At 38.4% G+C, this 56,847-nt stretch carries 66 protein-coding genes and 6 pseudogenes (1 of these 72 only partly in view); 16 read left to right on the forward strand and 56 right to left on the reverse strand.

What is annotated here, in order from left to right; translation table 11 throughout:
• Positions 1-194, reverse strand: a 194-nt coding sequence (locus AS180_RS08685; RefSeq protein WP_139109177.1) for a DUF4372 domain-containing protein, incomplete at its 3' end; no start/stop codon positions are given.
• 278 nt (positions 195-472) lie between these two features.
• Between AS180_RS08685 and AS180_RS08690 the strand changes: the two genes are divergently transcribed.
• Positions 473-1,024: an MFS transporter gene (locus AS180_RS08690; protein WP_309599126.1), complete on the forward strand. Its 552-nt coding sequence runs from the start codon at positions 473-475 to the stop codon at positions 1,022-1,024.
• 199 nt (positions 1,025-1,223) lie between these two features.
• On the opposite strand, the gene AS180_RS08695 is transcribed toward AS180_RS08690, so the two are convergent.
• The 4 genes and pseudogenes from AS180_RS08695 to AS180_RS08710 all read right to left on the reverse strand — a co-directional run.
• Entirely contained in the window at positions 1,224-1,718 is a 495-nt protein-coding gene (locus AS180_RS08695) for a hypothetical protein (RefSeq protein WP_062686700.1), read from the reverse strand.
• A 125-nt stretch (positions 1,719-1,843) separates the two neighbouring features.
• Entirely contained in the window at positions 1,844-2,026 is a 183-nt protein-coding gene (locus tag AS180_RS08700; protein ID WP_139109178.1) for a hypothetical protein, read from the reverse strand.
• 38 nt (positions 2,027-2,064) lie between these two features.
• Positions 2,065-2,442: pseudogene (locus AS180_RS08705) on the reverse strand (DUF523 domain-containing protein); the annotation flags it as partial.
• Positions 2,436-2,903 (reverse strand): annotated as a pseudogene (locus AS180_RS08710) (threonine synthase); the annotation flags it as partial. The pseudogenes AS180_RS08710 and AS180_RS08705, both read right to left, overlap by 7 nt.
• 122 nt (positions 2,904-3,025) lie before the next feature.
• Between AS180_RS08710 and AS180_RS08715 the strand changes: the two are divergent.
• From AS180_RS08715 to AS180_RS08730, 4 genes and pseudogenes are all read left to right on the forward strand, one after another.
• Positions 3,026-5,140 carry a GDYXXLXY domain-containing protein gene (locus AS180_RS08715; protein ID WP_025911844.1) on the forward strand — a complete coding sequence of 705 codons (2,115 nt, stop codon included), beginning with the start codon at positions 3,026-3,028 and terminating at the stop codon, positions 5,138-5,140.
• Between the two features lie 96 nt (positions 5,141-5,236).
• A complete protein-coding gene (locus AS180_RS23515) occupies positions 5,237-5,425 on the forward strand; it encodes a hypothetical protein (RefSeq protein WP_035321404.1) in 189 nt (62 codons plus the stop codon).
• 26 nt (positions 5,426-5,451) lie between these two features.
• Entirely contained in the window at positions 5,452-5,667 is a 216-nt protein-coding gene (locus AS180_RS08725) for a DUF6366 family protein (protein ID WP_025911843.1), read from the forward strand.
• Positions 5,668-5,855: 188 nt separating this feature from the next.
• A pseudogene (locus AS180_RS08730) lies at positions 5,856-6,194 on the forward strand (SDR family NAD(P)-dependent oxidoreductase); the annotation flags it as partial.
• Between the two features lie 166 nt (positions 6,195-6,360).
• Here AS180_RS08730 and AS180_RS08735 read toward each other — a convergent pair.
• Positions 6,361-7,104 (reverse strand): GntR family transcriptional regulator, encoded by a 744-nt coding sequence (locus AS180_RS08735; protein WP_062686704.1) that lies wholly within the window; start codon positions 7,102-7,104, stop codon positions 6,361-6,363.
• 566 nt (positions 7,105-7,670) lie between these two features.
• Between AS180_RS08735 and AS180_RS08740 the strand changes: the two genes are divergently transcribed.
• Complete coding sequence (locus AS180_RS08740) at positions 7,671-7,946, forward strand: AbrB/MazE/SpoVT family DNA-binding domain-containing protein (protein ID WP_061784940.1); 276 nt, start codon at positions 7,671-7,673, stop codon at positions 7,944-7,946.
• Positions 7,947-8,088: 142 nt separating this feature from the next.
• Here AS180_RS08740 and AS180_RS08745 read toward each other — a convergent pair whose 3' ends face one another.
• The 3 genes from AS180_RS08745 to AS180_RS08755 all read right to left on the reverse strand — a co-directional run bounded on the left by AS180_RS08745 (position 8,089) and on the right by AS180_RS08755 (position 9,604).
• Positions 8,089-8,580 (reverse strand): hypothetical protein, encoded by a 492-nt coding sequence (locus tag AS180_RS08745; protein WP_062686705.1) that lies wholly within the window; start codon positions 8,578-8,580, stop codon positions 8,089-8,091.
• The gene (locus AS180_RS08750; RefSeq protein ID WP_061784938.1) at positions 8,577-8,990 is read right to left on the reverse strand and encodes a bleomycin resistance protein; all 414 of its coding nucleotides are present in this window, start codon (positions 8,988-8,990) and stop codon (positions 8,577-8,579) included. Before AS180_RS08750 ends, AS180_RS08745 begins: the two co-directional genes overlap by 4 nt.
• A gap of 68 nt (positions 8,991-9,058) precedes the next feature.
• Complete coding sequence (locus AS180_RS08755; RefSeq protein ID WP_062686706.1) at positions 9,059-9,604, reverse strand: hypothetical protein; 546 nt, start codon at positions 9,602-9,604, stop codon at positions 9,059-9,061.
• Positions 9,605-9,743: 139 nt separating this feature from the next.
• On the opposite strand from AS180_RS08755, the gene AS180_RS08760 reads away from it, so the two are divergent.
• Complete coding sequence (locus tag AS180_RS08760) at positions 9,744-10,343, forward strand: DUF421 domain-containing protein (protein WP_062686707.1); 600 nt, start codon at positions 9,744-9,746, stop codon at positions 10,341-10,343.
• 54 nt (positions 10,344-10,397) lie between these two features.
• Here the strand turns inward: AS180_RS08760 and AS180_RS08765 are convergent, their stop codons facing one another.
• The gene (locus tag AS180_RS08765) at positions 10,398-11,828 is read right to left on the reverse strand and encodes an Ig-like domain-containing protein (protein ID WP_139109180.1); all 1,431 of its coding nucleotides are present in this window, start codon (positions 11,826-11,828) and stop codon (positions 10,398-10,400) included.
• Between the two features lie 241 nt (positions 11,829-12,069).
• On the opposite strand from AS180_RS08765, the pseudogene AS180_RS21620 reads away from it, so the two are divergent.
• Positions 12,070-12,566 (forward strand): annotated as a pseudogene (locus tag AS180_RS21620) (3-oxoacyl-[acyl-carrier-protein] synthase III C-terminal domain-containing protein); the annotation flags it as partial.
• 53 nt (positions 12,567-12,619) lie between these two features.
• Here the strand turns inward: AS180_RS21620 and AS180_RS08770 are convergent.
• The 3 genes from AS180_RS08770 to AS180_RS08780 form a co-directional block, all read right to left on the reverse strand.
• A complete protein-coding gene (locus AS180_RS08770) occupies positions 12,620-13,564 on the reverse strand; it encodes a ring-cleaving dioxygenase (RefSeq protein ID WP_062686708.1) in 945 nt (314 codons plus the stop codon).
• 27 nt (positions 13,565-13,591) lie between these two features.
• A complete protein-coding gene (locus AS180_RS08775; RefSeq protein WP_062686709.1) occupies positions 13,592-14,389 on the reverse strand; it encodes an HNH endonuclease signature motif containing protein in 798 nt (265 codons plus the stop codon).
• Positions 14,390-14,527: 138 nt separating this feature from the next.
• Complete coding sequence (locus AS180_RS08780) at positions 14,528-14,854, reverse strand: nucleoside triphosphate pyrophosphohydrolase (protein WP_025911836.1); 327 nt, start codon at positions 14,852-14,854, stop codon at positions 14,528-14,530.
• A gap of 164 nt (positions 14,855-15,018) precedes the next feature.
• Here AS180_RS08780 and AS180_RS08785 point away from each other — a divergent pair, with 164 nt between their 5' ends.
• Positions 15,019-15,588, forward strand: a complete 570-nt coding sequence (locus tag AS180_RS08785; protein ID WP_062686710.1) for a DUF6434 domain-containing protein — start codon at positions 15,019-15,021, stop codon at positions 15,586-15,588.
• Between the two features lie 29 nt (positions 15,589-15,617).
• Here the strand turns inward: AS180_RS08785 and AS180_RS08790 are convergent, their stop codons facing one another.
• The 6 genes from AS180_RS08790 to AS180_RS08815 all read right to left on the reverse strand — a co-directional run bounded on the left by AS180_RS08790 (position 15,618) and on the right by AS180_RS08815 (position 20,419).
• Entirely contained in the window at positions 15,618-15,842 is a 225-nt protein-coding gene (locus tag AS180_RS08790) for a hypothetical protein (protein ID WP_025911834.1), read from the reverse strand.
• Between the two features lie 70 nt (positions 15,843-15,912).
• A complete protein-coding gene (locus AS180_RS08795) occupies positions 15,913-16,356 on the reverse strand; it encodes a hypothetical protein (RefSeq protein WP_025911833.1) in 444 nt (147 codons plus the stop codon).
• 139 nt (positions 16,357-16,495) lie between these two features.
• Positions 16,496-16,969 carry a hypothetical protein gene (locus AS180_RS08800; protein WP_025911832.1) on the reverse strand — a complete coding sequence of 158 codons (474 nt, stop codon included), beginning with the start codon at positions 16,967-16,969 and terminating at the stop codon, positions 16,496-16,498.
• Positions 16,970-17,122: 153 nt separating this feature from the next.
• Positions 17,123-18,328 carry an MFS transporter gene (locus tag AS180_RS08805; RefSeq protein WP_025911831.1) on the reverse strand — a complete coding sequence of 402 codons (1,206 nt, stop codon included), beginning with the start codon at positions 18,326-18,328 and terminating at the stop codon, positions 17,123-17,125.
• A 140-nt stretch (positions 18,329-18,468) separates the two neighbouring features.
• Complete coding sequence (locus AS180_RS08810) at positions 18,469-19,038, reverse strand: TetR/AcrR family transcriptional regulator (protein ID WP_025911830.1); 570 nt, start codon at positions 19,036-19,038, stop codon at positions 18,469-18,471.
• Positions 19,039-19,162: 124 nt separating this feature from the next.
• The gene (locus tag AS180_RS08815) at positions 19,163-20,419 is read right to left on the reverse strand and encodes a YeeE/YedE family protein (protein WP_062686711.1); all 1,257 of its coding nucleotides are present in this window, start codon (positions 20,417-20,419) and stop codon (positions 19,163-19,165) included.
• 152 nt (positions 20,420-20,571) lie between these two features.
• Here AS180_RS08815 and AS180_RS08820 point away from each other — a divergent pair, with 152 nt between their 5' ends.
• A complete protein-coding gene (locus AS180_RS08820) occupies positions 20,572-20,787 on the forward strand; it encodes a hypothetical protein (protein WP_061784931.1) in 216 nt (71 codons plus the stop codon).
• A gap of 75 nt (positions 20,788-20,862) precedes the next feature.
• Here the strand turns inward: AS180_RS08820 and AS180_RS08825 are convergent.
• A pseudogene (locus tag AS180_RS08825) lies at positions 20,863-21,576 on the reverse strand (MFS transporter); the annotation flags it as partial.
• On the opposite strand from AS180_RS08825, the pseudogene AS180_RS08830 reads away from it, so the two are divergent.
• Positions 21,566-21,952 (forward strand): annotated as a pseudogene (locus AS180_RS08830) (ROK family protein); the annotation flags it as partial. The pseudogenes AS180_RS08825 and AS180_RS08830 overlap by 11 nt on opposite strands.
• 24 nt (positions 21,953-21,976) lie before the next feature.
• Here the strand turns inward: AS180_RS08830 and melA are convergent.
• From melA to AS180_RS21630, 8 genes are all read right to left on the reverse strand, one after another.
• On the reverse strand, positions 21,977-23,299 hold the full coding sequence (melA, locus tag AS180_RS08835) for an alpha-glucosidase/alpha-galactosidase (protein ID WP_025911825.1): 1,323 nt from the start codon (positions 23,297-23,299) through the stop codon (positions 21,977-21,979).
• Positions 23,300-23,325: 26 nt separating this feature from the next.
• On the reverse strand, positions 23,326-24,159 hold the full coding sequence (locus AS180_RS08840) for a carbohydrate ABC transporter permease (protein WP_263622020.1): 834 nt from the start codon (positions 24,157-24,159) through the stop codon (positions 23,326-23,328).
• Positions 24,156-24,995, reverse strand: coding sequence for a carbohydrate ABC transporter permease (locus AS180_RS08845; RefSeq protein WP_374699988.1), 840 nt, complete (start codon positions 24,993-24,995; stop codon positions 24,156-24,158). The genes AS180_RS08840 and AS180_RS08845 overlap by 4 nt, the downstream gene beginning before the upstream one ends.
• A 174-nt stretch (positions 24,996-25,169) precedes the next feature.
• On the reverse strand, positions 25,170-26,429 hold the full coding sequence (locus AS180_RS08850) for an ABC transporter substrate-binding protein (protein WP_062686713.1): 1,260 nt from the start codon (positions 26,427-26,429) through the stop codon (positions 25,170-25,172).
• Positions 26,430-26,734: 305 nt separating this feature from the next.
• Complete coding sequence (locus AS180_RS08855) at positions 26,735-27,778, reverse strand: LacI family DNA-binding transcriptional regulator (RefSeq protein WP_025911820.1); 1,044 nt, start codon at positions 27,776-27,778, stop codon at positions 26,735-26,737.
• 186 nt (positions 27,779-27,964) lie between these two features.
• The gene (locus AS180_RS08860) at positions 27,965-29,338 is read right to left on the reverse strand and encodes an NCS1 family transporter (RefSeq protein WP_025911819.1); all 1,374 of its coding nucleotides are present in this window, start codon (positions 29,336-29,338) and stop codon (positions 27,965-27,967) included.
• A gap of 283 nt (positions 29,339-29,621) precedes the next feature.
• Positions 29,622-30,107, reverse strand: a complete 486-nt coding sequence (locus AS180_RS21625; protein ID WP_082636366.1) for a M23 family metallopeptidase — start codon at positions 30,105-30,107, stop codon at positions 29,622-29,624.
• Between the two features lie 27 nt (positions 30,108-30,134).
• Positions 30,135-30,503 (reverse strand): hypothetical protein, encoded by a 369-nt coding sequence (locus tag AS180_RS21630; protein ID WP_082636367.1) that lies wholly within the window; start codon positions 30,501-30,503, stop codon positions 30,135-30,137.
• 139 nt (positions 30,504-30,642) lie between these two features.
• Here AS180_RS21630 and AS180_RS08870 point away from each other — a divergent pair, with 139 nt between their 5' ends.
• On the forward strand, positions 30,643-31,689 hold the full coding sequence (locus AS180_RS08870) for a hypothetical protein (protein WP_025911816.1): 1,047 nt from the start codon (positions 30,643-30,645) through the stop codon (positions 31,687-31,689).
• Positions 31,690-31,732: 43 nt separating this feature from the next.
• On the opposite strand, the gene AS180_RS08875 is transcribed toward AS180_RS08870, so the two are convergent.
• The 16 genes from AS180_RS08875 to AS180_RS08940 form a co-directional block, all read right to left on the reverse strand.
• Positions 31,733-32,371, reverse strand: a complete 639-nt coding sequence (locus AS180_RS08875; RefSeq protein WP_025911815.1) for a uridine kinase family protein — start codon at positions 32,369-32,371, stop codon at positions 31,733-31,735.
• A 154-nt stretch (positions 32,372-32,525) separates the two neighbouring features.
• Positions 32,526-33,890 (reverse strand): ethanolamine permease, encoded by a 1,365-nt coding sequence (gene eat, locus AS180_RS08880; protein ID WP_025911814.1) that lies wholly within the window; start codon positions 33,888-33,890, stop codon positions 32,526-32,528.
• Positions 33,891-33,935: 45 nt separating this feature from the next.
• Positions 33,936-34,646, reverse strand: a complete 711-nt coding sequence (gene eutC / locus AS180_RS08885; protein WP_025911812.1) for an ethanolamine ammonia-lyase subunit EutC — start codon at positions 34,644-34,646, stop codon at positions 33,936-33,938.
• Positions 34,646-36,031, reverse strand: coding sequence for an ethanolamine ammonia-lyase subunit EutB (locus AS180_RS08890; protein WP_025911810.1), 1,386 nt, complete (start codon positions 36,029-36,031; stop codon positions 34,646-34,648). The genes eutC and AS180_RS08890 overlap by 1 nt, the downstream gene beginning before the upstream one ends.
• Before the next feature lie 14 nt (positions 36,032-36,045).
• Positions 36,046-37,461, reverse strand: coding sequence for an ethanolamine ammonia-lyase reactivating factor EutA (locus tag AS180_RS08895; protein WP_035321401.1), 1,416 nt, complete (start codon positions 37,459-37,461; stop codon positions 36,046-36,048).
• Between the two features lie 161 nt (positions 37,462-37,622).
• Complete coding sequence (gene nikA / locus AS180_RS08900; protein ID WP_025911809.1) at positions 37,623-39,152, reverse strand: nickel ABC transporter substrate-binding protein; 1,530 nt, start codon at positions 39,150-39,152, stop codon at positions 37,623-37,625.
• Positions 39,153-39,210: 58 nt separating this feature from the next.
• Complete coding sequence (locus AS180_RS08905; RefSeq protein WP_025911807.1) at positions 39,211-40,161, reverse strand: DMT family transporter; 951 nt, start codon at positions 40,159-40,161, stop codon at positions 39,211-39,213.
• Between the two features lie 100 nt (positions 40,162-40,261).
• The gene (locus tag AS180_RS08910; RefSeq protein ID WP_062686714.1) at positions 40,262-40,825 is read right to left on the reverse strand and encodes a nitroreductase family protein; all 564 of its coding nucleotides are present in this window, start codon (positions 40,823-40,825) and stop codon (positions 40,262-40,264) included.
• A gap of 30 nt (positions 40,826-40,855) precedes the next feature.
• The gene (locus AS180_RS08915) at positions 40,856-41,245 is read right to left on the reverse strand and encodes a hypothetical protein (protein WP_025911805.1); all 390 of its coding nucleotides are present in this window, start codon (positions 41,243-41,245) and stop codon (positions 40,856-40,858) included.
• A 128-nt stretch (positions 41,246-41,373) separates the two neighbouring features.
• Complete coding sequence (locus AS180_RS08920; protein WP_025911804.1) at positions 41,374-41,793, reverse strand: DUF4395 domain-containing protein; 420 nt, start codon at positions 41,791-41,793, stop codon at positions 41,374-41,376.
• A 73-nt stretch (positions 41,794-41,866) separates the two neighbouring features.
• Entirely contained in the window at positions 41,867-42,427 is a 561-nt protein-coding gene (locus AS180_RS08925) for a hypothetical protein (RefSeq protein ID WP_061785485.1), read from the reverse strand.
• Positions 42,428-42,533: 106 nt separating this feature from the next.
• A complete protein-coding gene (locus AS180_RS08930) occupies positions 42,534-42,956 on the reverse strand; it encodes a GNAT family N-acetyltransferase (RefSeq protein WP_197414237.1) in 423 nt (140 codons plus the stop codon).
• A gap of 6 nt (positions 42,957-42,962) precedes the next feature.
• Complete coding sequence (locus tag AS180_RS23850; RefSeq protein WP_258954119.1) at positions 42,963-43,091, reverse strand: hypothetical protein; 129 nt, start codon at positions 43,089-43,091, stop codon at positions 42,963-42,965.
• Between the two features lie 366 nt (positions 43,092-43,457).
• Positions 43,458-43,580 (reverse strand): hypothetical protein, encoded by a 123-nt coding sequence (locus AS180_RS23855; protein WP_257788882.1) that lies wholly within the window; start codon positions 43,578-43,580, stop codon positions 43,458-43,460.
• 1 nt (position 43,581) lies between these two features.
• Entirely contained in the window at positions 43,582-44,025 is a 444-nt protein-coding gene (locus tag AS180_RS08935; protein WP_025911800.1) for a hypothetical protein, read from the reverse strand.
• A 16-nt stretch (positions 44,026-44,041) separates the two neighbouring features.
• A complete protein-coding gene (locus AS180_RS08940) occupies positions 44,042-44,440 on the reverse strand; it encodes a thiol-disulfide oxidoreductase DCC family protein (RefSeq protein ID WP_062686716.1) in 399 nt (132 codons plus the stop codon).
• A gap of 286 nt (positions 44,441-44,726) precedes the next feature.
• On the opposite strand from AS180_RS08940, the gene AS180_RS08945 reads away from it, so the two are divergent.
• Together AS180_RS08945 and AS180_RS08950 are read left to right on the forward strand one after the other, a co-directional pair.
• A complete protein-coding gene (locus AS180_RS08945; protein ID WP_025911798.1) occupies positions 44,727-45,599 on the forward strand; it encodes a cation diffusion facilitator family transporter in 873 nt (290 codons plus the stop codon).
• A 235-nt stretch (positions 45,600-45,834) separates the two neighbouring features.
• Complete coding sequence (locus tag AS180_RS08950; RefSeq protein ID WP_062686717.1) at positions 45,835-46,455, forward strand: LysE family translocator; 621 nt, start codon at positions 45,835-45,837, stop codon at positions 46,453-46,455.
• Here AS180_RS08950 and AS180_RS08955 read toward each other — a convergent pair.
• The 3 genes from AS180_RS08955 to AS180_RS08965 form a co-directional block, all read right to left on the reverse strand.
• Complete coding sequence (locus AS180_RS08955; RefSeq protein WP_062686718.1) at positions 46,452-46,667, reverse strand: hypothetical protein; 216 nt, start codon at positions 46,665-46,667, stop codon at positions 46,452-46,454. The two genes, AS180_RS08950 and AS180_RS08955, sit on opposite strands and share 4 nt — an antisense overlap.
• Before the next feature lie 117 nt (positions 46,668-46,784).
• A complete protein-coding gene (locus tag AS180_RS08960; RefSeq protein WP_025911794.1) occupies positions 46,785-47,111 on the reverse strand; it encodes an AzlD domain-containing protein in 327 nt (108 codons plus the stop codon).
• Positions 47,108-47,833, reverse strand: a complete 726-nt coding sequence (locus tag AS180_RS08965; protein WP_025911792.1) for an AzlC family ABC transporter permease — start codon at positions 47,831-47,833, stop codon at positions 47,108-47,110. Before AS180_RS08965 ends, AS180_RS08960 begins: the two co-directional genes overlap by 4 nt.
• 98 nt (positions 47,834-47,931) lie before the next feature.
• Between AS180_RS08965 and AS180_RS08970 the strand changes: the two genes are divergently transcribed.
• Complete coding sequence (locus tag AS180_RS08970) at positions 47,932-48,486, forward strand: helix-turn-helix domain-containing protein (protein WP_025911791.1); 555 nt, start codon at positions 47,932-47,934, stop codon at positions 48,484-48,486.
• A 32-nt stretch (positions 48,487-48,518) separates the two neighbouring features.
• Here the strand turns inward: AS180_RS08970 and AS180_RS08975 are convergent, their stop codons facing one another.
• The 8 genes from AS180_RS08975 to AS180_RS09010 form a co-directional block, all read right to left on the reverse strand.
• Positions 48,519-48,851 carry a cupin domain-containing protein gene (locus AS180_RS08975; RefSeq protein ID WP_025911789.1) on the reverse strand — a complete coding sequence of 111 codons (333 nt, stop codon included), beginning with the start codon at positions 48,849-48,851 and terminating at the stop codon, positions 48,519-48,521.
• Between the two features lie 89 nt (positions 48,852-48,940).
• Positions 48,941-49,699: an ABC transporter ATP-binding protein gene (locus AS180_RS08980; protein ID WP_025911788.1), complete on the reverse strand. Its 759-nt coding sequence runs from the start codon at positions 49,697-49,699 to the stop codon at positions 48,941-48,943.
• Between the two features lies 1 nt (position 49,700).
• Positions 49,701-50,495, reverse strand: coding sequence for an ABC transporter ATP-binding protein (locus AS180_RS08985; protein ID WP_025911787.1), 795 nt, complete (start codon positions 50,493-50,495; stop codon positions 49,701-49,703).
• Positions 50,496-50,497: 2 nt separating this feature from the next.
• Complete coding sequence (gene nikC / locus AS180_RS08990; RefSeq protein WP_082636368.1) at positions 50,498-51,340, reverse strand: nickel transporter permease; 843 nt, start codon at positions 51,338-51,340, stop codon at positions 50,498-50,500.
• Positions 51,340-52,284 carry a nickel ABC transporter permease gene (gene nikB / locus AS180_RS08995; RefSeq protein WP_062686719.1) on the reverse strand — a complete coding sequence of 315 codons (945 nt, stop codon included), beginning with the start codon at positions 52,282-52,284 and terminating at the stop codon, positions 51,340-51,342. Before nikB ends, nikC begins: the two co-directional genes overlap by 1 nt.
• Positions 52,285-52,309: 25 nt before the next feature.
• Positions 52,310-53,383: an ABC transporter substrate-binding protein gene (locus AS180_RS09000; RefSeq protein ID WP_051567228.1), complete on the reverse strand. Its 1,074-nt coding sequence runs from the start codon at positions 53,381-53,383 to the stop codon at positions 52,310-52,312.
• A 69-nt stretch (positions 53,384-53,452) separates the two neighbouring features.
• A complete protein-coding gene (locus AS180_RS09005; RefSeq protein ID WP_025911782.1) occupies positions 53,453-54,856 on the reverse strand; it encodes an MBL fold metallo-hydrolase in 1,404 nt (467 codons plus the stop codon).
• 83 nt (positions 54,857-54,939) lie between these two features.
• Positions 54,940-55,314, reverse strand: a complete 375-nt coding sequence (locus AS180_RS09010) for a rhodanese-like domain-containing protein (RefSeq protein WP_025911781.1) — start codon at positions 55,312-55,314, stop codon at positions 54,940-54,942.
• 269 nt (positions 55,315-55,583) lie between these two features.
• On the opposite strand from AS180_RS09010, the gene AS180_RS09015 reads away from it, so the two are divergent.
• Positions 55,584-56,573: a sodium:calcium antiporter gene (locus AS180_RS09015; protein WP_025911780.1), complete on the forward strand. Its 990-nt coding sequence runs from the start codon at positions 55,584-55,586 to the stop codon at positions 56,571-56,573.
• Positions 56,574-56,608: 35 nt separating this feature from the next.
• Here AS180_RS09015 and bioA read toward each other — a convergent pair whose 3' ends face one another.
• On the reverse strand, positions 56,609-56,847 hold the final stretch of the coding sequence (gene bioA, locus AS180_RS09020) for an adenosylmethionine--8-amino-7-oxononanoate transaminase (RefSeq protein ID WP_226372948.1). The gene runs 1,120 nt beyond the window's last position; 239 of the gene's 1,359 nt are visible here — the last part of the coding sequence; its start codon lies off the right edge, out of view — the gene reads right to left on this strand; its stop codon occupies positions 56,609-56,611.

Here is a 56,847-nt window from a genome sequence, read left to right on the forward strand (position 1 = left end):
AGGCTATCGCCCAATGCATGTAGACTTTCAATTTCTACTAGCTGTGCAAAAAGTAATAATTTAAGGAATGATTCTGTCGTTAATTTTTTCGTATAGTAATCTAATTTCAATGTTTTCACGTTATCTTCTAATAATTGAAGATTAATTGGTGAAAACCATTGTCCAAATGAAGTTTTTCGTGTAATCTTGTCCATAAGTTTGGTCCTTTATTAGTGGATTTGGACGGGTTACCACCATCTATTTCCATTATAAAGGACTTTTTGTTTGCCTAAAATAATAAAATTGAAGATTTTGAGTCTTTTTAATAGTTAATTTAAATTAATGCAACACTAGTGGCTTAGTTGCTACAATTATTTTTTGGCGCAGCCTACCTGCTTCAACAAATTTTGTACCGCGTAGCCTCAATGTCGTAAGTTTAGGAAAATCACTAGTTGATCACTTAAGAGATCCTGGCTTACTCTTTTTATTCTGTATTGGCTTTTTGCTATTAGGAAGCAACGTTGCTTTGTTTAATTACATCGGCTACGTGCTAACCGCTAAGCCTTACGGACTCAGCGAATCTGTTATCAGCTGGATTTTTATTATCATGATGATTGGAACATTCAGTTCAATTTGGAACGGAAAGCTCATTGATCACCACGGTAAACAGCCAATTCTGCTGATTAATCTACTCGTTGCGTTTGCAGGTGTCTGCCTTACTTTAGAGAGCCACTTACTATTAAAAATTATCGGTATCGGCCTCTTTACCTTCGGCTTTTTCGGCGCTCACTCCATCGCTAGCAGCTGGGTGGGACAGCGAGCCCTGCGCAACAAAGCACAAGCTTCGTCCTTATATTTATTTTTATACTATACGGGTTCAAGCGTCGGCGGGACTCTAGGCGGGATATTCTGGTCACACTACGGCTGGCACGGCGTTATTGGAATGATCGGTGGATTTCTACTGACTGCCGGAATATTAACCGCTTGCTTATCAAAAGTAAACGTCAAATCAACTGCGCTTGTAAAAGCAAAGGAAAGCTATTAAAGAAGGTGCTATAAACAGTAAAAAGCTCTGTGAGAATAATTCACAGAGCTTTGGGTTTGTTATCATTCACGAAAAATGGCTGAACTTTTTTAACAGGAAAAGAAACTGACATGACCTACTATTTAGATTATTTTCACTAACTTTTTTGTAAAAATACTATCTTTTTCACTTGGGCTCATACATCATCTTCTTCCCCTCTTTACTCAAACCACTTGTCACCGTCGGAAATCCACTTGTTTTGATGCAAGTCCAAGCAAAGGTCGTGGTCGTGGAAGCTAAAATAACTTGGAAGCTTGATGGAAGAGCCACCCGCTTCTAACCAACAGCTATAAAACCAGCTTGCAATGGCCTTATGTTCTGCTTCTTCAACCTCTTCGTTCTCCTCATAAAACTCCCAAAATGCGTCTTCTTCCTCTTCCGATAAATAATTGTAGTTTACTTCTTTACTAATCGTAAAGCTTCCAGCAAACTCATCGCTTCTGCACTCTTCTCCAAACACTTCATTTGCATCACGGTCCATCGAAAACATCGTAATGGACAAATCCAATACCTGTGGAAAAGCAGTAAAGTCAAGCAGGTCAATCTCTGAATGGAAGGTAAATTGAGTCACCTTTCTTAGCTCATCTACCACTGATTGTGAGTATTTTTCAAGCTCACGCTGGATTTGAGCAGCGTGCTGTTCGCTTGTATACATAGAAAAACACCTACTTTTTCATGATATTCAATATTCTACCATATATAAAAATAACATGTAATTCAGGAGTATCGTTATGCTAAAAATCCTAGTTCTATTTACTGGGATTTTTATTAATATATATTTTACTCCTGGCAATCTACGGACCAATTGAACGCCAAAAATGTTTTCTCAACTAGTGGTTCTTTATTGTGCTGAACACACGTATTTTTTGCATACGTAAACGAATGATAATTCAAAGCTACTGCTAGCATGGCAGAGCCGAAAAATATGGTAGCTACTATATAGACTTTTGTGCTTTTAGGCAAACCATGCTCCTCCCTGTTCATCTGATTTTTATACACGTTTAGCCTGGACTGGTTTCAAGCATTAGTTTGTACTCCTCTTCTGAAAACACCTTAATTGAATGTCTTCGTAAAAGAGCTGTTGTCACTCCCATTCCGGTAACTTGTTCCCCTTGAAACGTGCCGTTGTAGATCATCGAACTTCCGCATGAAGGACTGCTTTCTTTTAACACCACAACAGTTGCGTTTAGCTCTTGTGCTTTTTCAAGCGTTTGATAAGCTCCTTGTATGTACAAACTCGTCACGTCTCTACCTGATTTTTCAATCACGCTCGCCGTTCCGTCTAGCACATCTTCAGCGCTTCCTCCAACAATTTCTGCTGGCTCGCGCGGCGTGGTAAAACCACCTAAAAGCTCGGGGCAGACTGGAACGGCTTTTTTGGAGACGTACTACTTGAAAGAAAAATATCACAGGCAATGCCAGCTCTTTTGGCATAGGCTGCAATCGCTGTGCCAGCATTTCCGCTGCTATCCGCAATGACACTTTCTAGCTTTAACTCTTTTGCTTTTGCAATCAATACGGCTGCTCCGCGATCTTTAAAAGAGAGTGTAGGCATCATGTAATCAACTTTGACATACGTATTGGGGGCATTTGGTTCTAAGGAGATAAGCGGCGTGTTGCCTTCTCCCATTGTTACTCGCTTCCAGCTGTCTGCTTCTTTTGAAAAAGGCAGTGCATCAACATAGCGCCACATCGTTGGCAGGTGGTGATGAATGTTTTCACTTTGGAAAGCTACTTTTTCCTCTAACAAATCCAATACTCCTCCACATTTGCACTTCCACAGCATGTCTTTCACAGGGTACGTTTGATGACACTCGCTGCATATATATGCTTCATTCATGTAAACCTCTCCCTTTGTTTAACTACCTATATTATACAATAGTAGAAAAATTCTTCGTTTGTTGTAAAATTTTTCTTACCACGCTAGTATATAGTAGTATAGGCGAAAAAAGGAGAGATTTTATGAGACAAAACCTTGTAAAGCTTGGTTATTTACTGGGCATTTCGTTAGTGTTGGCAGGAATACTGTATTTCTTTGCATCAAACTGGCAAGGGTTTGACCGCTATACAAAAATCGCCTTAAGCATGGCAATGATGCTTTTATTTTACGGAAGTGGATTTGTTAGCAGAATGCTGTTACCTCACCAAGCATTTCTTAGTCACTGGCTGCTCGTTGCAAGCTCCATTTCATTTGGTTTAAGCACTGCGCTCGTCGGGCAAATCTATAACTCTCATGCAGACGGGTATTGGTTATTTTTCATTTGGCTCTTACCAGCCGTTTTATTTAGTGTATTTACAAAATATCAGCCGTTTTATGTTCTTTCGTTTATCTTACTTCAGCTCACCATGTACTTTTATATTTCACCAACTGCCGTTTTCCACCGAACAGAAAATGAAGAAATTTTTCTTTACCTTACAATGGCGTTTATCAACGCTCTTATCTTTCTATTCGTAAAAAAGCAATATGTAAAGTCGCCTATTGTAATGTATGGTGCTTTTATTGTCATTCACTTCATCTTTTTAAGCATTTCACAACCAAATTATACTGTGCTAAGCGTAAGCGTTTTGATTGCTTATATCGCTCTATCAATTGTTTCACTGTTTTATTTTTCAAAAGTACAATCACACAAAGGATTGTTAGGAATTTCAATCGTTGCCGCTGCGCTGCTCGTTGTCCAGCAAGTTTTGTGGTATCTGTTCGATAACTACAGTGAGCTCACTTTATTTTTGGTACTTGGATTTGTTTTTTTATTTGTTGCAGCAAGCGTTTGGTTTATCAACTGGTTATCTCTTCACACTGATGCTCAACAAAAATCGCTGCGTGTCATCAAACAAATTATTATCATAGGAATTACGGCAATCGCTTCTATTTTAGGTAGCATATCTATCGGTGGACTTGTAACGCTCTTTACTGGCGAGTATTCACAAAACTTCATGATGCTGATTGGAACAGCCATTATGCTTTCGTTTTTCTTTATTAAAGCAGCTATTCCAACCGTTAAGTATACCCTTTTTATGACAGGTTTTTTAATCAGCGGAGTGTCCGCATTCTTTGTATACGATGTGTTGTTTTTTATCTATCTAGCACTCTTTGTTTCACTTCTATGGTTTGCTAAACAAAAATCCTTGCGCGTAGCCATCTACACGCTTGCTCAGCTGTTGATACTTATTAAGCTACCAACAACTTATTATGAGGCTATTCAACTTGATTACGTTTTAATTGCGCTCATTCTTTTAAATGTCATTGTGTGTTGTTTGACAGCTTGCCTACCTTTTAAAAGAAGCTCACTTTTGCTTACGTTTATCTTTTCACTTTCCCTTATTGGAAGCGTGAATTCACCTACTCTAAACATAACCTACAGCATCTTGTTCTTTGCTTTTTCTACGGCGTTTCTCTTTAAAAGCGTGCGGAAAGATAAGAAATTTGAGTTTACAGCTTCGATTATTTTTTGGTTTATCTTTTTAGGAACGCAATATTATGACTACCTTTGGGATCTTCTCGATAAATCGTTCGCACTTTTGCTATTAGGTGCTTTATTTACCGCATGTAGCTATAAGTTTGATCTTGTTGAAAAACAACACCCTTCCTTTATCGAGCAACATAAAAAAAGAATAGTATTCATCATTGCTCTACAGCTTATGATTCTTGGCGGATTGTTTATGAAAAATGAAATACTTCTCCAAAGTGGAAAAGAAGTGAAGCTCGAGCTAGCTCCGTTAGATCCACGCTCTCTTTTACAAGGAGACTATGTGGAGCTACATTATGAAATTTCTGATATTGAATTAGAAAAGGTTAAAGATGGTCAACGTGTTCAACTGCTGCTTCGCAAAAATAAACAAGGTGTTTTCGAATACGCAAAGCAGTATAAAATTCATGATAAGTGGAATTCTCCTTATCAAGCAAAGAAAGGTGATGTTCTCATAACAGGTACGTACTACAGCTGGGGAATTCAATACGGCATTGAGCATTACTTTATTCCAGAAGGAACCGGTTTACAAATCGAGCAAGAAGCAAAGCATGCCAAAGTCAAGGTTGGAAAAAATGGAGATGCAATTTTAGTAGAGGTAACACCATAACAAAGAGAACTATTCCTTGCATTTTTTGTCCAGGGAATAGTTTTTACTATTTTTACCTATTATGTTAAAATAATCTTGTAGAAAGGTGTGAATAAAATGAGTATTAATACGTATTTAATAAGGCTTTCCTTCATGATTATGTTGATATTTGGCGGTATATTTATTTTTCGCTATGTCAAAGCGAACGAATTACTGCTGGATTCGCTGCTCCCTTTTGCAGTAGCCTTTCTTTTACTACTTAGTTCCGTTATTTGGCGCAAAAAAATGAGAAAAGAGCTTAGCTAAAAATGAGACAAAGTGGAGATGTGTATATGAAAACTCATAATAGAACACCTGAAAATGAGCGAGAACAGCTGCGCCAAAAGGAATTAGAAAGTAATCATGCCGGAAACTTACGAGATGCTATAGACCGTGCGCAAATTGGCACTTCTCCTAATGGAGCTGGAGGCTCGGGCTGGAAAAGTACTGGAATTCCACTTATTGTTTTAATAACTGGATTCTTTGTAGTAGCCATCTTTCTTACCTAATGAGCGTGGAATTGTAGCAGATACGTATACTAAAAAACGTGTAGAAATGTCTCTACACGTTTTGCTTTGCTAGCATCTTTTTATAGGTTGATATCTTATGAGTTAACATCTCTTCTGTAATGATTAAGGTTTGAAGCTGCTCTTGGATAGCAAGGTGATGATTCTCTAAAAGTTCAAGGCGAGCTTGAGCTGTCTTATCCCCTTCTTCAAAGTTCTACGTCAGTGTATTTACAGAAGGCCTTGGCCAAGAACTTCAAGCAAAAGGTGCAAAAATGAAGGCAAAAGGTGCAAAAATGAAGGCAAAAGTGCTGGCACCAGCCGCTACTGAAACCGAGTTTGCTAATCGTGCTCGTGGAACAGCAGGATTTGACTATAAAGGTAATGTACCAAAATATCATACAGCAAAAGAGATGGCAGGCTTCTTATTAGATTTATATGACGGAGATAAAACTGTCGGTATTGTAGACGGGCACACGTATGAATTTGAGCTTCGTGATCCTATCTTTAACTATGCGGGAAATCGATAAGCAAACAAGCAGCTGAATGATTCAGCTGCTTTTATGTTAATAACTCACCGGATTCACCTACTAAACGTTTAATCATTCTTCTTCGTCATGAATAAGCGCTGCGTCGATATCACATAAAGGTGTTCCTAACATAAGACCAACAACATACACACCAATCTCTATTTCTTTACATCACCTGATTAGTACGAAGCTCTCCAATTTGAGACGATATCTTGAATCTTTCGCCTGCATATACTGAAATGACATATTCAAAAGGCTTATTGTTTGTAAGGTATGTCACCGTTTTAATTAACAGTAAAGGTGCATTCATTTCTAAATTTAAATAGTTTGCTTCTTGCTCATTTGCAAGCGTAGCTTCAACCGTTTGTTTCGCGTCACCGATTTTTACATTAAAATTCTTTTCAATAAAGCCATGTAGAGAATGCGTAATATTGTTGTCTAGCACGTAATCCCTATATTCTAGGGGCAAAAAAACCGTCTCTAGTGCTACTGGCACGTCATCTCCGTATCGTATCCTCTTTATGGATAACACTTTTGAATCATCCTTCAGCGCTAGGTTATGTTTGACAGATCTTGAAGCGGTAATTTCATCAATGGATAAAATAGTGCTGGTAGGAACCTTCCCCTTCTGATGCATTAATGAGGTAAAGCTCGTTGCTGCTACTAATTTTTGTTCAATCTTATTCTCAAGTACAAACGTTCCTACTCCTCTTTTCCTTGTCAAATAGCCTTCATCAACTAATTCTTGAATTCCTTGTCTCACAGTTAGTCGACTGACAGACAATAGCTTAGAAAGCGTGTTCTCGGATGGAATCGCACTTCCCGCTTGCCATTCTGTTGACATAATTTTTTCTTTTATCATTTCTTTAATTTGATAATAAAGAGGTGTAGAAGAGCTTTTATCAATCATAAAAACTCTCCTTTCACTCTGCCATAAGCTAATAAATAAGCATTATTCTCCACCGTCATTGTTGTATCAGTCCTTATTCTTTATACGACTGATTATACGATAAGAAGTGAGAAAGAAAAACCCTGTGGCTACTTATGGAATTAAAATGTAGCTTCTCCCTCCTAAACCACCCATAATATTAAACAAGTAAACTATCCTAATATATTTTTCCAACCACAAGAATCTAATCCAATCGACAAATTCAAACAAAATACTTACCATTTTTTAATACAAACAATGAGAGGGATTCTTCTTCATAAAGTTTAGTTATCACGGTTATTACATTAACTGATGATAACAAACAGATATTTCAAGAAAGAAACGCTCCATTTGTAAAATAATTTTATTTTATTAACCTTGATATTTATGTACATTCAGAATATTTATAGACATTATTTTACAAATAAAAATATTTACAAATTACTATTCAAATTAAAAAAAGTAAACATGTATTGCTGTCGTTTCACATATTTTAGTTAAAGGATTAAAACAATCCTGTTCATTTGAAGGGTCGTGAGGAGGAACTTATGAAAAGTCTAGGAATCGTACGAAAAGTAGATGAGTTAGGGCGCGTTGTCATTCCAGTTGAGATGAGAAGAGTGTTGGGAATTAACATAAAAGATCCTTTAGAAATCTTCGCAAAAGACGGCGAGCTTATGTTAAGGAAATTTGAGCTAGAAAATAAATGCCTTATAACAGGAGAAGTAACGCCAGAAAATAAGCAGTACGCAGAAGGTCTTATTTTAAGCCCATCTGGTGCCAGACTTTTATTCGATCAACTAAAAGAAGGTTGGGACATTTAACTTTAAAAAACTGCAAAATAGTAAACAAAAGCAAATCCCCCCTACTGTAAACACATTCGAATAGAGTGTGATTTTTTACAATAAAATATACATATTAAATACATCTTATCAATAAAAAACCTTTGTTAATTCCACAAATGTGCTAGTCTATTCCATCCAGTTCTTTCACTGACTTTATCAACTTTTCAGCTCTCCTCAAAATCTCCTCTTTCAACATAGTTTCTGTCAACTTTAAGTAGTTATCACCGTATAGAAAGTCATCAATTAAATCACTAATTTCTACAAATGATGCCAGTTGTTTTGGAGAATCTAACTCATATATGATGAGGGTAGACAAGTCGTATACCTTGTTGAAAAGATCATCTGGCTGATTCATTAGTTCTTCAAGCCTTTTGTATACGACATATGTAGTGCATTCTTGTTCAGTTGGTACTTTTAGTTCAAGCTCTTCCACAGCTCTTCGAAAATAGTGTTCCGCTTCAAAAATATTATAAGGTTTTTGAAGAGCCGCCAGAATATATAAAGATGTAGATTCATAGTCACTCTCTATCATCGAAAAAGCCCATGGCAAGTAATGTTCAGCAACTTTTACATTGTCTTGATAAATATGATAGTGCAACTCTAGCGTGTTCATACTGCTTTCTTTCCTATATCTTCAGCCAGCCGTAATAAATAACCGTCTGGATCCATAACCAAGAACTCTTGTTGTCCATAAAGTTTATCATCAACGCGATACCAGCTTTCTGTAAGTTTATACTTAATTGGATAATCATACTTTTTTAATCGACTGTAAATAAACTCAGCGTCGTCTACCATAATCTGAAAATTAATACCTCGCCCAAATGGATAAGCTAGCTCACCTGTATTCCAATATCCGTTTACCTGTTCAATCATGATTTCACACCCACCCAAGGTCAGCATGGCAAACTTGTCCTCTTTTCGTTCGTATTTTACCTTGAATGTTAACAAGTTGATGTAAAAGTTCAAGCTCTTCTCTATATTTGAAACTGATAGCTCAGGTGTTAGTTTAGAGCCTGTAAGCATATAAAGGCCTCCTTCCATTCAATGCTTTTTACTTGTATCGAAGCGTTCTGTTTTTTAATTACAGATTTTCATTTCCATACTTTAAGGTACTTCTTTTGATACTTCGCGTCTGTTTCTATCTCTACTAGCTTTAGTGCCTGCTGCTTTAATTTTTCATCATTTGTTTCATCGTATAGATTTCGTAAGCCTTGAATGATATCAAAGCGAATAAGAGTGGCATTTTTTTCGCCTTCACATGTATGAAAGCGATCAACTAAGTGCTTGAGAACTAACTCTTTTTGTCCGTCTCCTGCTAAGCCCACTTTCCAGATTGCCTGTAGGGCGTGACGAGCCGTAACAAATTTTTCGTCTTTGGTTACTTTCCACAAGGAACCAAAATCAGTTAGTATTCGTTTTTCCTGATCACTTTTCGCAAGACCTGCAAGAATTTGAGCTCCTCTTGCTCTTTTACGGTTATCAGCATCTCCTAACCACCTCATTAACTCCTCCCACACTTCATAAGCCCAATCTACCGGTTCAGAAGTTGCGTTTAGAATTTCTTGAAAAGCTTCATACTGAAGGGCTTTATCAGCTGCTTCTAAGTTTTTAAAATGGCTGCTCATAGACTCGTTCATACTTTCCTCCATTGATACTATTTAAATTTATATGATTCATATATTTTACCATATGAAATCTCTCACCTCCTATCTATACATAAAAAAACTCCTTTTTAACCAACCTAAAATTCAGGAATAAATAGGAAAGGGTGAAAGAATGAATTTCATATGGCAATCGCTTATTTTAATCTTAACAGGTATATTTTTACTTAGGATAGCTGGACGTAAATCCATTGCTCAAATGACATTAGCTCAAACCGTTGTAATGATTTCATTAGGGACAATTATCGTTCAGCCTATTGTCGAAAAAAGCATGTTTAAAGCAATTGTAGGAGCTGGTGTTTTTGTACTAGCTATTTTAGTTTTAGAATACGTACAGGTGAAATCCAATGCATTAGAAAAGTTCATTACAGGCAAATCAAAAGTTGTAATTGAAAACGGGCAGCTTGATATTAAACAGTTAAAAAAACTACGTTTAACCGTTGATCAATTAGAGATGCGACTTCGTAATCAAGGCGTGGCAAAGCTAGAACACGTAAAATCTGCCACGATTGAACCCAATGGACAACTTGGCTATGAGCTAAAAGAATCGGAAAAGCCATTAACAATCGGAGAATTTAAAAACTTAATGAATCTTTATTTTCCTCATTTAGCTCAGCAGTTAGAGAACACGCCACCTAGTGACACAGGAACTCAACAGGATCTTTTTCAGGAGATTAACCACCCAAAAGCCGATATCCCTCGTTATTTACAATGAACTCTCATAGAAAATGCACCTCAGCTAAAATTCTGAAGTGCATTTTTATGGTTATTAACGCTTTACAACCGTTACGTATGAAAGTTTACTCACATTTCCAGCTGCATCTTTTGCCGTTACGTTTAAAAGAGTCCCTTTTTTCTGTGCAGCAATTTTCACGGAATACACGCCTTTAGAGTTAGCTTTCGCATAACCCAATCTGTTTTTACCGGCATTCACCGTTACCGTTGAGTTTGCTTCCGCTTTACCCGTTACTACTTTATCAGTTTCTTTTACTTTATTAACCGTTGGCTTTGCAGGTGGCGTCACATCAGCTTTTACAACTTTGACATAGGATAAGCTGCTGACATTTCCAGCTGCGTCTTTTGCCGTTACGTTTAGCGTCGTTCCTGCTTTTTGAATAGGAATACTAACAGAAAATGATCCGTTTGAGCTTGCTTTTACATAGCCAATTCGATTTTTACCAACGTTCACCGTTACCATTGAATTCGCTTCTGCTTTTCCTGTAATGACTTTATCATTATCATCAACTTGATTAACAATTGGCTTCGCAGGTGGCGTCACGTCAACGCTTGTCACTTTGACATAGGTCAAGCTGCTGACGTTTCCAGCTGCATCTTTTGCCGTTACGTTTAGCGTTGTTCCTACTTTTTGAGCTGGAATACTAACAGCGAACGATCCGCTCGCATTTGCTTTCGCATAGCCGATTCGATTTTTACCAACATTCACTGTTACCGTTGAGTTCGCCTCCGCTTTTCCAGTGATTACTTTATCATTGTTAGTAACTTGATTCACTACTGGCTTTGCTGGCGCAACGTTATCAACAAACGCCGCTGACAAAATATAAATATCTTCTTCCGAATTATCATCAAGGTCATCGATATTATCAAAGTCAATAACTGGAACATAATAAGTACCAGCTTTGTTTACTTGATACACTTGCGTTTCAATCTCTTCGTCAAACTCGCTGCCTAAGTAGCTGACATTATTATTATCTTTATAATCTTTTTCGGTAACCGTAAAGCCTAAATCGATTGCAGGTGAAGAGGCACCTCCTGCTATAATGAATGCGCCGGCTGTAGGAACATTCACTTTATACATGTCCAAATCGTAAAGTGGTAAAAGCTGACCAATGACTGTGTTACCGTAAGACATTATATTTGCTGTATGAAAATCATCATTGGGCTCTGATTCAAAAACAATTTCTTCATTATCAAAGCTTACGCTTGATCGCTGAAGACTTTTTGCTGCTTTATTTGAAAATGGTGCTGGCATATTTAACGACTTCAAAACATCTGACTTTACCTCGTTTATTATTTCTGGCTTCACAATGTTTTTTTCTAGCTTTTTGCTAACCTCTACCTGCTCTTCAATTGTTTTTTTTGATACATCATAATTATTCTCTTCTGCGTAACCTGTCCCCATCGATAACGAAGAAACCAATAAACCTGCAGTTAATGCTGTAACAACCTTCTTCTTACTCATCAAAAAATCCCCCTAAGTCCCATTCGGTTACTTTTTACTCACGACTATAATACTACTATTTTTCTAATAAAACTATTAATTTCTACATCTATTTTTCGACAAAATCTACTTTGGTTTGAATAAGGTCCGTTTAATTATAAGTATATTTAAATATATAATTATTTACATTTTTGTTATATAGAACTAATATTTAATGATATAACCTAGTCATAAAGAAAGGTGTTTTAATAGTGCAGGAACATTTGATTTTAACGCAACGTGCGCTGGCTTTACTTACAGATTACATATTGCCGATAGCTTTATTACGTCTGGATTACACCAAAAAGTCTTAGTTGTTACAGCAGAGACACTATCAAAAGTAACGGATTATGAAGACCGCTCTACCTGCATCCTATTTGGCAACGGGGCAGCAGCGGTAAGCACGTGTATCGAACGAACTTATCCACAACGATGAACGGAGAGCAGCTTCAAACACCTGGTAAAATGGTTCAAAATGGACGCGAAGTGTACAAATGGGCTACCAGAACCGTTCCAGCAGGTATTGATTCGCTGTTACAGCAAACCAATCTTCAAAAAGAAAACATTGACTGGTTCGTCCCGCACAGTGCCAACTTGCGAATGATTGAGTCCATTTGTGAAAAAGCTGAGTTTCCGCGCGAAAAAATGCTAACGAGCGTCGAGTATTACGGCAACACATCAGCTGTTTCCATTCCACTCGCTTTGCAGCTCGCCTTAAAAAACACGCAACGAAAAACAACAGAAAAGCACAGCTATAAAAACAGCTGTGCTTTCTATATATCCAACGGACGTAAATTCGCTTCAATTTCTGCTCGACGCGGTTCTAAAAATGGCGGTAGAGCGAGCTTCTCTCCCATCGTTTCTTTGGGCTCGTCGGTCGCAAAGCCAGGCGTATCGGTTGAAAGTTCAAATAAGATACCGTTTGGCTCTCTAAAATAAATTGCTTTAAAATAGTAGCGTTCGACTTCGCCGGAGTGAGGAATACGAGCTTGCTTTAAGCGTTCAAGCCAGTAGCGGTATTCTTGCTCATTTGGGACACGAAACGCAACGTGATGAACGCCACCTCTTCCAAGCCTTGCTTTTGGCACCCCGGGTTCTTCTACAATATGTACTTCAGCTCCGCTTCCCCCTTCTCCTGTTGCATAAACTTTCATTGAATTATAAGATTTCACATGACGAAATCCCATAACGTTTGTTAGGATATCCGCTGTTAGCTTCGCTTCTGCAACTGTTAACGTAACCGGACCTAAGCCAATAATTGCATGCTTTTCTTCAATATCTTCTCGCTTCCATGGAACACCGGCACGTACACCTTTTTCTCCGTTATCTGCAACAAGCATCAGTCGTGTACCTTCGTAATCACGAAACGCAAGCGCGTTGCGACCTGCTTGGTTTGTCATCTCATCGTGATCGATTCCTAGCTCTTCAAAGCGTTGCTTCCAATAGTGAAGGGATTCCGTCGTCGGCACACGCAAGGATACGGTTGAAATATCCGTTGTTCCCGGGTAGGTTCTACCAAGGCCAGGAATATCAAAATAAGTGACTTCCGTTCCAGGTGTTCCTTCTGCATCTGCGTAAAACAGATGATATGACTGCGGGTTATCTTGATTAACCGTCTTTTTTACAAGACGCATTCCCAGTACGTTTGTAAAGAAGTCATAATTTTTTTCAGCTTTTCCCGTTAAAATTGAAACGTGATGTAGACCTAATAGTTCCATTACTTTCACGCCTTTCTATTCGTTCAGTTATTGAACAGCTTCTAGTTCTTTTTCTTTAATTAGTCTCCCCAACCTTGCATTGTAATTTCCGCCACCCTGTCCATGGTGAATATGACTATGACAAATTGGACAAAGGGCCGCAACTTGGTCCACTCTATTTAACCCGCTGTCGGTTAAGTGGTTGATGTGGTGAAGCTCTAGATATGGCATTCCTTTTTTATCTTTAAACGATGCTGGTGCACCGCATGATTCACACTTTCCGTTCGCTCGCGCTTTTATATAACGATGAAGGAAAGCTACCTTTTTCGTTAAGTTCTTTTCCTCATAGAATTTTTCTAACAGCTCTTCTTGTACCGTTGAGTTAATGCTAATTGCGTTCGCTTTCTCTTCTAATACATGGTTGGGTTTTAGTTCAAACATAATGGCTTCCCGAAAGCTTCCGTCTGCATCCCACATCAACTCAAGCTGATGGTTTACATACGTCATCTCATCTAAAAACTCAACAATTCCAGACTCTACGTACTGAAATAAATAGATGGTTTCACCGTTTGCTGCGTGTTCCATCACCGCTTTATTTCCTTTGATTAGCTGCATCGTACCACGCTGTCCTTCTCCAGTATAAAAGAAGGTTGTTTGATCGTCGTTCCATCCATGAGAAGTACCGTATTCTTCACCGCTCATCTTTGTAAAAATAAAGATGTATGGGTATTCCTTTGGCGTTGAAATTTCACTTTGCTCCTGCCCTTTATAAAGGTCATGAATTTGCTTGCGGCGATATCGCTTTCCTCGTACAAAAGCCTCACCAAACTGTAAATCTGTAATCACAATTGTGCCCCCTGATGTAGATCTCTTTTCTTAGTTTTAGTGTACCATAAAAAAGCACAACTTGAGTTTAGTTGTGCTTAAAAAGGAGCGTCTTTCTTTGGACAATTATCGTTTTAAAAAAGGTTTATATACTAAGAGTTATTGATCTTCCACCTCTACTAAAAAAACTCTTTCGTTAAAGCCACCTTTCTCATCTGCTTTTTGCTGACGCACATGTTCCAGCTGCTGAGGAGTTGCGCCGTTTAATGCAGCAAGCGCATAAACAACTTCTAGTAAATCCGCAAGCTCTTCTACTGCCTCGTGCTCCGTTTTGGCTTCCTTATATTCGCTCCATTCTTCTTCAGCTTTTTTCTTTAGTTCCTTTTTGTATTCATCAATAGTTAGGTTGCTTGTTGTATACTTCTTTCCGCTTTGTTCGATAATCTGCGGAATGTAATCACGGACTAGCTTATTATAAGCAGGCATTTGCTCGGCTCCTTTCCTCTAAATGATATGACTAATTATACTAAAAGGTGGAAATAAGGTGTAGTAAAGTGAATCGTTATGAATGGTATATTTTCTCTATTATGCCATTGACAAAATAAGAACTAATGTTCTAATGTTGAAATAGATGGAAAGGATGGTTATGTATGAGACCTAAACTGAATCAACACATTAAGACAAAAGAATTTCTCAGCTATTATTGGTTAAAGAAAGAACTACAAGGTTTTTGCCACGACCACCACATCCCCAGAAGTGGCTCCAAAGCAGAATTAACAGAGCGAATTCATCTCTTTTTGCAAACTGGAGAAATAAAACGTCCTGTTCATAAAAAGACGGGTGCTCCTAACGGTAAGAAGTTAGAAGAACTGAGTCTTGACACTGTTATTACAAAACACCATCGCTGTAGCCAAAGCGTACGGACATTTTTCAAAACTATCATTCCAAACTTTCATTTTTCAACCTATATCCAAAACTACTTTAAACAGAACAGTGGCAAGACATATCGTGATGTTGTGACGGCCTGGCATGAAGAAGAAAGCCGAAAAAAAGATCCTTCCTATCAGCGAGAAATTGGAGCCCAGTTTGAATATAACCAGTTTACAGGAGATTTCTTTGCAGACCCAACCAACAAAGGGAAAAGCCGTGCAGATGCAATTGCAGCGTGGCGTGCAGTAAAAGAACAGCCTGGAGCTCGAACATATAAAAGAAAAAACTAGGCACCGTACATGCCTAGTTTTCTACTACATTATGAAAGTCGTTTTGAAATAAAAAAGGAAATTGTTGCTGCTAGCATTGCTACTACAAGCGGAAACATATAAGTACTTTCACCAAAGGTAACCGTGCTTCCTAACGTTCCAACTTCTTCTGTCAAGCCTGGCTCATACAGCATCGTTAACAGCATACCACTACCTACTTGCAATACAAGCATTAACATTACAAAGCTAGCAATGAAGGCTATGTAATTTTTCAATGAATCCCCCCCTTTATTTCTATTACGAACGACCATCCAAAAAGTTTCATTTTATGGAAAATAAAAGAAATTATTCTTCATTATTGTTCTTCAACAAACTTTGAATATAAAGAGCATCTTCCACAGGAATTGTAGAATAGTCAACTTCATCCCACGTCTCACCCGTACGTTCCGCTATAACAGCTCCCTTATCGTTTAGCCAAAGACGAGACTCAACTAATAATGCCGATTGCTTTGGACTATTAAATGCTACGTAAAGATCCGGATTGTTTATATCTACATCCGCAGTATCAATGCTTTCTCGGTGAGCGTAAATCAGCGATAAGTTATCAACAGCAGCTTGATTTTCTAAGTCCGTAATGACCTTTTGAACGTCTGTCTCTCCGTCCTTCCCGTCGCCAATCCAGATTTCCCGAGTGACTTGATCAGACGTGGATTTTCCAAATACGTATCCTCCTAGAAAAAGTAAAAGCGCACCTATTATAATGGCAAATGGCTTGAAGTATCCTTTCACACAATAACCTCCTACAGTACTAATGAGTTTAGTATATCATTATTTTTATAAAATTCGTTATTTTCTTCCTTTTAGCATCTTATTCACCAAAGTTCCCCTTAACGCTTCCATAAAAAAACCTCTCTGAAGCAGAGAGGCTTTAAACGATAACAACAAATAAACTAAATAGCGCAATTGGAGCTACAAAAAATCCAAGTACATGCTTCCAATGATATGGCGTCTTTTTAAATGCCAATAAGCGATCCACAATAAAGAAAAAAAGCAGCATCGGGATGAAAAAAAGTGATAAAACAAAATGTAAAGCACCCGTAATCCACCACTTGTACTTACCTTCCCAGCGATTTGTAATCGTTTGCGCAATTAGCTCTACCACAAAAGAGGTTAAGATAACAGCTGAGCCTACAATAAAAAAGTAGTACCCAAGCGCGAAAAAACTCCCTTCTTTCTTAAACTCCTGAATAAAGTTAAGGATAGTAAAGTCAGCTGGCTTATCCGCAGGTATAATCGCCGTGACAAACGCTAAGACACTAATGGCAACAACCATGATTAGTCCTGCAATAAGCTTACGACTAATTAAATAGCCCATCGACTTTACAGATGAGGTTTCATTCATATATTCGTTCCTTCCTTATGTATCTTCTCTACTTTAATAAGTAGCAACATACAGCCTAAGCTGAAATATTTTACTAAAAGTGTATGAAACAACCTGTCAAAAGTCAATGAAAAACGTCCTATCCACTAGGAATAGAACGTTTTTCATTGACTTTTACTTCTCAACAACTGGATTTGACTGAGCTACTCGCTTTCCTACTGTTAACGATAAGACGAAACAAACGAATAAAACGATGGCCGCTGCTACATATGGAAAGTTGATATCAATATCAAATAAAATCCCTGCAACAAGAGGTCCTGCAATGTTTCCTAAACTTGTGTAAGCAGAATTTAAGCCGGCTACGTAGCCCTGCTGTTCTTGAGCAAGTTTTGACATTTGTGTACTAATAGCTGGTCGTAAAATATCGATTGCTAAAAACAGCGTAAACGTTACGACAACAATCAACCAGTATGCATGCGTGAACAAAGTTAAAAGTACGAATAAGCCTGCTACAAACAGACAGATTGAAATAACCCTTTTCTCACCAAACTTATTGACAATCCACCCAAAAATAGTGAGCTGAACAACAGCTCCTGCAATGGAACCAAACGTGATAATAAATGCTATATCTTTTGGCGTAAAGCCGAATTTACGATCTACAAATAAACCAAATACCGTCTCATAATTCGCTAAGCCAAACGAAGCAACAAACACAATAATTAAGCTTAAAAAGTACGGTTCCTTATACGAATTACGTAACTGTGTAAATAAGCTCTGCTTTTCTGTTTGAAGTGGGTCAGCCTTCACGCGTTCTTCCATTGGTGATTCAGGCAGAACAAATAAGGTAAGTAAGGCTGCGAAAACTCCTGCAACAGCTGCTGAATAAAACGGGACTCGCATGCCAAATTCAGCAATGAATCCACCGATTCCAGGGCCGATGATAAAGCCTGTTGTGATTGCTGCATTAATATACCCCATTCCTGTTGCGCGCTCTTTTGGCGTCGTAATATCAGCTGTATAAGCCATAACGGCTGGCATAATTAATGCTGCACTAATTCCGCCCAGCATACGAGCGCCAAACAATAGCGCCGGTGCATTGGCAATTCCAAATAGCCACTCTGACACGGCAAAGATCAACATACCGGTAACGATCATTTTTTTACGCCCAAAAGAGTCCGATAATCTCCCTGCAACAGGTGAAAAGATAAACTGTGTTAACGAAAATGCAGCGACAAGCATTCCAACGATACTTCCGCTAATTTGAAGCTCAATCATATAAGTTGGCATAATGGGAATTACAAGACCTATTCCCATAAACACCAAAAAGATGTTAAGCATTAAAAGCAGCATGGCTCCTTTATTTCTTAACAGTAGTGACATAAATAACCCTCCAACTTTCTCCTATATTCTCCATAAAACACGAAAACTATTTTTGTTTTTTTAGTTTTTATCGACCGATAAAAGAGACTGACTCCCATGAAAACAAGAGATATGCCAGACTCTGTCGTATGCGCTCTATTTTAAAGTTCCGATTTTACCTTACTTGTTAAAAGGCCGTGCAATAGCATATCAACAATCGTATCGAGCGCATCTGATACGGTTAATCGATTTTCTAAAAAAAAGCTTCGATCTAAAGTCGAATTCACAGCGTCGATGATTACCTTCATCATTAAATCAAGATTTCGATTTACAATAATTCCTTCTTCTATTCCTTGCTTTATGAGCTCTCTCAGTGAGTCCCACTGGTTCAAAGCCACATTTAACTGCTCCCACTGTGCTGGGTAGTAGCGCTTCATCTGCTCAATGATACATAAGTCATAGAAGTCATTATACTCTGGAATAACGGTAATAACTCGCTTGATTTTGTCCACCAAAGATAGATTTTCATTATTCACAATCGCTTCGGTTTTCTGATCAAAATCCTGTAGCGTTTGAGTGATAATGGTATCTAAAATCTCTACTTTGGACGAGAAATGTTCGTACAGCGTCCGTTTACTAATGCCTAGCCTTTTGGCTAAGTCATCCATTGTAAATTTCATTCCTTTATGATGAATCTCTTCGATAAATGCCTGCATAATTCGCTCTTTCATTATCAGTCCTCCTCGTGACAAACTCATAAAACATTTTTAGTTTTTCTATTTTCTCATTCTATCTCACTTCTCATATAAGTACAAGAAAAAAACCTACTTGCTGAATAAGCAAGTAGGTTTTCTCTTAACAAATCGAATCGTTTGGTTTTGGATTCTTTAATCCGAACAATGGTCGAATAAATAAGGCTAGCGTTGTTCCTAACATTGCCATAACCATCCATACCCAACCGTGTAAGCTAAACGATGCGATTCCTCCAAAATAAGCACCAATGTTACAACCAAATGCTAAGCGAGAACCATAGCCCATTAATAGGCCACCTACAACTGCTGCTCCTGCAACTCCTGGCTTAATTTTACCAGGCTTGAACGTTCCTTGAGCTGCCGCTGAGATAAACGCGCCTAAAATAATGCCAAAGTTCATTACGCTTGTAGAGTCGGCAAGAACCGTTTGCGTTAACGCTTGACCATTCGCTCCTTGGAAATAACCCCAAGTCGAAACATCAATTCCTGTTGCCATTAACGCTTTACCACCCCATAAAGCAAATGCTGACGTAATGCCCCAAGGGTTACCGCGTACTGTTAGCGTTAGAGCATTTAAAAGTGCTAAGATAATTGCTGCCGCAAATAATGGCCAAGAACCACGAATAACTTTCTTCCATCCTGTTGTTGTTGGAAGCTGCTTCATCATTGGCGGATTTTTCTTTTTAGCAAGCTGAACTGTAATCCAGTAAATAACTACAAATGCCACCATTTGAACAACCCATGCACCGAAATAGCCAAGCCCAGTTGATTCAGCTAACGAAATTGGTTGGAACGATGGCATATCCTCCATCCAAAATGTAAAGTGATACGCTGCAAGTAGTGAACCTCCAATGAATGAAACGAGCGTAATGATCATAGAAGACGAACCGCCACCAAGATTATAAAGAGTACCTGATGCACATCCGTTTCCTAGCTGCATTCCAATTCCGAATAAAAATGCTCCTACCACCACACTCACGCCTACTGGTGACACATAACCTGCCGGTGTCGTACCGGTAAAGCTAAACCCAGTGCTTAAAATAATAGCAAACAGCGTGGAAGCTACTGCTAGCATAAGCATATGTGCCTGTAAACCTTGTACGTTTCCGACCGACATTAATCGTCTAAACGCTGAAGTAAAACCAAATCGTGCATATAGTAACGTCGCGCCAAGAGCGAGACCGATAATAAATAATACACCTTGTGTCCAATTTGTTGTGTTTACAATCGCTGTTAGTAACACGACCGAAATTAAAATTCCGACAATAACTAACGGCTTTTGCATTGGACTAAGCTCCGTAACAACCGTTGTGCGAGCTGAATTAGTATGCTTAGAAGTTTGTACAGTTGTTGATGCCATGATATACACCTCATATCTTATAGATTTAGTAAGAATTGAACTTTTTTTATCGTACAACATATCTTTTATCCTGTAAACCTCTTTGCTCTCTTTTCATCGAAAGAGTTGATTTTCAGTGCTTCATCCATTATTTTTAAAACTAGGTGATAAAAGTGAAAGTAGAAAAGCTGAAAAAAACGCTAACAACTGTAGGTATTGTAATTTTTGTTTTAATGTTTATCGTGAACTTAATTATTACAAAAGGAGCCATTGTGGACACGCTAATTCGCATGTCTTCTCTTATCATTCTCTTGCCTATTTTTTTATTTTTCGTCTATCAAATGGGGAAGACACACTATAAACGTTTGGAACAAGAAGAAAACGAGTAGGGAACTCCCTACTCGTCAATCTACAAAAATCCGGAAACGTATATTTTATGGTTTACTTTGAATGATTCTCCTAATTTAAATAATTTGACTATCTTTTTGGTCTTCTTTTCTTTTTCTCCATGTATTTTCCATCTGTTCAAGCGTTTTTCCTTTCGTTTCCGGAACAAGCTTCCAGACAAATAAAGCAGAAAGTACACTCATCAAACCATAAAAACCATATGTTAATCCTCCACTATACTCCATCATTGTAGGATATGTAGAGGAAATAAAATAGTTAGCCGCCCATTGAACTGCTACAGCGATAGCTACAGCTCGGCCTCTAATTTTATTAGGAAAAATCTCCGAAATCAGCACCCAGCATATTGGTCCCCATGACATCATAAATGAAGCTGTATAAATAATAATAAATATAAGTGTCCCTATTCCAATCATATTAGAAAATGCCATACTTGATACACCAAACATTCCAATAGACATTCCAATTGAACCTACTATTAATAAGGGCTTTCTCCCCCATCGATCAACTGTTAAAATTGCAATAATTGTAAAAACAACATTCACTAATCCCATAATAATGGTTTGCAACATTGAAGAATCTTTAGCAGCTCCCATACTTTCAAAAATACGTGGGGCATAATATAAAGCTACATTTATACCTACAAATTGTTGAAAAACAGAAAGTAGTATTCCTACAATAATCACCAATTTCCCATAGGCGAATAACTTTTGAGAAGAAGCATTCATTGTAATAGTTTGTTTGATATCCATCAAAATGGCTTTTGCTTCTGAAAAAGCTTTACTAGCTTCTTTTTCTTCTGTAGAAGAAAAAAATGAAAAAAATTTGGTACGAAAAGAAATTATTGAACGTGCAAATAAAAATGATGTGGATGCCTTAAGTGCACTACAAAACTTTGGATTCTATATTAGTATTGGCATCACTAACATTCTCAATACTTTTGACACACAAGCCATTATTCTAAGGAATAATATTATCGAATCTCACCCGATTGTGTTAAACACCATTAAAAATGAAGTTGCTTCTAGGGTACATTCTCATTTAGAAAATACATGTGAACTACTCCCCTCTTCATTAGAAAAAAATGCACCTGCATTAGGTGCTGTCTCAATTGTTATTAATCATTTCTTAAATGTTCAAAACGAGTAGGGAATTTTCCCTACTCATTTATTATTAGATAGACTGATACACTTTTCCTGAAAACTGTGGTAACCAATCACCATGTGCTTCAATCAAATCGTCACATAGTAAAACAATATCATCCATTGATAGTTCAGCACTTGTATGAGGGTCTAACATTGCAGCTTGGTAGATATGCTCACGCTTTTTGGTCACTGCTGCTTCGATTGTTAAAAGTTGCGTATTGATATTTGTACGATTAAGCGCTGCTAGTTGCTCTGGTAGCTCTCCGATATAACCTGGAATAATACCGCTACGATCAACGATACACGGGACTTCTACGCACGCTTTTTGTGGCAGGTTACTAATTAAACCACCTGTGTTTAATACGTTGCCTGCAAACTTAAATGGCGTATTCGTTTCCATCGCTTCAATGATACGTGAACCATATTCATGAGAGCGCGTGTGCGTGAGATTTCTGTTATGAACAAGCTCTTCTCGCATCGTTTCCCATTGGCTAATTTGCTCTTCGCATCGTCTTGGGTATTCATCAAGCGGAATGTTAAATTGGTCGATTAAACCTGGATAGTTGTTCTTAATAAAATATGGGTGATACTCTGCGTTATGTTCAGACGACTCCGTAATATAATAACCAAACTTGTCCATAAGCTCGAAACGCACCATATCATTATGCTTTATTTTTTGCTTTTCACGAGCACGGCGCTTAATTTCAGGATATAAGTCTTTTCCATCCCGCTTTACTTCTAATAGCCATGCCATATGATTAATACCTGCGATTTTTTCTTCAATTCCTTCGTGATCCATTTCAAGCGCCTTAAATAAATCTTTGGTACATACCTGTACGCTATGACAAAGCCCGACCGCCTGAATATCCGTATAGCGTAACATCGCACCCGTTAAAGTAGCCATTGGATTTGTGTAATTTAAAAACAGCGCATCCGGGCAGACTTCTTCCATATCTTTTGCAAAATCAAGCATCACTGGAATGGTGCGCAGAGATCTAAAGATACCACCAATGCCAACCGTGTCACCAATCGTTTGGCGAAGACCATATTTCTTTGGAATATCAAAATCAATTACCGTACTTGGTTTATATCCCCCTACCTGTATGGCATTGATTACGTACTTTGCGCCTTTAAGCGCTTCTTTTCGATTAAGGTACGATTTAACCGTCACGTTGATTTTATAGTTTTCTTTTAGGTTATTAAGCATGTTTTCTGAATCCTTTAAACGCTGCTCGTCGATATCATATAAGGCAAATTCAAATCCTGCCAAAGCCGGAACAAACATGCAGTCTCCTAAAATATTTTTGGCGAATACTGTACTTCCTGCACCGATAAACGTAATTTTTGTCATTAATTCTCTCCCTCTCTTTTCATCATTTAGCCTTTAACAGATCCCGAAGCTAAGCCGGCAATAAAATATTTTTGTAGAAGTAAAAATAAAATTGTCATCGGCAGCATAGCGATTAAAGCTGCTGCTCCTACTAAGCTCAAATTATGCTGATTTTGTGCAAAGAAACTGGCAAGCGTAACCGTTAATGTATGCATTTCTTTATCTTGCAAGAAGAAAATCGCAAACTGATAATCGTTCCAAATATACACGCATGAAATGATTAAAACAGACGCCGTCACTGGCTTTAACAGTGGGAAGACGATGCGGAAAAAGATACCTAACGTACTTGCTCCATCAATTTTCGCTGCTTCTTCGAGCTCTTTTGAAATCGTCGAGCGAATGAATCCTGCATATAGAAAGATTGTTAATGGTAAAAATGCTGCCACATTGTTTAAGATAGCAATTTGGTATGTGTTCATCATCCCCATGTTAACCACCATTTTGTAAAGGGGAACAAGTGCTGTTAGCGGGGGGATGACCATAATTCCAATAAAGATAAAGTAGACGTATTTATTTAGCTTTGTTTGACGACGTGCTAGTGGATAAGCAGCGAGCGAACCTAATACAATAAGTAAAACGGCTGAGCAAAACGTAATAATAACCGTATTTAAGAACGCTGTACCAAGTCCTGCTTGACTCCACGCATCAGCAAAATTTTGAACATTGGGCTGTGATGGAAATACCCACTTTGAACTGAAGTCTCCCGCTGGTTTAAGCGATGTTGTCACAAGAATATAGAACGGCACAATATGAAAGATGGTGATCACAACAGCCAAAACTGTAAGCCATCTTTTTTTCTTCTTATTCGTGTAATCAATCATGCTTCTGTCTCCTTCCTCTTAAAGTAAATCAATGCTCCGATGCTAATAATTAAAATAATCACAGCCATAAATACACCCTGCGTTGCAGCGTAACCTGCGTCTTGTCGTTTAAAGTATAAATCATACATAAACGTTGACATAGATTGTGATGCATCTCCAGGCCCCCCGCCTGTTAAGGCAACAATTACGTCAAACAACTTTAGTCCTCCAATAATATTTAAAACAACGTTAATTGTAATAGACGGCATTAGTAAAGGAAGAGTAATCGTTTTAAACTGCTGCCAACCAGAAGCACCATCTAACTGAGCTGCTTCATAATAATCTTTTGAAATCCCTTGAAGTCCCGCAAGATAAATAATCATCGCAATCCCAACAAACTGATACGTATTAACAAATACAATGATCCATGGATTCAAACTTGCATTCCCTAGTGCGTTAACCGGTTCATACCCAAAGAGCATCAGCACATCATTCAGCGCTCCACCTTGAAATGAGAAGAAAAAGTACCAAATGTATCCCATAATAATCGGGCTAATAATAACCGGTAAATAAACAATCGTACGCGTGAATGTTTTCATTCGAATACTTTGATTCAACAAAAGTGCATACAACAAGCCCAGTATATTCTGAAAAATTGTACTTCCAATTCCGTACAATAGCGTATTTTTCACAACCAGCCACGTTGTTGGATCCGCTAGTAACCTCTGATACTGTTCAACTCCAATCCAATCATATGTTTGCGAAAAACCATTCCAGTTTGTAAACGAAAGCTGGATGCCATTAATGAATGGATAAATAATAAACAGCGTAACAATGACAAGCCCAGGTAAGTACATCCACCATAAAGATGATTCTTTTTTGAGCTTAGTTGACTTTTTTTTCTTTATAACTGAAGTAGACTCTTTGGGTAGCCGCTCGTTTCTTACTAATTCGCTCATAACCTCACTCCTATTTCAGCTAGATGCAGTTTGCAGAAAGCAGCACAATTAAGCACTGCTTTCCCTAACTTTTTACTGCTTTCGCAAGCGGTTATACTCTTCTTCCATTTTCTTAGAAAGCTGTTTTGCTGTAAGCGTTCCAGCTAATAGCTCTTGACCTGTTGTTGACATCACAGACCACATACCGCTTGGTAAGTACTTACGATCAAAGTATGGCTCTACCTTTACTTCTTCATATTGCTTATAAAACTCTGAGTAGTAGTTATCTACTTCCGCATTTTTTAATGCCGCTGTAGAAGATGTGCCTTCAGCTATTTTCTTTACATTTTCCGGCTTAGCCGCAAATTCAATAAATTCCTTTGCCTCGTCTAGGTTTTTAGAATCTTTCCATGCTGCTAGTGTAAAGCGCTCGCCGCCAATCCAACTTTGTGCATCCCCTTTATGAACAGCTGGTACAGGAATTGTTCCAACCTTTACTTCAGGATTTAGTTCTGTTGCATCAGGACCTAAGGAGCCTCCTACGAATGTAAACGCAATTTTATCTTGTGCCATAAGCTCCGTTACCTGGGATTGTTTCGCTGTTAATACATCTTTGTTGAGTAAATCTTTTTTCTTTAAATCAACCATCAACTCTCCTAGCTGATCGTATTTTGACCAGTTGAAGCTTCCATCTAACAGCTCGTCTCCATGTCCATTCTCTTTGTCAGTAATAAGATATGGCGTAGCGATTTGGTCAAAGATTTGCGCAATATTTCCGTTTTCTCCTCCAGGAATCCAAAGCGGTACGACATCACCTTTGCTTTTGTTTTTTACTACTTCTAATGCTTTCACAAACTCATCCATTGTTTGTGGTGGTTTAATTCCGTATTGTTCTAGTAGTTTCACATTATAGCTAATCCCATCTTTAGCTTGATTTAACGGGTAAGCGTACACCTTGCCGCTTTCATCTTTTAAAATTTGATCAAGCGCAGGATCTAAGTCTTTCACCCAATTCATGTCTTTTAAATCTGCAACATATTCACCGTATCGAAGCTGTGACCAACCGTGCGTATCAAATAAATCTAGCATGTCGTTGGCACCCATCTTCACACGAAGCATATCCTCATATCCGTTTCCAGGAAAGTTTGCTTCAATCGCTATATCAGGATTTTCCTTTTCAAAATCTGCAATTACGCTTTCTAATGCTGCTCTTTCTCCTTTATTACTCATTGTGGAAAACAGTGTTAGTGTGACTTTACCACCATCACCAGAAGAAGCTCCTTTGCTTCCACACCCCGCCGCAAATACCGCAAAAACCATAAACAAAATTAACAAACGCGTCACGTTCTTCATGTGCTCCTCCTACACGTTATTTATTTAGAATTTTCTGATTAATTAGGATAAAACGGTTTTATTGCCAGAAAATAAAAAAGTAAGTATAATAGGCTTCTATATGTTTTATTTGAGGTTAAAAACCCCTAGATAAGAAGGACTGCCATCTTGCTTGTTCCGCTTTATCTGCCAATAAAACGGAAGCATTTGCTCTAGGTTTTTTAATCTCTTTTTTTTATGTGTTTTTTACTTTCGATTTCTTCTCCCCCTTACAATCATTTACGTTCCAATAAGGCTCGTGCATCACCTCCTTTCAGTTATACTGTTTACGCCCCGCTAGCCATTCGTTTCATTGTTAAACCACAGCTATCTCGAATTACTAATTTTGTAGGTACCGTCACCTTTAGCGGAATCTTGCGCCCATTTATTCGATCCATTAGTAAGTTGACCGCTAACCGGCCCATCTGCTCCGTGTAGACCTTGACCGTGGTTAGAGGCGTACTCGTAAATTCTGCAACATCTACATCGTTAAAGCTTACAATCGCAACATCTTCTGGCACTTTACGATTCGCTTTTTGAAGAGCTCGCATTGCGCCAATCGCCATTGAATCGCTCGCTATGAAAAAGGCTTCTGGCAAATTTCCTTGTTTAATCGCTTTCTCCATTAACTCATACCCTTGAGCCATGGCGAATTCACCAATATGAACATCGCTAGAACAAAACATTCCTTTTTTCTCTAGTATTTTTTCAAATGTTGTTTGGCGCTTATCTTCAATAACCTGATTTCCGTTTATAAAATGTTCTCGTTCACGTCCTCCGATGTAGCCAATACGCTGATAACCTAACTGTATTAAATGCTCAAGCGCACTTTCCGTTGCGCGTTCAAAATCGCTGATGACTGAATCATATGTATTTTCATCCGCTAAGTGATTGACAAAGATAATATTGTCGAGATGATTACTAACAGTTTGAATCGTCTCAGCACTAATGCGCCCGACAACAATTAAACCATCTAGGTCATGAAGCACTTCTTCTCGATGCATGCTTTTTAGACGAAACATTCGATTTGTTAAAATTCCTCTCTCTATGCAAGCATTCTCAATTCCGTGTCGTATAGATGAAAAGAAGGGGTCTGCCAGCTCTTCTTCAACAGTTTGGGCAAACATAATACCAATACGGGGAGTAAGATTTGCATCTCCCGTCTCTCCTTTACGCGCTCTTACGGGTGTATAATTCAATGCTTTTGCAGCTTTTAAAACTCGACTTCTGGTTTCATCAGAAACAGAAAGTGTATGATCATTGTTTAACACCCTAGATGCGGTGGTGCTTGAAACTTTTGCAGCAGTTGCTACCTCTTTTAACGTGGTCATATACACTACCTCACTACATGTGTTTTTTACTCATTTTTCAGTAAATTTTACCTAGATAAATGAAGAATAACATATATATAAAGCGCTTTCAATATATTTTTTGAAATTTTCAATAAATTTTTATCTTTTATTAGTAAACTTTCACTAAACACACTAAAATCCAGGTAGGAGTTTCCCTACCTGGATTCAGCTCGCTTCTTCACGTTTTAATGGGGCTGAATGACGGAATGTTTGATTAAGCCCTTCTCTTACATACTGCTCATGCTTCATGATCCATGTTTTCATTAACACAACATACACAAGGGCTGCAGGAATTAAACCTAAAAACCACGAAAGTTCCACGTTAATAAACGCGAGAGACGTTCCAACAATTGTGGCGATAATAGCGGCAGGATTCCACCCTTTAAATGCCATAAATAGTTTACCTTCATATAGCGGAGCCACATTATAATTACCTTTATGAATAAAGTAAAAGTCTGCTACCATAATCGCAAAAATCGGACCTAAAAAAGCTGAAACAACTGCGATAAATGTTAAAAATAATGAATCCGTCATAATAAACCATGGACACGTTACTACTCCTAGTACTCCGACAATTACGCAGGCTTTTTCCCATGAGATTTTAAATAAATCCATTGCCACAAGTACTGGAGGCATGATATTAGCTACTAAGTTTGTTGTAACTTGGGCTAGAGCAATAAAGATTAACACAATAATACTGGCTGCTACATTCGAAATATGATTTGAGATAATATCAACAGGATTCCAGACGCCGACGGCCGCTGCTCCTAAAATGCCGACAAATGGCAATAAAATCATCGGTGGAACAATCCCTACAACGTGAGCTCCTACAAACGTACCAGCTGAAGATTTACGTGGGAAGTAGCGAGTGTAATCTGAAATATTAATGAGCAGTGCAGCAAATTGACCGATTAACACCGTCATCGCAAGCCAAAATGGAATTCCCCAGGAACCCTCGGTGTTAGCGACTTTCTCAACTTCGAATCCAAAGGTGGATAAAAAGAGAAAAATCAAATACACAACGCCCAGCATAATAATGACAGATCCTACAATTTCAATCCACTTAATCGATTGAATGCCTTTAGCTGATAGGAAGATTTGGAGCGCTTGAAATGCAAAAAACCAGACCCAAACGTTATCAAAACCGATAAGTCCCATAAACACTTGGTTCAGCGCCTGAGCCCCCAGCCAAGATTGGACTCCATACCAGAATAACGCGGGGACCGCTCGCATTAAAGCTGGAATTCGAGAACCTACCGGACCAAAGGAAGATCTAAGCTGAACAACCATTGGAATCCCGTGTTTCCATCCTACTCGTCCATTTAACGCAAATAACAAAGCAGCGAGAATATTCGCTAGAATTAAAGCGATAAAAGCTTGCGTCAAATTCAACTTCCCAAAAGGTGGAATTAAACTTGAACCTAACATAAATGAACCAACCATTACGGCATCTCCCCACCACATTGCCACATACGCTTTTGGACCTAAAATACGATATTTCTCGTGCGCAATTGGACGTAAATCAGCGTTTTGTTCCATTTATTACTCATCCTCCTAAACCTAACTTTTTGTGTTATAAAATATAACATCTAGTTTTTTTAGTTTACAGGATGATTATTGTTAATTCATCGGAAAAGGAATGAATTTTCAGTTTTTTATTTGTGTATTTTCAACAAAAGAACTACTACCTCTGTGTAAATAATGACTCTTTTGAAGGAGTTTTCGTGTTTCAATGATTGTACAAAAAAAGCCGTCATAACATAACGGCCTTTCCAAACAATTATCGTAAGTAATAATGTTAGATTATTTTATTCGTTCACTTTCAGCTAAAAGTTGGAATGACGTAGTCGCCACGAATTGGTTCCATACCATTTTTAAACTGAATTTGCAGCGACTCGCTTGTAAAGAGATTATGACCATTCATAACTTGAAAGTGAATATGAGGCTCTGTTGAATTACCTGAATTTCCACAGCTTCCAATCCACTTCCCTTCATAAACAAGATCTCCTTCTTTTACTAAAATACTCCCTTGTTTAAAGTGCGCTAATAAACTATATTCGCTGTTTCCGTGGTCAATTATCACATAGTTCCCCGCTGGGTGTTCGGTATCCACATCACCGATTGGGTTATCTTTTAACCCATCCACTACCGCAACGACCTTCCCTTCAGCCGGCGCAACTACTTTTTGGTTAAATGCATAGTAGTCTTCTAGTTCATCCCCATATTCTTTATACGTGCTTTCATCACGGTGAATAACTAAGTCATACGCATAGCGCTGTGAAATAATTAGATAATGATAGTTTAACAGCGCGTTTGTACCTCCCCATAGTACAAACTATTCTTGGTTAATTGGCATTCTATATGTACGCGACGTTTTGCATATGTTCGCTTGTTGTTCAATTAGCTGAAGTTCCAAACCAACAATTGTCCCATTCTCCTCAACGAATAGGCTAATTCCTTTACGCTCCTTACTATCAATCCAGATATATTGTTGAACAGACGATGAGATTGACAGAAGTGTTTCTAAGCTATATTTCTCAACTCCTTGATTGAACTCTTCGCTCATATGTAAAAAGTCTGTGAACGGTACTTCTAACTGAAATTCTTCGCTTAATTGATGATAAATAATAGCAAACTCACCAGCTAAAAAAAACTCAGCAAACTCTTCGATTTGAAATTTTGTTTTAATATGCTTTTGTTTCATTACATTATTCCCCTTTTCAACACACGTTGTTTATCTTTTTCTTTCTTATTTAGTAATACGAATTTCAAGTTTAAAAAGTTTCTTATTTTGTAAAATTTATCTATGTTTTTTCTGGTATGATGAAGAAGAGGTGAAAATAATGAATCTATTTATAATGAAACGAACAAATGTGATTCTTCTTTTAATCGGACTGATTATGTGTGCAAACTTCATTGTTTATCGTACTTCAGCGTTCGGCCCTGTCCCTAATGAAGTAGTCATTGGATCTTTGCTTGACTTTTTAATGGTTATCCCGCTCTTACTTTATGTTTTCATCTTTAGACAAAAACCTACTCTCCACCATTTCATTGGAGTCATTAGCATACTCTCTATCCTTGCATACATAGCGATTCCAAAGCCTTACTTTACACACTATTCATTGACATCCTACTTAATTTTTATAATTATAGGGCTACTTACAATAAGCGCATGCTTGTATCTGTATCGCTTTCTAAGCATTCTACCTTTGTTGAAACGTTCTTATTTAGCAGAAGCTACTAACTACGCTCTTTTCCCAATAAACCTTGAAAAAGCCCTAGAGACAACCTTTCACAACTTAAAGACATCACCTTGGTGGCTGCATGACCTTTCCATCTTGTACTACACTTGTTCATTTAAAAAGAAAGTACATGTAAATGGCAGTTCATTTTCATACCATAAAAGCGCAAATGGAGTGGCTCTAAACCTGGTCATTATTCATGCTATTGTGTTAGAAACAGTCGGTGTCCATTACTTTTTACATCAATGGAGCCCAGCTCTCTCAATGATTCTTTTACTCCTAAATATATACGGGATTGTATTCATGATTGCCGAAATTCAAGCCATTCGTCTTTCTCCGTATGTCTTAACAACAAAAGAGCTGATTTTACAAACAGGCTTGACTAAAAGAGCCATCATTCCATTAGCTACGATTAAGGAAATTAAATGGTATGACGGCGCTGAAACGTTCACGAAGGCTGAGCAGGCTCACTTATACGATGCAAGGCTAAATGACTTTGTTCCAGAAAAGCCAACCTTTGAAATTCAACTCCACCAAAAGCAAACGCTAACTTTACCATACGGAATAACGAAAGAAATAGATCGAATTGTTTTAAACGTGGATGACAAACATACTTTCTATACTGAGGTATTGAAATGTATTAAATAGCAGCTGAAAGAAGCACTGGAATAACCATGTGCTTCTTTCGATTTTATTTGCTTTTTTCAAGTATAAAATTCTCGTTTGAGTTTTTGATAACAATATCAAAGTCCCTGTGATACGCGTGCATAAATACATCATATTGAATTCTACGTTCTTGATGAGTCCTCCTTAAATAATCGAGGTCCATTCCTCTTTCAAACACATCGCGTTCACTTCGTCTCATTAGCTCAGTTTCTTCATTCGTATATAGATAGATGGTCCTATCATATAAATTCAAATTAGTGAAGGCTACACTCATTCCTTCTATAATACTTATTCTTTTCCGCGCAGAAATTAGAATACTCTCTAAATAATGTGTTCCTATTGTATAAAAATCAAATGAGCTTCTAATCATTTGAACATCTCTTTCTAAAGCATTCCGATGATGAGCAGAAGGATGACAAGCCGTTATCTTGCCCTCATGTCGTTCTCCCTTATATTCATAGCTTATGAGAGTCTGCTTCCTAAGATTAGAATCAACAATATAAGGATCCGTATTGATATAATTAACTTCGTCCTCTCCAAGAAGGTGGATAAGCTTCTTCGCAAATGTTGTTTTTCCAGATGCACCGTGACCTGATATACCAATTATCATCTTTTTATTCTTACACTTAATTAAGCTAGCTACGTCTCGTACAATCTGATCCATAATCTCCTCCACGTTTTTTGATTTTATCAACCTATAAATAAAGCGCTTTCTTATTTTATCAGTATACAATACATGTTAATAGACTAAAGAAAAAAGCTGAGAATACATACACTCTCAGCTTTTCTACTCATATCTTTTTAACAAGAATCTTTTATTACTTCACCTTAATTGCCTCTTCACCATATACTTCACCCTGATCCTTTTTAAATAACCTGGCTGGGTATGCAAAATAATAAACAACTGAAGCAGCAAAGATTCCTACAATAATATAAATGAGCGGAATCGAACGGTTAAAAAGTATTAAATCCGTTGTCAGGACGCTGTATTTCACGATGCTAAATAAGCATAGTAAGCCTAACGAAAGCGCAATGATCGGAACAGCAGGATAGTTGACTTTAAACGGTCTTACTAAGTTTGGCTCTTTCTTTCGTAAAATAAAGAGTGACACTAAGCTAATGCAGTACATCGTCATTGCACCAAATACGGCTAGAATAATAAGTGCATTTGCAAACGTCGCGGATCCTGCACAAATCACGCCGATTACCCCCGGAATGAGCAGGCCTCCCACTGGCACACCTTTTTTATTCGTTTTTGCAAGAAATTTTGGAAAATACCCTTCTCGCGCTAGCGCATACGTTTGACGAGAGAAACCCATGATAATGCCATTTAAGCTTGCAATGAGCCCGAATAAGCCAATGATTGCAATTGTAATAGAAAGCGCATTTCCATCATAGACAAGCGATAACGCCTGTGGAAGCGGATAATCTGCTGAAGCTCTGGTACCGCTTCCTCCACCTAATCCCGCTGTGACAAATAGCGTGAAAATAGTAGCCGTTGCTAGGGTAATAATGGCAGCAATAAACCCTTTGGGAATGTTTTTTTGTGGATTCTCAACTTCTTCTGCAGCCATAGCTCCACCTTCAATAGCCAAGTAAAACCAAACGGCAAACGGAATAGCAGCTAAAATACCAGAAGGACCGTTTAAGAATGATTGTTCATTAAATAGATTGCTTGTTTCGATATGCGACAGTCCGCTCACGTAGAAGATTGCTAATCCAATAAGTGCTAGAATCGTAGCGCTTAGCTCAATTAAAGCTACTTCTTTAACGCCGATTAAATTAACGAGAATAAAGAAGGCAAAGACACCAACGGTTGCATATACGGGATTAATCGATGGAATTAAAAAATTTAGATATGCACCTGTTGAAACGGCAATAGCGGGCGGTGCAAACACAAATTCAAGTAAACAGGCAATCCCAGCTATAAATCCTCCAAATGGACCCGTTGCTCTTCTTGCGTAAGCTGACGGTCCACCCGCTTGCGGAATTGACGTTGATAGTTCGGCATAGCTAAACATAAAAGTTGTATAGAAAATCGTTACGATTAAGGTAGCAACTGCAAGTCCTAAAATCCCACCTGCTTCAAACCCATAGTTCCACCCAAAATATTGTCCTGAAATAACCATCCCTACTGAAATAGCCCAAAGATGGATTGGTTTTAGATGTTTCTGTAACGCCATTCTAACTCCTCCTTTTATGTATGTTGTTTTTACTGATAAAAACGATTAAATAACGAGGTGAACACCGCTTGTTTGCTGCTGGATCATTTGATAAATAATTGTACCGATATGTGCAGCTGCTTCTAACGGAGGAGTGCCGCCACGATGAATATTAGAAATCACCATGCGGTCGGACTCTTTTTTTCCTTTTTGTGGCTGATAGCACATGTATGCGCTCATCGATTCTGCGCTGACAAGTCCAGGTCGTTCTCCAATAAGTAAAACGAGTGTTTTTGGAGCTAAAATATCACCAATATCATCCATGCATGCAACCCTCCCTCCTTTTACAAAGAAGGAAGTCCCAACACTAAGGTCATATGAATCCAATGAATCAACCAAAGCTGGATAAACATCGCGGATATTTGCTTCGATTGCATTTGCGCTCAATCCGTCAGAAACAACAATTTGAACGTCTGGCTGCTTTCGGCAGTTACGTTTTAATTGTTCTTTTGCAAGCTCTGAAAGCAATCTCCCTTGGTCAGGGAATTTTAGATAATGCTCTTTTGACGTACTCTTTGTATCAATCGAAAATAATTCTAAATCTTCCAATAATTTATAATCCACTTCACCGTACACCGCATCAACAGCAGCTGCATGATCTGTTCGAAAAGCTAATACATCAGAAGTTAGCGGCCTTGTTCCCGTTCGTCCTACACCAATTCGGGCTGGCGTAAAACCTTTTAAGCGAGCTAGCAGCTGTTCTTTTTCATTTTTCATTACTTCATTCCTCCTAATACGCCGTTCATAAAAATGCTTGGATCACCTGCTTTGGACGTAAATCGATTGTTTTCCATAATGCCATACTCTTCTAACCACTGCTTAAAGATAGAAATCGGCCCTTGGTTTAAAATTCGTCGAACCGTCGCGATATCATGATAGCTTAGCGACTGATAGTTTAGCATACAGTCGTCAGCCATCGGTACACCAATTACAAAGTTTACGCCCGCTGTGCCAAGCAGCATGCTTAAGTTATCCATATCATTTTGATCAACGTTCATATGATTCGTATAGCACACATCCACTCCCATCGGTAAGCCGTGCATTTTCCCCATAAAATGATCTTCTAACCCTGCTCTTGTTACTTGCTTACTATCGTATAAATACTCTGGACCGATAAACCCAACAACCGTATTGACTAAAAAGGGGTTAAATTGACGTGCTAAGCCGTAACATCTTGCTTCAAGCGTGACTTGATCAATATCGTAATGAGCTTCAGCAGAAAGCTCAGAGCCTTGACCAGTTTCGAAATACCAGCGATGAGGACCTACCGCAGTGCCTTTTTCATTAATCAATGCAGTGGCTTCTTTTAGCATCGAAAGCGAAATACCAAACGATTCGTTTCCTGCTTGCGTTCCCGCTAAGCTTTGAAAGATCAAATCTGCTGAAGCGCCTTTTTCAATCGCACGCATTTGAGTGGTCACATGTGCAAGGACACAGTTTTGGGTAGGAATTTGAAATTCATCAATAATTGACTTTGTTTCATTTAAAAGCGCATAAATATTTTCAGTTGTATCAATAACAGGATTAATACCGATAACAGCATCGCCAATACCATAGCTGAGCGCTTCGTATAAAGACGCACGCATGCCGGCTAAATTATCTGAGGGATGATTCGGCTGCGCTCGTGATGCGAGTACTCCTTTCATACCAATAGTTGTCTGACAAGTTGTTTTCACTTCGATCTTAGAAGCGGCTTGAATTAAATCTAGATTTGACATAATTTTAGTGACCGCTGCAATCATTTCACTCGTTAATCCTTTGGCGATATAAAGTAAGTCCGCTCCTTCGTGCTGATCTTCTAGTACATATTCGCGAAGGTCCGCCACCGTCCAGTTTTGAATTACTTTAAAAATTTCTTCATGTACCTGTTCTTCAATAAGTGCTGATACATCATCTTGTTCAGGGCTTAAAACTGGATATTCTCGAATTTCTTTTAGCATTAAGTTTGCCAATACTTGCTTAGCTGCCATTCGCTCTTTCATAGAGCTTGCTGCAATCCTCGCTAATTCATCTCCCGAACGCGCTTCGTTTGCCTTTGCCATAATTTCCTTTAAGCTTCTAAATACAAATTGTTCTCCTAATACTGCGCACGACTTGATCATCTTTTCATCTCCTTTTAAAAAGCTAACGTTTTTACTGATACAGTGACTGCTTCTCCAACGGTTTTCATGCCGATATCAATGTAGTCTCCATACGTAAAATCAATGCCATCAAGCACTATGACTTTCAATGCTTTGTTACGCTTTTGAATAGCTTGTCCAAGTGCTTTTGCTAAATCTTGCTCACATAAAACGATGAGGCAAGACGCCTGTGAGAAAAAGTTCATATAGCTTTTGTATAGAGCTTCTGCTAACTCTTGAAGCATCGTATACGTGCAGGTAGTAAAAGCTTGCAGCGCAATAGCTGTAGCTTGTCCTTCACAATCGAATATGGTGTTCGCTTGAGATAGCGTACTTTGTAGCCTTTTCACAAAAGACAGTTCGTTCCACACTCCATTTTTCTCTACGTCTACTTTAACAATTGGAATGTTTTTTAGAGGCAAACAATCTTCTGCTATGTATACTGTTGCTCCGCTTATTTCTGTATTTTGCATGCCTGCACCAATGACCGTTGCTCGAGCTGTTTCTGGTGCTGCCTCTGCTCCTTTTTTCCTTAAGCTTGCTGCTAAAAGTGGACCAATGTCACCAAATGCCACGGCTTCCTTTAGCGTAGTAGGAGAGTGTTCATTCATCATTTTTCCAATTCCACCTGAAATAAGCACTTTTTCAATGGTTGGTAAAGATTTACTTAGAGTGGCTAAAAGAAGCACAGACGATGCTCGGTCACGTTCTTTTAAAAAGCTTAGAAGTTCATCTGCTAAGCGATCGCTTAGCACCGCAGCTTGTTCAAAATCTATCGTTCTACCAACCTGCATAGTAGATTGATATTCCTTTAAAAAAGGTTGTAAAAACGGTGAAATATAGTCTACACGACCACCTTCTTGAATTCGGACTAATCGTCCTCCAATATGAAATGTAAACGCGCCAATAACTTTTCCATCTTCACAAAGAGCAACGTTAGCCGTTCCTCCCCCGACGTCAACATTAGCGATGACTCCTTCTGTTTCCTCGGACAGGGCAACCGCACCAGAACCTTTCGCTGCCAACATCCCTTCTAAGTCCGCACCAGCTGTTGCTACGACAAAGTCTCCAGCTCGATTAGCTAAATAATGAAGAATTTTTTCTGCATTTTCTTTTCTGGCTGTTTCTCCTGTAATTATGACCGCACCCGATTCCACGGCTTGAAGTGCTACGTTTGCTTTTTGATACTCTACCTGAAGCAGTTCACTGAGTGCTTCTACATCAATTTCAACCTCTGTTTTTAAAGGCGTTGTGTAAATCTCACTTTGATAAGTAACTTTTCGATCCACAATATCACAGCTAGGCAGCGAAAAGGCGCCGTTGATCTGATTGACTAAAAGTTCACTTACAATCAGCTTTGTGGTACTTGTTCCAATATCAAGCCCAATGCTTGTAATCCACCGTGTTGTCATATCATCATCCTTTAATTCGTTACGTTATGTTAACCTTAAACTAAATAAATGAATTCGACAGCAAAGATGTCAGAAAACATAACATGTTTTTTTGTCACCTTCTCTACCATTACTTTATAAAAAATCCCCTTCTGCATGTAAATGCAAGAAGGGGATTTCTATTATTCTTGTAGAGCTAAATCTTTAGTAATGACATAGTACTCGCTTTTCGTCATTTGCCATCCTTTTACGTTTTCTTTATACGCAACAAAATTATTTGGATGGACAATAGCAGAGTGCAGGACTCCATCATTGATTATTTTTCCCGCTTGTCTTGTTAACTCCACGCGCTTTTGCTCGTCAACAGTTTCATTTAACTGCTTAATTACATCACTAAGCGCTGGATTATCATAGTGACCTACGTTATAAAAACCATCTTTTCCATAAACGCTATTTAAAAAATAAGAAGAATCACCGCGCGGGGCCGTAATTAAGCTGTATGTAGCTATGCCCCAGTCGGAATTTGTGGTCATATATTCATCTATGTTTTCAACCTGCTGGATTTCTACTTTGACCCCAATCTTTTTCGCTTCCGATTGAATGAGCTGTGCCATCAAGGGAAGCTCTGGGCGATATGGATATGTTAAGATTGTGAACGATAGCTGCTTACCATCTTTGACTACTTGGTTGCTTTCAAATTTGTAGCCTGCTTTTTTTAAGTATTCTTTTGCAGATTCAGTGCCAAACTCTTTTTTCGGAGCATCATAAGCGAAAGAAAACTCCTTTAAAAACGGACCGTTGGCTGCTACGCCTTGTCCTGCAAGCGTGTAGTCTACCACATCTTGACGATTTAAGAGAACATCAAATGCTTTTCTCACGTTAACATCTTTAAACGCTTCAATGTTCGTATTATATAAAAGCATTTGCGTTCGTAAGCTTGGAACGACGTCAACTACAAGCGACTCGTCTTTCTTTAACAGCTCTAGGTTTTCAATTTCAGGACGATACACAATATCTGCTTCTCCGGATTGGAGCCCTGCTGTCCTTGCATTTGCATCTTCATTGTATAGCATTGTAACGCGATCCAATTTAGATTCACCGTCCCAATACTGATCATTTTTTTTCAGCTCTAGCTTACTGTTTGGCTGAGAAGATACCGCTTCAAATGGTCCTGTACCTACTGGATGTGCTTCAATATTTTTTTCGGTTACATCGATAATAGCTGCGTTGGGATGAACGAGTTCAGACGGAAATGAAGCTACAGGCTCTTGCGTTACAATCGTTAGTTTTTGACCATCCGCTTTCATTTCTTTTATTTTCAATGAGGCTTTCATCGCTTCACTCACCTTCATCGTACGTTCTAATGACGATTTCACCGCTTTAGCGTCCAACGTTTTTCCATTTTGAAACACAACTTCGTCTCTAATAATAAACTCCCAGGTTGTTCCATTGTCTAACGTTTTCCAACTTTCAGCTAACCATGGCTCAATTTGTGAATCTTCTGTTGTTTTGACCAATGTTTCCACAATGCCTGCTCGCAGCGGCGTGTAGTTAAGCTGGGGATCTAGGGTATCTGTTGGAAAGTTGGATAAAAAGGTAAGCTTGTTGCGGTCGGAATCTACAGAGCTGTTTTCCTTATTTCCAGAGCAAGCTGTAAGCATGCACGCCACAACTCCCATCATGATTGCTGTTTTCCATATCTGTCTTTTCATGTCGTAATCCTCCAAAGTATGTATCTTAGCAAATGATGCTAATCATAATTTCAAAAGTTTACGAGTTTTCTAACTTTTTGTCAATCAGTTTTTTGCTTAGCTTTTGACCTTTGGAGCGTCCTTTATACGTCGTCCCAATAATACCAACCATAATAGCTATACCTCCAATCCAATGGAAGTAAGACAAACTCTCATGTAAAAATGCGACGCCTGCTATCACACCGATTAACGTAGCTAAATTAGTAAACACGCTCATCTGCGCTGCTTGAATTGTTTTTAACGAGTAGTTGGATAGAAAAGCTGTAATAAGAGAAGAAAATATACCTAAGTATGCTACTGAAAGCAAAAATTCCAGTTGAAAAAGCGGTTCGAAAAATGTTGCCAGCGAGCCGTTAAGACTATGATGAACAACGGCCGCTCCGTTAAAGCCGACAAACCCAACAAACATCATGACGTATGTAAGCTCCAAGGTAGAATATGAGCGTGTCATTTTACGAGCGAGTACGTTATAAGAAGCATTTGATAAGGATGCTAGTAAAATAAACAGGGCACCTAAACTTCCACTTGCTGAGAAATTTACGCCTTTCATTGCTAGAATGTATACAATACCGGAAACAGATAATAGAATTGAAAACTTTTGGCGAGACGTTGACGTTTCTTTTAATAGATAGGTAGCAAGAAGCAAAGTGAAAATTGGAACCGACGCTTGAATAATGCTCGCTTCAGAAGATGTGGTATATAAAAGACCAAGCGCTTGAAAGCCAAAGTAACTTATCGGAAATAAAAGACCTAGAGGTACAATACGAAGAACATCGTGCCCATTCACTTGCATTTTTTGCTTGTTCACAAATAGAAACAAGGAAGCAACTATAAAAGATAGCGTAAAGCGATGGGCAAGCACATCAATAACCCCTGCATAGTTTAGCGCTACTTTTACAATCATGAGCGCAAAACCTGTAATGATTGCATATAAAAAAGCTGAGCCAAACGCTCTTTGAACATTTGTCAAATAATCCTCTCCTTTTTAACCGATTATGCGAATACACTCCACTGATTGTTTTATACAAGTATACAAAAAAGCCCTTGTTTTACAACAAGAGCTTTTATTCTTACGCTTCAATCAACCTTAGCTTTTCTATAATTGCTTCACGTGGCTTAGGTGCTGGAACGTCATCAAATTTACCTAACATCAATACACCGACAATAGCTTCATCTTCTTTTATTCCTGCTATTTTTCTAAACCCCGGCTGATGAATGAGTTTACCAGTTTTCCATAGCACTCCAATTTCTTGCTCCCACGCTAACAGTAGAAAATTTTGGATAAAAGCAGACACAGCGCTGAAATCTTCTTCTTGCTTCATTTCATTTTCATCTTTAGGGACCGTAATAATAATATTAGCCTGTGATTGAGAAAATTTCTCTGCCATCTTCCCTATTTTTTTTGCTGCTCCTTCATCAGAAACTTGTTTGGACAAGTTTTTCATCTGTTCACTTAATGATTCATTGCCTTTCCCATAAAACATCACAAGTCTCCACGGCTGACGTAGCTTATGGTTTGGAGCCCATGATGCATCGTCTAAAAGTTGGATAATAGCTTCTTTCTCAATTGGATCATTATTAAATGTACGAATGGTTCTTCTTTCTCTTATTACGTCTCGAATGGATGCTGACATCTGAATCGTTCCTTTCAACTATAGATTGTGTTAGCTATTTTGAATTAAAAATCGCACGGCTTGCGAAATATCCATATCGTGTTGTTCACAAAATGTAAGCAGTTTATCATATGTATTGGCATCTAAGCGTACATGAATAGATTCGGTAAGCCTTGTATTATCAAGATGTTTTGAAACTTTGTGCTGGTCTTCTTTAAACATCCCTCGATGTACGGATAACGTCGCGCTTCCTCGATCAGCAATTTGCTTTTCACATTCTCTCTCATCCCAAAACTCTTTAACTTGCTCCATGCGTTCATCAAGTCGCTTCTGAAACTCTTCATTTTCAAGTTTTGCGCCTTTACGCTTTGCTTTATGGATAAACTTTTGAATCATAAATTCCCGGTATTCTTCGTAGCTTTTAAATGATATTACTCTCATACGATTACCCTCACATCTGTTCTACGATAATCATTCTCAATTGACTATCTACCCTTATATTACTGAATATAAGACATTTCTGTCAATCTTTTTCTCAATTAAAAAAGAAAAGGCACTTCGCCTTTTCTTTATGCAGCTTGCTTTTGCTTCTTTCTCTTGTACTTCCACATCATATAACGATAACGTATCGTACATCCGATGCAGTATCCCATTAAAGCTACACCTGCTGCAATAAGCACCATGATGCTAAAAGCCGCTGATACAACTGGTAGATTTACCATAAAAAACAACAGTGATAATCCTAAACAGCTAGTCGCAATCCACTGGTTGAAAAGCTGCTGATCGCGATCTTCTAACGGATAGAATGAAGCTTCTTTTCTAAGAAATTGTTTTCCCACCTTCATGATGGGATTTTGTTTTGTTAGGAGAGTAATGATCCCTACAATAAACGGAGCAAGCAGTACCCATGTTGTTGTAAAAAACGATAAAACGACGCTCGCTACAATAAAAGCTTGATTGAACTGAACAAGTGGTTTTGGAATCCCCATGACAAATAGCCCCCTCTTTATATCTCATTATACACAGTGTATTAGTAAGAATAAAGATGGAAGCTTTGGAAACTTATGAGTTTTTCAACTTTCTTAAACAAAGCTTTATGCATTCATTTGCCTCTTCGATAAACTTATCATTTCCTGCTTTCAAACGAATTTCAAGCGACTGTTGAAAATAATGATGGGCTTTTGAAAGATTTTGTTGATCTAATAAACATTTTCCGTACTGTTGATACAAGAAATCTGCATATGTATGTAGCGATGATTTTATGTGAAGCTGATTGAGGAGAGTTTCGAACGTTTCATTTGCTTTACACCAATTACTTTGCCAATGGAATGTTTGTCCTAAATAAATAGAACTTTTAAATACTTGCTCGTGTTCATGATACCTTTCATATAAATAAATGGATAGCTGCAAATGTCTTACGCTGCTTTCTAATGCGCCTACAATGCGTTCATATTTACCAATTATCCGGTACATGTCCGCAGCTATTCTCTCATCTTCCTCTGAGATTGCTTTCTTTTTTAAATAAGCAATCCCTTTTCGGATATCAGCTTCATTAAAAGGCACTTCGCGGAGCTTCTGGCTAAAACTATAATTCATATTAAAGGGAATACGCTTTATATCCATAAAGAACCCTTCCTTATATATCCATTTTATATAATTGTACCCTAAATTTGCAGTACATACAATATTTATGAAAGCCTCTTTCATCTGTGGAAAGAGGTTTTCATCACTATGCGTTTCGCTTCATATAATAAAATGGCTTTCCGCTAATGTAACGCGTACCCGTCACGTAAAAATCCATTTTTTCGTAGAGAGCACGAGCTCCTTCATTATCAAGCTCAACATTTAGGGTTAAAGGAAGCTTCCTACTTTCTGCTTCTTGAAAAGCACTCTGTAACAGCATAGATCCAATGCCTTTACCTTGATAACTTTCACCCACAACGATTGAATCAAGATAAAAGTCTCCTGCTTCTGTTTCCCTATCTGGAAGCCACTTGCTGTTTCCTGTTTTTTCACGAACATACGAAACCATTGGCTGATCGAAAGCTTCAATTTGTTCACCCTCATAGCAAATCATGACTCCCGCGATTTCCTCGTTAAGTTCAGCAACCGTAATATTTTTATAGCTATATCGGCTGCAGTCTGACTCCACATATGTTTATAACACGCGAAGAGCCTCGTCGTCCGCTGAACTAGCAGTATGGTCGCGGGCAATTTGACCAAGCATGCTATATAATAGCTCGCTTATAACGCCTGCTTCTTGTTTTTCTGCTTTTCTGATGTTCATACTATCAATACTCCTTTTTATCGTCTATTTCTACTTTACCACATCTGTGTAGTTTTGAAAGAAATATACATTTTATCGAAAAAACAGTATAATGAAATAAATAATAAAAAGGTGGTAGGTGCTCAGTTGATGCCAAGAAAACAAAAGCGTAAAAAGAAAACGTCACGTGATCGATATACCATTTTTGATTTTCTTTTTGATTTACTCTTGGAAGTTCCCCAGCTTTTACTTTGGCCAGTGCGATTCCTTATAAGAAACATAAAACATCTCTTTGATGCGTTTTAATAGGGAGTATTCATTATAGATTGATCATAGCCATGCTTGGAGTGAACCTCTTCCAAGCATGGCTACATTTTTTTACTACTCTTAGTTCAGTGGAAACTCATGCTTTGGTTTGCGCTTTGCCTTTTTTCTTACTTCTTTCCACCAATAGTATAAGGTGGTTCCAACAAAAATCCCTACCAGCATTTTTATCATAAACGGTGTCATCCTACACTCTCCTTTCTTCTTTTACAAACAGCGCTTGAATAAGTCGCTTTCTTTCAAAAAGTAATAGTGCTAGGCACATTAGCGTTAACACCGTGCTTAAATCTTGTACGCCGATATCAAAAAAGTAATTAACCATCATTACGTTTACAACGATTGGAAAATAACAGATTGCTCCAAACAACGCCGTGCGCGGGATCATAATGAGAATAGCCGCTACTACCTCTCCAATTCCAATTACGATTTCATATTCTTTGGAGTAACCAAAAAATCTCCAAGCCATAACAAACCCTTCACCATTTAGCGCAAGTGCTTCAGGCGTAGGCTCTCCAAACTGGCCGAATACAATCTTTACAGAGCCATAAATAAGAAACACAACCCCTAAAAAAATCCGAAACGTTGCTGGAATTGATTGACGAAAAACTGAAACCCATTTAGAACCTTTCATTTGCCCACTCCTTTACCTATTTTTCTGTTAAAAATCGACTTCTCTCTTCTGCAGTAGGCAGCCGACAAGCTCTTTTTTTCATAAACTTGTGCCGGTGTTTAGCTACGTAATCATACACTTTGTCTCGAATGCGTTTAGGCACAATAATAAAGACATATGCATATTTGACCGGCCCTGTGAGCTCTTTCACAATACGTAACATGGCCGTTGACTTTGTATAGATCAACTCGTTTTGAAATAAGACAATTGAGTTGTATTGTTGAGGGATTATGTGATTAGTTCGCAGTTTTTCACCCAAAGATGATTGTAGGGAAGCAAAACAAAACGTAACTGTTGGGTCATGGTTCATTATAAATAAAATTGTTTGATTACACATATGACAGTCTCCGTCAAAAAAAATGATATGCTTTTTCACTTCTATTGGTAAAACCTCCCTTCTTTTTCATTGTAATAGCTTATCGCATCTGTAACGATGTCATTACCTTACAGTTAGCTTACAGTTTTGTAAGTAAAGCCGTTTAAAGTGCGCAAACTACTATCATAAGAAGAATAAAAAGCAGGCATTTTTCCTACAATAGTTTTGTCTTTATTCAACTTTTTTAGCGACTTTAAAAACCGTTGTTTCCTTCTAAAAACGTTGCTGTAGACCCACTTGCTGCTAGCTTGTTACGATAAAATCATCTAACTGAAAGGAGTTTTTTATGAAACGCTCATCCTCAAACATTGCCTTTTTATCTGTCGCTAGCAACTCACTTGTTGTGCTACTAAAAGTTAGCGTAGGTATTCTGACCGGTTCTGTAGCCGTCTTATCAGAAGCCATTCATTCAGCACTTGATTTATTGGCCTCTTTTATCGCTTTCATTTCTGTTAAAGTATCTGGTAAGCCAGCAGATGACGATCATCCTTACGGTCATGGAAAAATCGAAAATATCTCAGGAACAATTGAGACGTTGCTTATTTACGTAGCAGGTATTTGGATTATTTATGAATGTGTACATAAGTTGATTTCACCTGAACCGATTAAACTTCCGCTTCTAGCTATTGGTGTTATGCTTCTGGGTGCTCTTATTAACTTTGTAGTTTCTAGAATTGTAAATAAGGAAGCAAATCGTATTAACTCTGTTGCAATGAAGTCAAATGCCTTTCACCTTCTTACAGATGTATACACATCGCTTGGTGTAGGACTTAGCTTAATATTAGTTGCCGTAACAGGTTGGACGTTTCTAGACCCTATTATCGGGATTGCCTTGGCGCTTTATATTATGATTGAAGCAACGAAGTTAATGAAAGAGGCCTTCCCTCCTCTGTTGGACGCTCGTTTAAACAAAAGTGAAGAAGAAGAGGTTTTCCAGGCTATTCGTACCTTTCAAAGTGAGTATATTGAAATTCAGTGTTTTAAAACACGAAGAGCAGGAGCCCACGAACATATTGATTTTCACCTCATCGTACCGCCAGAGAATAGCATCAAAAGCATTCACCACTTATGTGATCGCATTGAGGATAAAATTCTTGAAAAGTTTCCGAACGCTCACATTATGATTCACCCAGAGCCAGACGGTTTACAAGAAAGGTAAGCACGAAGCTAGCACATAACAAAATATTTTTTTCTCAAGAACGGATCATGACTTTTCTACAATAGTTAGCTTTTAAGAACAAGTTCGTCCCATTTCAATAGTTTTTCAACTTGTTTTTGAAACCAAAAATATCTCATCTCTTTAATATTGTTAACAAAAAAATAAGAATAATCTAACAAATATGCGTCTTTTATGCTACTATATAGTTTAATTATTTCTGAAAGAGGTGAACGTTTTGAATGACTTATTAACGTTTTTATTACTATCTTCTTTTGTTGTAATGAGTCCTGGTGTTGATACTGCGCTTATTACAAAACGCACCGTTAGTGAAGGGCAAGCCTCTGGTTATCGAATGGCTTTAGGGATTACTACGGGCTCATTAGTTCATACGTTTGCCGCAGCGTTTGGCCTTTCAGCCATTCTCATGCAGTCTGCTTTAGCATTTGAAATTGTAAAATACGTGGGAGCTATTTATTTGATTTACCTCGGCGTTTCTTCATTTATGACAAGAAAAAAACAAGAAACAGAAGAGAATTTAAAAGACCAAATAAAACCTGGTCAGTCTGCATTTAAGCAGGGATTGTTATCAAACGTATTAAACCCAAAAGTAGCGATGTTTTTTCTGACGTTTTTACCTCAATTCGTCACCCCAGATTCAAGCTCTATTCAGCAATTACTAATGATGGGTGTTATATATACGTTTCTATCTATTTCTTGGTTTTTTGTTTATGTCTTTTTCATTAACTATTTGCGAAGCTGGCTGTTATCGGCCAAGGTTCAGCGCGCAATGGATAGGGCAACTGGCTTAGTACTGATTGGCTTTGGAGTTAAGCTTGCGTTTTCAAAACAAAATTAATTCAAAAGAGTTTGGGACATAACAAAATGATTGCTTCTAAGAGACGAACAATAGCTGTTCCAATCTTTTTGGTTTGTCTGAACACGTTCGTTCCATTGCGCTACGGCCACTCGCTTTCCGCGGGGAGGAACCTGAGCTTCCTCGCTGCGCTGCGGGATCTCAGTTTTCCCTCTCTTTCCCGCAGGAGTCGAGTGTCCTACGCTCCATTCCACCCTATTTCCAACATTGTTTTCACAATCAACAAAAAACCTGAACGATTAAAAGTGAGAAACTCTCAATCGTTCAGGTTTATCATTGGCTGAATTACTTATGTCCCAGCCTCTTTTTATTTATCCCATAATGAAGCGAACTGCGGCCATTAAGGCTACTCCGCTTAAAACCGTAACGGATAAGCTCTTGCTTCGAATCGCAATGAAAATTGTTGGGATAATTACAATGATAACTTCCCAGTTCACTTGAAGAGCATTTTCTGTTTGTACGGTGAAGTTTTCTACTACCAAAGCGGTTAAGATACAAACGGGAATATATGAAAGCCACTTAAGAACCGGTTCTGGCAGCGTCATGTTTCGAACAATTGCAAATGGTACAACCCTTGGAATAAACGTTACAAGTGCACACCCTAAAATAATGAGCAGTGTTGATAGATCTAAACTCATTTTTCAGTCATCACTCCAATCGTTGCAACAATGATAGTTGACACAATAACGGCTACGTGCGAAGGCATAAAAAACGATAGCGTAATCATCGCAATAGTCATGTATGCAGTTAAAGTAAGAGAATGTCTAAGCTTTTTGGGAGCAAGACTTTGCAGCTGTAGAACAAGAAGCGCGACAAACATAGCGATTAAAGCAAAATCAAGACCTAAAGCTTCAGGATCTACAATCACGTTTCCAAATAACGCTCCCACAACGCAGGCACAAATCCATGAAAAGTAAGCCGTAATGTTTAAGCCATTCATCCAGCGATCCGTTATATGTTCACCTTTTGCGATTTTATTAGCAGCAACACCAAATGATTCGTCCGTAATAAGAGCTCCAATGCCTATATTCTTTACCAACGAATAGCGCGTAAAGTGTGGAGCAAGAGTTGCACATAATAAAAGATGCCTTAAGTTTACAATAAAAATGGTTAAAATAATGGCTGAAGCCGGACTATCAGCGACAAGCAACGCACAAAAAATAAACTGAGCCGCTCCTGCATAAACAAATATGGCTAATAGCGCTACTTCTAAAACACTAAGCTTTGAAGCTACTCCTACTACTCCACAAGCAATACCAATACTTATGTATCCTAATAGCGTGGGAACACAGTCTTTCACTCCTTGTGAAAAGGTTGGGATAGCACTTTCTCTTTCAACAAACGCTTTTTCAGTGATCACGTAACCCCCTCCTCTGTTCATTATATTATACAACCAACTGTTATAACAAACAACTGTATGTTATACTGTTTATATAAAAATGTTAAAGGAGATCTATTATGGACCATATCCAGCAAACAATTGCGGCTAACTTAATTAGCATTCGAAAAAAAAGAAACTTATCTCTCACGCAAGTTTCTGAGCTAACGGGTGTCAGTAAAGCAATGCTCGCGCAAATTGAAAATGGAAAATCCAGCCCAACTGTTACGACGCTATGGAAGATTGCCAATGGCCTTCAAGTATCCTTTTCATCGTTTATCCAAGAGCAAAAAGCACAGGTGAAAAAAATTCAGCTAAACGATCTTAAACCTATTACAGACAATGAAGGCAGCTACGTTGTCTTTCCATTTTTTCCTTACCATCCTGAAAAAAAGTTTGAAGTATATATCGTTACGCTTGCCCCTGGGTGTACGCACGGAGCAAAATCTCACCTTGGAGAAGAATACTTGCTGGTAAAAGACGGTGATTTGTCTGTTATAGTAGACGGTGAAGAACATGAGCTAACATCTGGAGATGCGCTTCAGTTTCCAGGCTCGTCACCTCATAGCTATATAAATCGAACAGAAAAAGAAGCGAGCTTTTTCTTGTTGATGTACTACCCAGAACCGCAATAAAAGGAGCCTTAATAGATTAGAGCTCCTTTTATTTAAACTATAAGAGATGAACCTTGAATAATAATTACTGTCATTCCCACATCACTTCCTGACGTGTGCCACTCGTCTTTTTCCCACAATGCTGCTTGTCCTTTTTTGACTTGTACCTGGACTTCATCATCACTTGTTACCCAACCTTCACCCTCAATTACCAAGAACAGTTGTTTACTTGGCGCCTCATGATGACCTGTAATTCCTCCCGGTTCAATATACATAATTCCTATAGAAGCTTCTTTTAGATTCGCTATCTTCAAATAGCTTGATAGCTCAGAGTTATATCGTGTAACTGGAACCGCCTGCTGCTGTTGAAATGAAATAATCTTCAAGTAATCTTCACCTCTTCATACACTCTAGTTAACATAATAATATTATTATCTATATAAAAAGCAGTGTATCTTTTCAAATGATACACTGCTTAAAAAATGGATACGAGTTCTTTTGTATAGGGATTTCTTTGAGCGTGAAATAACTCTTCAGTCCGAAACATATCCACAACCTCACCTTGTTTCATTACCATAATGCGTTGACTCAGCTCTTTAACTGCTGTAAGGTCGTGTGAAATAAACAAGTAGGATAAATCTAGTTGGTCGCGAAGATCTTCCAGCAAATGCAAAATGCTTCGCTGTGAAATAACATCGAGGCTTGCCGTTGGTTCATCTAGTATAACAAGTTCAGGTTCAATGCTAATTGCGCGAGCAAGCGTCACGCGCTGCTTTTGTCCTCCGCTTAGTTCGTGAGGGTATCTTTCAGCAATACTTGCAGGCAACCCAACCATATTGAGCAGTTCTGACACAAACTGTTCTTTTGATGAAAATGAAAAATAGCGCAGACTTAACTGCTTTCTGTACTGTAAATAAGGGTCTAAAAGGGAAGCTTTTATTTTAAGTTTAGGATTTAATGCAGCCGTTGGGTTTTGAAACACAATTTGAAAGCCTTTGCGAATTGGCATTAGCTTACGACTACTCAGGCTTTGAATTTCTTGATTTCTGAATAGAATTTTACCGCTATTCACTTGTTCTAAACGCATCAAACAGCGTGAAAGCGTACTTTTCCCACACCCACTCTCACCTACAAGCCCCAAGCACTCTCCTTTTTTCAAATCGAACGAAACGTTCTTTAAGACCTGTTGACCACCATACGTTTTAGTAAGGTTTTGAACCGACAATAAACTCATCTTATAATACTCCTTCTTTAACCGCTAACTCGCTTGCTTTTAATACCGGTGCCGCTGCGATTAGCTGCTTTGTGTATTCATGCTGAGGGTTCGTGAGTACTTTTGTTTTATCACCACATTCTACAATTTTGCCTTCCTTCATAACAGCTAAGCGGTCCGCATATTTTCTAACGTGTCGCCAGTCATGCGTAATAAATAAAATTGTACAGCCTGTTTCTTGTTGTTTTTCTTTTAATACTTGTAAAATCCGATGAGCTGATATACTATCAAGCGCTGTTGTAATTTCATCGGCAATAACGAGCTCAGGTGATAATAAAAGGGATAATGCAATCGAGGTGCGCTGAAGCTGCCCACCGCTCAGCTGAAAGGGATAGCGTTTGTAGAATTTTTCATCTAACCCTACAGATTCTAAAGCTTGAATTGCATTATCTTTTCTAACTATTCTATCATTTACGCCATGCACTTTTTGATACTCTTGAAAATGCTGGCCAATCGTTCGAAATGGTGTAAATGACCCTTGGTAATCCTGAAAAATATACGCAATTTTTTGGCCTCGGATTCTTTTTAGGTCGCTGCGCCTCAATGAAAGCGTATTTTCTCCGTTGAAATTAATTTTGCCTTCAGCTGTTAAGTTAGGTGACAGCATTTGACCAATCGTTTGCGATAAAACACTTTTCCCGCTGCCACTTTGACCTACAAGCGCATACCACTCACCTTTTTCAAGCTGTAGTGATACGTTATCAAGAATGTTTTTTTCTTTACTTCTTACCGAGAGCTTTTCAATCGACAAAATCATTTTTACACTTCCTTTTTTACATCAAATTGATCGCGTAAATAGTCACCGATAATGTTGGTGACTAGTACTACCCCTACAATTGCTAAGCCAGGATAAATCATCAGCTCAGGATTAGATTGAAAATACGGACGTGAGTCATTCAGCATAGCTCCCCACTCTGGTACAGGAGGCTGTGCACCTAATCCAATATAAGATAGAGACGAAATTAAAAGAATAATTTTCCCCAAGTCTAAGCTTGCCATGACAAGAACATAACCAATGATATGTGGTGCTAAGTGCTTTTTCATAATTTGTAAAGCAGACAGTCCGTTTGTACGAGCGACTAATACGTATTCTTTTTGTGACTCAGATAACACGGTGCTTCGAACAAGTCGCGCGTAGTTTACCCATTTGACCATCACAATTGCAAGTACAAGATTGCCAATTCCAGGGCCTAATAGCCCGCTTAGTACAATAGCTACCACCGTATCAGGAAACGCTAAAAAGCTGTCTGCAATTCTCATAAACAATCGGTCTACTACACCGCGTTTGTAGCCTGAAATCAGACCAATTGGAATCCCTACGAGCAAAGCTACGCCTAAGGCAAGTGCACTAAAGCCAATGGTTTGCTGTGCACCGAGCAACAAGCGCGTTAAGATATCTCGCCCTAAATGATCGGTCCCCAAAGGATGTGCCATGCTCATGCCTTCAAGTCGTTTCTCTAAGTTCGTAAGAGTTGGATCATATTTTAAGTAGAAAAAGGTATAGATAGATGCTGCAACAACAATAAGAAAGAGAAAGGCGAGCGGTATAATGATTTTACGCTGTTTTTTCATAGCCGGCAGATACACTGAGGACTCTTTCATCACTTACTCTCCTTTTCTTTGTATTTCATTTCAGGGTTTAAATAACGATATGATAGGTCTACACATGTATTCACAATAAATACAATGCCCCCCATTACGAGTATGTAGCCTTGAATAAGTGGATAGTCACGCTGACGAATCGCATCGACAATGAGCTTGCCTATTCCAGGGTATGCAAACAGCACCTCTATAACAACGACCCCGCCTATCAAACTACCTAAGCTCACGCCAAACACCGTGATCACCGGTGGAATACTGTGGCGAAAAGCATGCATTAAAAAGACTCTCCCTTCTGATAACCCACGCGCTCGTGCTGCACGAATAAACTCTTGGGTATAAGAGTCTAGTAAACTTGAACGAAGCAAGCGAACATATACGCTTGAAATTGCTAAACCCAACGTAATAGAAGGTAGAACAAGCGACAGTATTCCGTCTCTCCCCATCGTAGGGAACCAATTTAAGCGAACGCCAAATAAATCAATGAAAATAAGTCCCAACCAAAAGCTTGGAACAGCAGCTCCAATAATTGAAAGCGTTCGGCTTATTTTATCTATCCAACTGTCTCTGTAAAGTGCAGATAGCGAGCCCAGCGGAATTGCAACAATAAGCATTACTACAATTGCGCCGATTGCTAGCTCTAATGTAGCAGGCAGAGCAGCCATAATTGTACTCATAACGTCTTGTCCCGTTACGAACGACTGCCCAAAATCCATCTGAACAAATTTCTCTAACCATAGTCCGTACTGCACAAGAACAGGCTCATTAAATCCCATTTCTTCACGAAGTGCTTCTACTTGCTCTTGGCTGACTGAGAGCTCATCAACGTTCAAAATGGTTAGCACGGGATCTCCCGGTGCTAACCGAATAAAGATAAAACTGACAAAGGTTATAAACAATATAAAAAATAGAACTTCCGAAAACTTTCGGAAAAGGATTTTAATCATTCTTTCACATCCAGCTTATTTGTAGTCATGTAGTATTCGCTCTTAGTCGTAAACCAGTTTTCCACTTTATCTTTGTTGTAAGCAACGATTGTTGATGGATGTAACACAAACGAGTTAATAACATTTTCATCGACATAATCAGCTGCTTTCCGTCTTTTTGCATCTTGCCATCTTTTAACGTATATCCTGCTTTTTCTAGATGTTTAACTGCTTCATCTGAACCTGTTTCACGCTTATCATACGTTGGTGCAAAAGCTAACGAAGGTAAGAACGGACCTCTTGCTGTCTCAGCATGACCTAATAGAATTTCATCGACAATCTTCTGGCGATCAATTAATGCATCAAGCGCTTTTCTTACATTGATATCTTTCATTTCTTCTCTTTGCATATTCATTGTAAGTTGATGCACGCGGAACGTTGCCGTTGATTCAACCTTCATTTTTGAATCTTCTTTAAGTGAATCTAAACTTTCTACCTCTGGACGATACACAATGTCTGTTTGTCCAGACTTCAATGCTAAGGTACGCGCATTTGCATCTTCGTTAAACGCAAACGTCACAGAATCAAGCTTTGAAGTACCATCCCAATAATCATCAAAGCGCTCAAGCTCTAGTTTGCTTCCTGGTGTAAACGACGCAAGCTTAAAGGGACCTGTACCAACTGGTTTATTCACAAAGTCTTCTTCAGATACGTCAATAATAGCGACGTTTGGATTCACAAGCTCTGATATAAACTCTGGAAACGGCTCTGTTGTTTTAATAGTAAGCGTAAAACCATCAGCACTAATTGTATCAATTTTCAGTGCATTTTGAATAGCCACATTTTCTTTCAACGCTCGTTCTAACGATTTTTTTACAGATTCAGCATCCATCTGCTTTCCATTTTGAAACTTTACATCTTCACGAAGCTTAATTGTCCAGTTTTGACCATCTTCTCCGTCCCAGCTCTCTGCTAGCCATGGCTCAATGCTTAGATTTTCTTCATCAAGTCGAATAAGTGTTTCCGTAATTCCTGCTCGCAGTGGCACATAGCTAGAATCAACGTGTGGATCTAATGAATTTGTAGAGAAGTTATACAAAAAGTGAATAGTTTGAAACATTAAATTTTATTACATAATAAAAAACCGCTATGCGTATCAATCTCCTTAACGCATAGCGGTTTTTTTATCTTATTCTTGAATCTCCTGTTTCCACTGACCATAACCACCTGTTAAATTGTAAACCTCCGTTATTCCTTTGGATTGAAGGAGGCTGATCGCAATCGCAGAACGAACTCCTGAACCACACTGAACAATTAGCGGACGGTGAGCTGGCACCTCATCAATTCGATCTAACAAGGTTCCAAGCATAATGTGAGTGGCACCTTCAATGTGACCTGCTTTCCACTCTTCTAAGCTTCGAACATCTAGTACCTGTGCTTTGTTTTGATCAAGCATGTTTTTTGCTTGGTGTGGCGTAATACTTTCATAAGACTGTGTCGTAGAAGCTTCTACTACTGCTTTGTTTGCATCGTAGTAGCCAACCAGCTGATCAATCCCAACAGAATGTAACACTTTTTCAATTTCACCAATCTGTTCATCCGCTGTTAGGACATATAATGGACGATCATAATTCACAATCCAGCCGGTCCAATTTGCAAATGAGTTGTTAAAGGGAATATTAATCGTTCCCTCTATATGATTTTCAGCAAATTCCGCTGCGCTTCTTGTATCAATTACCTGATAACCTGCTTGAATTTGCTTTTCTACTTCGATTACGTCTGCTAACTTGTTAACCTTTGGAAGCTTTGATAAGCTGTTTGGTCCTACTTTATTCACCTTTTTCATCACTGCAAAATATTTCGGTGGCTCTGGCTGTCCATCTAACAAAGCATTTACAAACGCTTCTTTTTCCGTATGCTGAAGCGCCCAGTTAAAGCGTTTCTCATACCCTACAGTTGAAGAAGGCACGGCACCAAGGGCTTTTCCGCATGCGCTTCCTGCTCCGTGTCCCGGCCAAACCTGCATAAAATCAGGCAGCTCTTTGAACTTTTGAAGCGATTCAAACAATTGATATCCGCCTGACTGTGCTGTTCCCTGTGCACCCGCTGCTTTTTCTAATAAGTCTGGGCGACCAACATCTCCAACAAATACAAAGTCTCCTGTAAAAATCCCCATTGGTTCATCTGCTTTAGCACCGCCGTCCGTTAACGTAAACGAAATGCTTTCCGGCGTGTGACCAGGCGTATGCACTACACCGAATGTTAGATTCCCAATCTTAAACTGGTCCCCACCTTTTAGCAATTTATGAGGTAAGTGATCAATGTTTTGATACTTCCAATCTGCATCTCCCTCGTCTGATACATATAACGTAGCCCCTACTCTTTCAGCTAACTCGCGACCTCCAGACACAAAGTCAGCGTGAATATGGGTTTCTAAAGCACCAATGATTTTCATTCCATTTTTTTCTGCTTCTTGAATGTATGGTTCAATATTTCGAGCAGGATCTACAACAACAGCTTCTTTTGCAGCTTGACACCCTACCAGATAAGAAGCTTGTGCTAATTTTTCATCATAAAAGTATTTAAGTAACATATTCATTCTCCTTTTTCTTCATATTGATATCCTTAATCCATCCCTACTTTACCCTGGTAGGTATATAAGGATACAAATTAAACTCACACTCCACAACCAACTAGTTCTTTTTCTGTTTTGCATGGACAAGTCGCTAACTGATAGCTTGACACAATATATCCTTTCTGACGTAAAAAGCGAATTCCTAAATGTAGCTCTATTTTATCTTCTGCGATGATGTGAATTTGTTGATTCGGTATTTCAGAATAAAAGCGTTTTAAATACGCATAGGGAATGTTTATAACGTTCCTATATTCACTTTCGCTTCTTTCGTTGTAATGACGAATATCAACAAGTAGCCGGTCATCTTTTAGCTCATTAGGGTCATTAACACATTGCACACCCTTAACGGGATAATTGCGTTTATATGCTAAAGCACCTAGCATTATAACGAGAAAACTTCCTATAAAGTAGCTCATTAACTCACCGCCTCTTTAAAGAAATTCAATTAATTTATAGTTACACTATATACCCCTATAGGTATTTAGTCAAGTGTTAGAAATACAGATTATTTTCTATTGTTTACGTTTCCCTACCTATCTTAAGTTAAACTGTATTTTTTGCTAACTTCGCTTATTCAATTTTACCTTTTAGCACACACTAAAGAGAGCTATTGCATGCTTGTTTTTACCATATCTGATATGATGTTAACGACTCTTAAGATTTAATATAGAAAGGATTGCTTTTATTGGTATTTTTAGCTTTTGGTATTTCAGCTTCTATTACGATATTCCTAGCCATTCGGCTATCTATTTATGCAGATACTATTGAGCGGAAATCTGCTTTAAGCGGTATATTGATTGCTCTTTTATTAGGAGGCGCCACATCATTACCTGAGATTACAACAAGCGTCACGTCCATCATTATTTCAAACCCCGATTTAGCTGTAGGAAATGTTCTTGGAAGCAACTTATTTAACGTAATGATTTTAGCTACGTTAGATTTATTTTTTCGAAAGCACAAAATTATGATCTATGCTAGCAAAGAAAATCGATATACTTCTTTGTTAACCATTTTTCTCTCTTTTTTAGTTGCAGCTTCTTTATTCTTTAACATCCCTTACCATATCTTTGGGATTGGAATTGATACTGTTATTTTAATCATTGTCTATTTTATAGGCGTAAAAATCATTTCTACCTATGCAGCAGAGCATGTTGAAGAAGAGGAAAAACAAGAAGAGAACCTTCAAGATAGAGGACCAACTTTAAAAAGAGCCGTTGTTGGTTTTTCTATAGCAGCAGTGTTTATTATGGTATTTGGAAGTATTTTAACCATCTCAGGTGATCGTATCGCTGTTATTACAGGTTTAGGAGCTTCCTTTGTTGGTTCGTTTTTAGTCGCAGCCAGCACGTCACTTCCTGAAGCAGTCTCTGTTGTTATCGCCATTCGTTTAAAAAATTATAAGTTAGCGATTGGTGGGATTGTCGGAAGTAACTTATTCAACTTATTGATTTTAGCAGGAACAGACGTCTTTTATCGCAAAGGGGCACTGTTAAGCGCAGCCAGCGGCAGTCACTTATATACAATTGTTGCGTCAATGATACTCATCTCCATTAGCCTATTTTCAATGTCACGAAAGAACATCACATCTTCATGGTTTTATGTTGTACCATCAATTTTAATTATTGCTTGTTACTTTATAGCAAGCTATATCATCTACTTAAATTCAGCTGCATAAAAGCCGCATGCATATGCATACGGCTTTTGCATTTTTCATCCTATTACTTTGTTAATAGCGCTTACGCAGCTGTCAATAGCTTCGTCTAGCTCCTCTTCATCAATAGTTAAAGGGGGGTTAAAGTATAGAACGTCTCCTAGTGGACGGAGGATGAGCCCCTTCTTCAACGCTGCTTTGTAAATCTGATAACCAACTCGATTCTCTGAGCTAAATGGTTCTTTCGTTTCTTTATTTTTGACAAGCTCAACAGCGTTTATTAATCCTATGTTGCGAA

The sequence above is a fragment of the Priestia veravalensis genome (assembly GCF_001457055.1).
Taxonomy (GTDB): Bacteria; Bacillota; Bacilli; order Bacillales; family Bacillaceae_H; genus Priestia; species Priestia flexa.

Bases quoted from the DNA above. Each gene is read 5' to 3' on its own strand.
- AS180_RS08695 (WP_062686700.1), bottom strand. From the start codon at position 1,718: ATGTATACAAGCGAACAGCACGCTGCTCAAATCCAGCGTGAGCTTGAA.
- AS180_RS08715 (WP_025911844.1), top strand. From the start codon at position 3,026: ATGAGACAAAACCTTGTAAAGCTTGGTTATTTACTGGGCATTTCGTTA.
- AS180_RS23515 (WP_035321404.1), top strand. From the start codon at position 5,237: ATGAGTATTAATACGTATTTAATAAGGCTTTCCTTCATGATTATGTTG.
- AS180_RS08725 (WP_025911843.1), top strand. From the start codon at position 5,452: ATGAAAACTCATAATAGAACACCTGAAAATGAGCGAGAACAGCTGCGC.
- AS180_RS08735 (WP_062686704.1), bottom strand. From the start codon at position 7,104: ATGATTGATAAAAGCTCTTCTACACCTCTTTATTATCAAATTAAAGAA.
- AS180_RS08740 (WP_061784940.1), top strand. From the start codon at position 7,671: ATGAAAAGTCTAGGAATCGTACGAAAAGTAGATGAGTTAGGGCGCGTT.
- AS180_RS08745 (WP_062686705.1), bottom strand. From the start codon at position 8,580: ATGAACACGCTAGAGTTGCACTATCATATTTATCAAGACAATGTAAAA.
- AS180_RS08750 (WP_061784938.1), bottom strand. From the start codon at position 8,990: ATGCTTACAGGCTCTAAACTAACACCTGAGCTATCAGTTTCAAATATA.
- AS180_RS08755 (WP_062686706.1), bottom strand. From the start codon at position 9,604: ATGAACGAGTCTATGAGCAGCCATTTTAAAAACTTAGAAGCAGCTGAT.
- AS180_RS08760 (WP_062686707.1), top strand. From the start codon at position 9,744: ATGAATTTCATATGGCAATCGCTTATTTTAATCTTAACAGGTATATTT.
- AS180_RS08765 (WP_139109180.1), bottom strand. From the start codon at position 11,828: ATGAGTAAGAAGAAGGTTGTTACAGCATTAACTGCAGGTTTATTGGTT.
- AS180_RS08770 (WP_062686708.1), bottom strand. From the start codon at position 13,564: ATGGAACTATTAGGTCTACATCACGTTTCAATTTTAACGGGAAAAGCT.
- AS180_RS08780 (WP_025911836.1), bottom strand. From the start codon at position 14,854: ATGCCTGCTTATAATAAGCTAGTCCGTGATTACATTCCGCAGATTATC.
- AS180_RS08785 (WP_062686710.1), top strand. From the start codon at position 15,019: ATGAGACCTAAACTGAATCAACACATTAAGACAAAAGAATTTCTCAGC.
- AS180_RS08800 (WP_025911832.1), bottom strand. From the start codon at position 16,969: ATGAATGAAACCTCATCTGTAAAGTCGATGGGCTATTTAATTAGTCGT.
- AS180_RS08805 (WP_025911831.1), bottom strand. From the start codon at position 18,328: ATGTCACTACTGTTAAGAAATAAAGGAGCCATGCTGCTTTTAATGCTT.
- AS180_RS08810 (WP_025911830.1), bottom strand. From the start codon at position 19,038: ATGAAAGAGCGAATTATGCAGGCATTTATCGAAGAGATTCATCATAAA.
- AS180_RS08815 (WP_062686711.1), bottom strand. From the start codon at position 20,419: ATGGCATCAACAACTGTACAAACTTCTAAGCATACTAATTCAGCTCGC.
- melA (WP_025911825.1), bottom strand. From the start codon at position 23,299: ATGACAAAAATTACGTTTATCGGTGCAGGAAGTACAGTATTCGCCAAA.
- AS180_RS08840 (WP_263622020.1), bottom strand. From the start codon at position 24,159: ATGATTGATTACACGAATAAGAAGAAAAAAAGATGGCTTACAGTTTTG.
- AS180_RS08845 (WP_374699988.1), bottom strand. From the start codon at position 24,995: ATGTACTTACCTGGGCTTGTCATTGTTACGCTGTTTATTATTTATCCA.
- AS180_RS08850 (WP_062686713.1), bottom strand. From the start codon at position 26,429: ATGAAGAACGTGACGCGTTTGTTAATTTTGTTTATGGTTTTTGCGGTA.
- AS180_RS08855 (WP_025911820.1), bottom strand. From the start codon at position 27,778: ATGACCACGTTAAAAGAGGTAGCAACTGCTGCAAAAGTTTCAAGCACC.
- AS180_RS08860 (WP_025911819.1), bottom strand. From the start codon at position 29,338: ATGGAACAAAACGCTGATTTACGTCCAATTGCGCACGAGAAATATCGT.
- AS180_RS21630 (WP_082636367.1), bottom strand. From the start codon at position 30,503: ATGAAACAAAAGCATATTAAAACAAAATTTCAAATCGAAGAGTTTGCT.
- AS180_RS08870 (WP_025911816.1), top strand. From the start codon at position 30,643: ATGAATCTATTTATAATGAAACGAACAAATGTGATTCTTCTTTTAATC.
- AS180_RS08875 (WP_025911815.1), bottom strand. From the start codon at position 32,371: ATGGATCAGATTGTACGAGACGTAGCTAGCTTAATTAAGTGTAAGAAT.
- eat (WP_025911814.1), bottom strand. From the start codon at position 33,890: ATGGCGTTACAGAAACATCTAAAACCAATCCATCTTTGGGCTATTTCA.
- eutC (WP_025911812.1), bottom strand. From the start codon at position 34,646: ATGAAAAATGAAAAAGAACAGCTGCTAGCTCGCTTAAAAGGTTTTACG.
- AS180_RS08890 (WP_025911810.1), bottom strand. From the start codon at position 36,031: ATGATCAAGTCGTGCGCAGTATTAGGAGAACAATTTGTATTTAGAAGC.
- AS180_RS08895 (WP_035321401.1), bottom strand. From the start codon at position 37,461: ATGACAACACGGTGGATTACAAGCATTGGGCTTGATATTGGAACAAGT.
- nikA (WP_025911809.1), bottom strand. From the start codon at position 39,152: ATGAAAAGACAGATATGGAAAACAGCAATCATGATGGGAGTTGTGGCG.
- AS180_RS08910 (WP_062686714.1), bottom strand. From the start codon at position 40,825: ATGTCAGCATCCATTCGAGACGTAATAAGAGAAAGAAGAACCATTCGT.
- AS180_RS08915 (WP_025911805.1), bottom strand. From the start codon at position 41,245: ATGAGAGTAATATCATTTAAAAGCTACGAAGAATACCGGGAATTTATG.
- AS180_RS08920 (WP_025911804.1), bottom strand. From the start codon at position 41,793: ATGGGGATTCCAAAACCACTTGTTCAGTTCAATCAAGCTTTTATTGTA.
- AS180_RS08925 (WP_061785485.1), bottom strand. From the start codon at position 42,427: ATGGATATAAAGCGTATTCCCTTTAATATGAATTATAGTTTTAGCCAG.
- AS180_RS23850 (WP_258954119.1), bottom strand. From the start codon at position 43,091: ATGAACATCAGAAAAGCAGAAAAACAAGAAGCAGGCGTTATAAGCGAG.
- AS180_RS23855 (WP_257788882.1), bottom strand. From the start codon at position 43,580: ATGACACCGTTTATGATAAAAATGCTGGTAGGGATTTTTGTTGGAACC.
- AS180_RS08935 (WP_025911800.1), bottom strand. From the start codon at position 44,025: ATGAAAGGTTCTAAATGGGTTTCAGTTTTTCGTCAATCAATTCCAGCA.
- AS180_RS08945 (WP_025911798.1), top strand. From the start codon at position 44,727: ATGAAACGCTCATCCTCAAACATTGCCTTTTTATCTGTCGCTAGCAAC.
- AS180_RS08960 (WP_025911794.1), bottom strand. From the start codon at position 47,111: ATGAGTTTAGATCTATCAACACTGCTCATTATTTTAGGGTGTGCACTT.
- AS180_RS08970 (WP_025911791.1), top strand. From the start codon at position 47,932: ATGGACCATATCCAGCAAACAATTGCGGCTAACTTAATTAGCATTCGA.
- AS180_RS08980 (WP_025911788.1), bottom strand. From the start codon at position 49,699: ATGAGTTTATTGTCGGTTCAAAACCTTACTAAAACGTATGGTGGTCAA.
- AS180_RS08985 (WP_025911787.1), bottom strand. From the start codon at position 50,495: ATGATTTTGTCGATTGAAAAGCTCTCGGTAAGAAGTAAAGAAAAAAAC.
- nikC (WP_082636368.1), bottom strand. From the start codon at position 51,340: ATGAAAGAGTCCTCAGTGTATCTGCCGGCTATGAAAAAACAGCGTAAA.
- nikB (WP_062686719.1), bottom strand. From the start codon at position 52,284: ATGATTAAAATCCTTTTCCGAAAGTTTTCGGAAGTTCTATTTTTTATA.
- AS180_RS09000 (WP_051567228.1), bottom strand. From the start codon at position 53,383: ATGTTTCAAACTATTCACTTTTTGTATAACTTCTCTACAAATTCATTA.
- AS180_RS09005 (WP_025911782.1), bottom strand. From the start codon at position 54,856: ATGTTACTTAAATACTTTTATGATGAAAAATTAGCACAAGCTTCTTAT.
- AS180_RS09010 (WP_025911781.1), bottom strand. From the start codon at position 55,314: ATGAGCTACTTTATAGGAAGTTTTCTCGTTATAATGCTAGGTGCTTTA.